The organism is Litorisediminicola beolgyonensis (assembly GCF_042679605.1).
Lineage (GTDB): Bacteria > Pseudomonadota > Alphaproteobacteria > Rhodobacterales > Rhodobacteraceae > Litorisediminicola > Litorisediminicola beolgyonensis.
The window spans coordinates 1-54,764 of record NZ_JBHTMU010000016.1; the positions used below are offsets into that span (position 1 = coordinate 1).

Below are 54,764 nucleotides of genomic sequence, written 5' to 3' on the forward strand. Positions count from 1 at the left end.
GCAGCGCCCGTGCGCCCGATCCGGCCGCAGCGCGCGCCTGAGCCCGTCGCGACCGCCGCGGCCCCCGAGGCGACCGGCTTTGCCGAATACGCCGAGCGCATGGGCGCGACGGATCTGCCGGAACTGCTCGAAGCGGCCGCCGCCTACATGGCTTTCGTCGAGAAGGTGCCGCAGTTCTCGCGGCCTCAGCTCATGAACAAGGTGCGTGAGGTCGAGGAAGAGGAATCCTCGCGCGAGGATCGCCTGCGCAGCTTCGGCCAGCTCCTCCGCGAGGGGAAGATCGCCAAGATCGACGGTGGCCGGTTCACCGCGTCGGAGCGGATCCGTTACCGCCCGACCGACCGCGCCGCCGGATAATCCGGTCGTCCCGCGCCGGATGGTCGAGATTTTTATCTAAAAATCTCGACCCCGCGCTTGAGGGAGCACCGGACAAGATCGCGCCGCCCGACTGCTCGCGGGCGGCGCGACATTTTTAACTAAAAATGTCTTAGTCCTCGGTGCCGTCGCGGGCCTCGGGATCGGGCTGACCGATGCCCTTGAAGATCGGCTTCAGCGGAAAGGTCCAGAGGATGCCGAGCCCGACATAGATCGCCAGTTCCAGAAGGATCGGCGGCCGGTCAAAGAGCGCCACCACGCTGATCGCGACCACGACATAGAGCGGCAGCGCCACCAGCAGCACCAGAAGCGACAGCCGCCGCCGGGCTTTCCAAGACAGCGCCATCAGCGGGTGAACGGGTCGGTGACCAGGATCGTGTCCTCGCGCTCGGGCGAGGTCGACAGCATCGCCACCGGGCACTCGATCAGCTCTTCGACCCGGCGGACATACTTGATCGCCTCGGCCGGCAGATCCGCCCAGCTCCGCGCGCCCTCGGTCGAGGCCGACCAGCCGGGCATCTCCTCGTAGATCGGACGGCAACGGGCCTGCGCGTCGGCGGCGGTCGGCAGGAAGTCCAGCCGCTGACCGTCGAGCTCGTAGCCCACGCAGATCTTCAGCGTCTCGAACCCGTCGAGCACGTCGAGCTTGGTCAGAGCGATGCCGTTCACGCCCGAGGTCGCACAGGTCTGGCGCACGAGGCAGGCGTCGAACCAGCCGCAGCGGCGCTTGCGGCCGGTGGTGGTGCCGAACTCGTGCCCGCGCGTGCCGAGCCGGTCGCCATCCTCGTCGAGAAGCTCGGTCGGGAACGGGCCTTCACCGACGCGGGTGGTGTAGGCCTTGACGATGCCGAGGACGAACCCGATCGCGCCGGGGCCGACCCCGGTGCCGGTGGCGGCCTGGCCGGAGATCACGTTCGACGAGGTCACGTAAGGATAGGTGCCGAAATCGATATCGAGGAGCGAGCCCTGCGCGCCCTCGAAGAGGATGCGCCGCCCCTGCCGCCGCGCGTCCTGCAGCACCTTCCAGACCGGCGCGGCATAGCGCAGGATCTCGGGCGCAATCTCGCGCAGTGAGGCGATCAGCGCGTCGCGGTCGATGGCCTCCAGCCCCAGACCTGCGCGCAAAGCATTGTGGTGGACGAGCGCGCGGTCGACGCGCAGCTCGAGCGTCGCGTCATCGCCGAGATCGGCGACCCGGATGACCCGGCGGCCGACCTTGTCCTCATAGGCCGGGCCGATGCCGCGACCGGTGGTGCCGATCTTGGCCACCGCGTTCTGGGCCTCGCGGGCGCGGTCGAGCTCGCCGTGGAACGGCAGGATCAGCGGCGTGTTCTCGGCGATCATCAGCGTCTCGGGGGTGATCTCGACGCCTTGCGCGCGGATCGTGTCGATCTCCTTCAGGAGATGCCAGGGATCGAGCACGACGCCGTTGCCGATGACCGACAGCTTGCCGCCACGCACCACGCCCGACGGCAGCGCGTGCAGCTTGTAGACCGTGCCGTCGATGACCAGCGTGTGGCCGGCATTGTGCCCGCCCTGGAAGCGGGCGACGACATCCGCCCGTTCCGACAGCCAGTCGACGATCTTGCCCTTGCCCTCGTCGCCCCACTGGGCGCCCACGACAACCACGTTGGCCATGCTCTTCTCCGCAACAGCGCTTCAGACGCCGCCGTCTTATCGGGGCCGCGCCGGTGACGAAACCGGAAAAAACGCCGCGCGCCGGTTATTCGGCGAGGATCAGGAAGCCGTCATCCGGCGCGATGCTCTCGCGGAAATCGCCGCTGCGCTCGGTGGAGAAGTCGATCTCGGCCGATAGATCGGAGCCCGCGAAGAGCCGCCCGCTGTCCTCCTGAACACCGACCGCACCATCCGCATCCGCGGTCACGGCGGCGATGAAGCTTTCCTCGCCGCGTCCGAAATCGCGCTCGCCCGAGAGGATACCCTCGAAGCGGGCCTCGAAGAACTAGTCGGTGATATCGCTTTCGGTGACACGAAGCTGGCCGGAATAGGTGCCGATCAGGCGGACATCCTCGGGCGTGTCGGCATCATAGGGGCCGCCGAACTCGCTGAAGTTCCCTGCCCGGCCCGACACGCTCGAGCGGTCGAAATCGAAGGTCATGCGTGCGTCGCCAAGGATCACGCGATCCTCATCCGCCGGAACCGAGCTGTTCTCGCGGATATCGAGCCCCATGAGGCCCGCCATCTCGACCGATCCCGTCAGCTCGTCGGGCTCGGGCGCGCGCACTTTGTCGACCTCGTCCACGAAGCGCTCGAGAAGCGCCACCTGGCGCGGCAGGTCCGACCCGCCTCCGCCACCGCCGCTGCTGCATGCCGCCAGAAGCGCGCAAAGGGCCGCGCCCGTCACCAGTGTCACCCTCGTCATGCCGCTTACCTCGCACACCCAAAACCGAGTCTCCCGCAATCCTTAATCCCGAACGCGGCACCGCGCCATTCACAAAGACGCGGCACGATCCGCCTGTCGTCGCGGCCTGCTTGCAGCCCGGAGCGCTTTTCCCTACATAGCGCGCGATACCGAACACGCAGGCGCCCGTACCCCATGCAGAACGTCATCCTCGTCGTCCATCTTCTTCTCGCGCTCTCGCTGATCGGCGTCGTGCTGATGCAGCGCTCCGAGGGCGGCGGGCTTGGCATGGGCGGCGGTGGCGGCGCGTTCTCGGCGCGCTCGGCGGGCACCGCGCTCGGCAAGGTGACCTGGGGGCTTGCCGCCTGTTTCATCGCCACCTCGATCACGCTGACGGTCCTCGCCGCTGCGGACAATGCGGGCGGCTCGGTCATCGACCGGATCGGATCGGGCAGCACCGAGACCCCGGCAGAAGACGCCACCGCGCCCGCCCTGCCCGATCTCGAAACCGACGGGCTCCTGCCGCCGCCCTCTTCCGACAGCGGCTCGGGCGACGCGCCGCTGGTTCCGCGCGCGGACTGATCCGCCAATCCACCATCCCTTGAGGCGCGTTTCTTTCGCGCCTCGACATCTTGCGTTCTTCATGGACAGGCGGCTGCGAATCTCCTATAGCTGAGATCCCGTGGTGCTGCGTTTTTCGAGCGGCGCAGATGCATCAGATCGGGTCGGTCTCCGGCCCATTCGAGCAGAGAAATCACGGGGAGCAACGCCCGACATGGCACGTTTCATTTTCATCACCGGCGGCGTGGTCTCGTCTCTCGGCAAAGGTCTTGCGTCCGCGGCGCTGGGGGCGCTTCTCCAGGCGCGCGGCTTCTCGGTCCGGCTCCGCAAGCTCGATCCCTATCTCAACGTCGATCCCGGCACGATGTCGCCCTTCGAGCATGGCGAGGTCTTCGTCACAGATGACGGCGCGGAGACCGATCTCGACCTCGGCCATTACGAGCGCTTCACCGGCGTGCCCGCCCGCAAGACCGACTCGATCTCCTCGGGGCGCATCTACACCAACGTGCTGGAGAAGGAGCGCCGCGGCGATTACCTCGGCAAGACCATCCAGGTGATCCCGCACGTCACCAACGAGATCAAGGACTTCATCGCCATCGGCGAGGACGAGGTCGATTTCATGCTTTGCGAGATCGGCGGCACCGTCGGCGATATCGAGGGCCTGCCCTTCTTCGAGGCGATCCGCCAGTTCTCCCAGGACCGTCCGCGCGGCCAGTGCATCTTCATGCACCTCACGCTCCTGCCCTGGATCAAGGCCAGCGGCGAGCTCAAGACCAAGCCGACCCAGCACTCGGTCAAGGAGCTGCGCTCCATCGGCCTGGCGCCCGACATCCTCGTCTGCCGCTCCGAGGGGCCGATCCCGCAGAAGGAGCGCGAGAAGCTGGCGCTCTTCTGCAATGTCCGCCCCGACAGCGTGATCGCGGCGCAGGACCTGTCGTCGATCTACGATGCGCCGCTCGCCTATCACCGCGAGGGGCTCGACCAGGCGGTGCTCGACGCGTTCCAGATCAGCCCCGCGCCCCGGCCCGACCTGACCCGCTGGGAGGACGTGTCGGACCGCATCCACAACCCCGAGGGCGAGGTCAACGTCGCCATCGTCGGCAAATACACCCAACTCGAGGACGCCTACAAATCCATCGCCGAGGCGCTGACCCATGGCGGGCTCGCCAACCGGGTCAAGGTCAATGTCGACTGGGTCGATGCCGAGATCTTCGAGCGCGAGGACCCCGCCGCCCATCTCACCGGCTTCCACGCCATCCTCGTGCCCGGCGGCTTCGGCGAGCGCGGCACCGAGGGCAAGATCCGCGCCGCGCAGTTTGCCCGCGAGCACAAGGTGCCCTATCTCGGCATCTGCCTCGGCATGCAGATGGCGGTGATCGAGGCCGCCCGCAACGTCGCCGGCGTCACCCGCGCCGGGTCCGAGGAGTTCGACCACGAGGCCGGCAAGAAGCGCTTCGAGCCGGTGGTCTATCACCTCAAGGAATGGGTGCAGGGCAACGAGAAGGTCAACCGCTCGGTGGCCGACGACAAGGGCGGCACGATGCGGCTCGGCGCCTATGACGCGGTGCTGACCGAGGGCTCCAAGGTGGCGCAGGTCTACGGCACGACGACGATCGACGAACGCCACCGCCACCGCTACGAGGTCGACATCACCTATCGCGACGCGCTCGAGGCCGCGGGCCTGTGCTTCTCCGGCATGTCGCCGGACGGCCGCCTGCCCGAGATCGTCGAATGGTCCGACCACCCCTGGTTCATCGGCGTCCAGTTCCACCCGGAGCTGAAGTCGAAACCCTTTGACCCGCATCCGTTGTTCAGGGATTTTATCCGGGCGGCGAAAGAGGTGTCGCGGTTGGTGTGAGGAATGAAGCGACCAGCACTTACCATTGGAAATATCACTTCCGAACCAGTTGAGATTACGAAACAAAAATTCAACGAGTATATCTCATGCTCTAAAGACTACGAAACATTATACGAGCTGGAGGATTACTTCTCAGTTTTTGCCAAGGCCTACGTTCAGTTTGAGAAAACGTTGCTGGAAGCGACTTTGCATCACAGACTCGACTCTCAAATTGCGGAGAACTTCCTAATCAGATCGGACAGAGACCGAATACTTATCAACTCTGCGATCATTAATCTACTTACGGCCTTCCGTAGCTATGAAGAATTCTGCTTTCGAATAAAATTTTCCGAGCCTGATGGAAAAAGGCTGCGGGACCCAATAAAACAAAACTTCTCACAGGCATTCGACGAAAGCCTTTGCTACCGCCTTTGCTGTGCGCTGCGAAATATATCGCTTCATCAAGCCCTTCCGATCACCAGTTTACGCTACGAAAACCAAAACCAATGGAGGGGCGAGACAAGAAGGAAACGGCCGCCCCAAAGAACCCTTCACGGTCTAAATATCTCCATTGAAACCGATATCTTCTCCTCCAATAGTCGAGTGAGAGCGGAGACGCGAAAGGAGCTCAGCGAGGTCAAAGAAAAATACATTGACGCAAAGCTTCTTATTAGGGCCTTTTCAGAAAAACTGTTTCACACCCACCAAAGAAACAGGGAAGTCACGAACCCCCTACTTGTGGCATGCCATCGGACAGCAGATTCCGCTATATCTTTTTTCTCTCAGAGCACCGGCGAAACTCCAGAACGGTTATTTATGGTGGATTTAGACGAAATTCCTGTCGAGCCGATATTTTTTCACGGAATAGACAAGTCCCTTATGACGCGCAGCCGTGCGAGCTGGCTCTGCTTAAACGCGCTTAAAACTATGTTTGTTTCGAGTGAGATCCGAAAGAACAGAGATACGTTTTACCCTCATCCAGATGTCTGGGTGCCGTAATTGCGTATCCTTTCTTCGCATTACCTAAGCGCAGTATAGAATCTGCGCCGACCCGCGGGGTGGCGCTCCGAACCTCCGGTCCGCGCGCTTTATCCCAGCCAAATCCGGACGATCTCACCCGTCTCACCAAGCCTCACCATAGCGCCGCCCCGGGGGGCGGGTCGGCGCTGGCGCGGCGGCCTGCGGCCTTGATTCCGCGCCCGGAAGAAGATTGCACGGCGTATCGGAACGGGTGGTGGCGCTCCGAACCTCCGATCCGCGCGCTTTATCCCGGCCAAATCCGGACGACCTCGCCCGTCTCACCAAGCCTCACCAAAGCGCCGCCCCGGGGGGCGGGTCATGCCAGAGGCATGCCTCCGGCATGACGCTGGCGCGGCGGCCTTCGGCCTTGATTCCGCGCCCGTGAGAAGGACCACAGGTCGGCGTGACGACGGCACAGTGACACTTGGTCGTCTTGCTCACCGGAGCGCCCCGGCCCAACGCACCCGCCCATTGCGCCGCTCCCCGTCCCGGTCCATCAAGGCGCTATGCTGTCCTACCAACACGCCTATCACGCCGGAAACCTCGCGGATGTGCACAAGCACGGGCTCCTCGCCTGGGCGCTCGACTACCTGACCCGCAAGGACAAGCCGCTCAGCTATATCGAGACCCATGCCGGGCGCGGGCTCTACGATCTCTCAGGGCCCGAAGCGACAAAGACCGGCGAGGCGGCGCAGGGCATCGCGCGGGCCGAGGCGGCCTTCCCCTCCGACCACCCCTATCGCCGCGTGCTCACCGCGCTCCGCGCCGCGCAGGGCGAGACCGCCTATCCCGGCTCACCGCTCGTGGCCCAGGCGATCCTGCGCGACAGCGACACGCGGCACCTGGCCGAGCTGCACCCCGGCGAGCACGCGGCGCTCGCACAGGCGGCCAAGGGCGCGCGGCTCTACCGCGAAGACGGGTTCGCCCTCGCCCACAGCCTCGTGCCGCCCACGCCCCGGCGGGGGCTCCTGCTCTGCGATCCCTCCTACGAGATCAAGGCCGATTACGCCGCGATCCCGCGCCATTTCCAGAAGCTCCACAAGGCCTGGAACGTCGGCATCCTGATGCTCTGGTACCCGATCCTCGCCGATGCGCGCCACGCGCCGATGCTCGACGCGCTGACCCGCGCCTTCCCCGAGGCGCACCGCTCCGAGATCCGTTTTCCGCCCGCGCGCGAGGGCCACGGGATGACCGGCTCGGGGCTCTTCACGGTGAACCCGCCCTTTGGCCTCGCCGAAGAGAGCGCGCGGCTGGCTGCCGCCCTTGCACAGACAGAGATGGACAAGACCCGCCCTCTTCGCCACTCTCGATAGGTGATGACGCTGCCGCTCGCCCCTCCGCCACGCCGCACCGATCCGGCCCGCCGGAGCGTCTGATCCGACATGTCCACACGTCTGCTCTATTGGCTCAATGCGCCCGATGTCGCCTGGCTCGATCCGGCCGACACGCCCCTGGCGCTCGGGACCCTGGCGCTGATGGTGGCCGAGGCGCAGCCGGGCTCCTGCCTTGCCGCGCCGGGCGCGATCGACCGGGTCCTCGCCGAGCGCTACGACCTGACGCGCCGCGAGGCGGCCGAGATGCGCAGCTCCTGCGACCGGGTGGCGCGCGGTGCGCCTGCGCTCGCGGTCTACGGCGCTCTGATCCGCGCGCATGTGCCCGAGCCCGAGCGCCGCGCCTTCCTGAGCACTCTGGCCGCGACCCTGGCCGAGACGCAGCCCGAAACCGACGTCGCGCTCGGCTCCGCCTTCGGCATCGCGCCCGACACCGCGCGCCTCAGCCCCACCCGCTGACCGCGCCTCTCCGAGCGACAGCCCTTGGCGCGGGGCGGCGCGGCCTCTATGTCTGTCCCATGTTCGCCGATCTCCTGCGTCGCCTGAGCGCGCCCGCCCCCGACCCCCTGACCGACACCGACGCCCGGCTCGCGCTGGCGGCTCTTCTGGTGCGGCTCGCGCGGTCCGACAACGATTATGCCCCCGGCGAACGCGACCGGATCGACCAGGTGCTGGCCGCGCGCTACGCGCTCTCGCCCGACGCCGCGACCGCGCTGCGGCAGGAGGCCGAGGCGCTCGAGGCGGAGGCCCCCGACACGGTGCGCTTCACCCGCGCGATCAAGGACGCCGTGCCCTACGAGCACCGTATCGGCGTGGTCGAGGCGTTGTGGCAGGTCGCCCTCGCCGATGGCCAGCGCGACCCCGAGGAGGATGCGCTCCTGCGGCTCGTCGCCAGTCTTCTGGGCATCTCGGACCAGGACAGCGCCCGCGCGCGCCAGCGCGTCGCCCGCGACTGAGCGGCGGGATTGCGCCCGAGGGTCCGGACCGCCATCATGGCGCGACCTAAGCTCGGAGCCCGGTATCCACGTGACCCTCGATGACAACGCCCCCGTCCTTTCGATCCGTAACCTGCACAAGTGCTACGGCGCGCTGGAGGTTCTGAAGGGCGTCGACATCACCGCCCATCGCGGCGACGTGGTGTCGCTGATCGGCTCCTCGGGCTCCGGCAAATCGACGCTCCTGCGCTGCGCCAATCTCCTGGAGGACAGCCAGGAGGGCGAGATCCTGTTCAAGGGCGAGCCGGTGCGCTGGTCCGGCAAAGGCCTGTCGCGCCGCCCAGGTGACGCCAAGCAGGTGCTGCGCATCCGCACCAATCTCTCGATGGTGTTCCAGCAGTTCAACCTCTGGTCCCACATGACGATCCTGCAGAACGTCATGGAAGCGCCGGTCACGGTACTGAAGCGCGACCCCAAGGAGGTCGCGGAGGCGGCGCATCGCTACCTCGCCAAGGTCGGGATCGGCGACAAGGCCGATGTCTACCCCGCGCAGCTCTCCGGCGGCCAGCAGCAGCGCGCCGCGATCGCCCGCGCGCTCTGCATGGAGCCCGAGGCGCTCCTCTTCGACGAGCCGACCTCGGCGCTCGACCCCGAGCTCGAACAGGAGGTGGTCAAGGTCATCCGCGATCTCGCGCGCGAGGGGCGGACCATGCTGATCGTGACCCATGACATGAAGATGGCGCGCGACGTCTCGAGCCATGTCGTGTTCCTGCACCAGGGCCGGATCGAAGAGGAAGGCGCCCCCGACCGGCTCTTCGGCGCGCCCGAAAGCGAGCGGCTGCGCGGCTTTCTCTCGGCCACCCAGGCGGCCTGAACGCCTGCCTCCCGGGCGGGCAATCCGCCGCTGCCACCCCCGGCTGACGCCGCGACCCCCTTGCTCCTGTGGCGGTTTGCCGTAACGTCGTCGCGTCAGGGCCCGTCAGAGGCCCGGGATGCACGTCATTGGGAGAATTGTGATGAAACACCTGATCTTGGGCAGCGCCGCTCTGGCGCTCACCGCCGGGATGGCACTGGCCGAAAGCCATGGCACCATGGTCCGCCTCGGCACCGAGGGCGCCTACCCTCCGTATAACTTCATCGACGACAGCGGCGAGGTCGCCGGCTTCGAGCGCGTTCTGGGAGACGAGCTCTGCAAGCGGGCCGAGCTGACCTGCGAATGGGTCACGAACGACTGGGATTCGATCATTCCGAACCTCGTCTCCGGCAACTACGACGCCATCATCGCGGGCATGTCGATCACCGACGAGCGCGACGAGGTCGTCGACTTCTCGCAGAACTACACCCCGCCCTCGCCCTCGTCCTATGCCGCCGCATCCGAGGATGCCGATATTGAGGCGGGCGTGATCGCCGCCCAGACCGGCACGATCCAGGCCGCGCATATCGCCGAGACCGGCGCGACGCTCCTGGAGTTCCCCTCCCCGGACGAGACCGTCTCGGCGGTGACCTCGGGCGAGGCCGATGCGGTTCTGGCCGACAAGGACTTCCTGATCCCCTTCACCGAGGACGGCACGCTCGTCTTCGTGGGCGATGACGTGCCGCTCGGCGGCGGCATCGGCATGGCCTTCCGCGAAAGCGATCCGGAGCTGCGCGAGAAGTTCGACGCCGCGATCCAGTCGATGAAGGATGACGGCACGCTGAACGCGATGATCAAGGAACATCTGGGCGAAGACAGCCCCGCCTTCTGATCCCAAAGGCCGGGAGCGGCGCGCCCCGCTCCCGGCTTCTTCTTTTTCCAAATACGCCACACCCGGCCAGCCAGAAGGCACGCGCTCCCCTTGGATTGCTCCGACCCGTCCCAGCTCGGCGATCTCGCCTGGATGCTGTGCTACCTGACCACGGGCAAGCACATCGCGCTCTACTGGTCGGTCGGAACGGTTCTTCTGCTGCTCGCCGTCACGGCACCCGCCGCACTGGCGCTGGGGTTCCTCGGCGCCTCGGCGGCCCGGTCGCGGATCGCGCCCCTGCGCTGGATCGGCCAGCTCTATATCGCCATCGTGCGCGGCGTGCCGGACATCGCCTTCTTCCTCTTCTTCGTGATCGCGCTCGACCAGGCCTTCGAGTGGATGCGGCACCAGGTCAAGTGCCCCGACTGGGACGCGCCGATCCGCCAGGGCAGCGATTTCGTCGTCTGCGACGCCGCGAAACTGCCGCTCAACAGCGCGCCGCAATGGGTGCATGAGACCTACGGCTTCTCGCTCGCCGTCCTGACCTTCGCCATCGTCTTCGGAGCCTTCGCCGCCAACGTCCTCTTCGGCGCCATGCGCGCCGTGCCCCGCGCCCAGATCGAGACCGCCGAGGCCTACGGCATGACCCGCCGCCAGAGCTTCTGGCGCGTGGTGGTGCCGCAGATGTGGGTCTATGCGCTGCCCGGCCTCTCGAACCTCTGGATGGTGCTGGTCAAGGCCACGCCGCTGCTCTTCCTCCTGGGCGTCGAGGACATCGTCTACTGGGCACGCGAGCTCGGCGGCTCGAAGACCCCGCGCTTCACAGATTACCCGCATGGCGACTGGCGCATGTGGTATTTCCTGGCGCTCCTCATCTTCTACCTGATCCTGACGCGGGTCTCCGAGATCGCCCTCGACCGTCTGATGACGCGGCTGACCTTCGGGCAGGCGACCGCGGGCGGCGAAGCGCAGCGAAAGGCCGCGACGTGAGCTGCTGGGAGACCCTGGCCGATTACGGCCTGCGTTCGCTCGGCATCGGCGAGAGGCTCCTGCCGCGGGACAATTTCACCCTGTGCCAGCAGGTCGTCCTGATCGGCTCGGGGCTGATCTGGAACATCTATTTCGGCATCCTCGCGCTGGCGACGGGCTTCTTCCTGGCCACCGCGGTGGCGGTCGGCAAGGCGTCGCGGAACCCGGTGGCGCGGCGTCTGTCGCGCTGGTTCATCTTCATCTTCCGCGGCTCGCCGCTCTTCATCCAGTTCTTCTTCGGCTATTTCCTGTTTCTCGCGCTGAAACAGGTCTCGCCGCTCTTCGACGCGTTCTCGGCGGCCTGGCTCGGGGCGCTGATCGTGCTCTTCCTGAACACCGCCGCCTATTCCGGCGAGATCTTCCACGGCGCGCTCCTGTCGATCCCCAAGGGCGATATCGAGGCGGCGGATGCCTACGGCCTCTCCGGCTGGTCGCGGTTCCGACGGATCACCTGGCCCACCATGCTGCGTCTCGCCTGGCCCGCCTATACGAACGAGGCGATCTTTCTCTTCCACGCCACGACACTCGTGTTCTTCTCGGGCTTCCCGGCTTGGCAGCAAAGGGGCGACGCGCTCTATTACGCCAACTACTTCGCCGACAAGACCTTCAACCCCTTCGTGCCCTACCCGATCCTCGCGGGGTATTTCATCGTGCTGACGCTCGTGGTGATCAGCCTCTTCGGATTGGTGAACCGGCGCCTGAACCGGCACCTGCCCCGCGAGACGCGCCGCCGCCTGAGCTTCAAGCCGACGCTCCTTCGCTAGGCGGGCCCGGATACCGATGCGGTATCCGCGCGAAATCCGACGCGGATTTCGGACCCGGCCCCCGCCAGCGCGCGCCTCTCCAAGGTCCGCACCCGGTCCCCACGCGTGCCGGATACCGAACCGGTATCCGCGCGAAATCCGGACCGGATTTCGCCCCCGTCCCGCCCGGGGCAACGCCCCCCTTGCCAGCCCCCGTGCCGCCGGGCTAGTAATTTGATCAAATTCCAGCAGGTGCTACCATGTCCTCCCGTCCGATGATCGATTACCTCCGCCGCAATCCGCAGGTGCGCACCATCCGCGTCGCCGCCTCGGACCTGAACGGACAGCCCCGCGGCAAGCGCGTCCCCTCGCGCTTCGCCGACAAGGTGGTCGAGGACGGCACGCGCTTCCCGCTCTCGGTGCTCAATCTCGACATCTGGGGCGAGGATATCGACGACAGCCCGCTCGTCTTTGAAAGCGGCGACCGCGACGGCGTCCTGCGGCCCACCGAGCGCGGCTTCCTGCCCATGCCCTGGCTCGAAGCGCCGACCGCGCTCCTGCCGATCTGGATGTTCCACGAAGACGGCCGCCCCTATGACGGCGATCCCCGCCACGCCCTCCGCGCCGTGCTCGACCGCTACCGCGCCCGCGGTCTGACGCCGGTGGTCGCGGTCGAGCTCGAGTTCTTCCTGATCGACGATTCGGGCCGCAATCTCGAAGTGCCCGTTAGCCCCCGCTCCGGCAAGCGCCGCAAGGCCGCCGAGACCATGTCGATCCGCGCTCTCGACCAGTTCGACCTCTTCTTCACCGATCTCTACGACGCCTGCGAGGCGATGGACATTCCCGCCGACACCGCCATCTCCGAGGCCGGGCTCGGCCAGTTCGAGATCAACCTCATGCATGGCGACGACGCGCTCCGCGCCGCCGACGACGCCTGGCTCTTTAAGCTCCTGGTCAAGGGCCTCGCCCGCCGCCACGGATTCGCCGCCTCCTTCATGGCCAAACCCTACGAGGATTACGCGGGCTCCGGCATGCATACGCATTTCTCGGTGCTCGACGCCGAGGGCAACAACATCTTCGACGACGGCACCCAGCGCGGCAACGCCACCATGCGCCACGCCGTCGCGGGCTGCCTCGACGCGATGCATGACAGCGCACTGATTTTCGCGCCGCATCTGAACAGCTACGACCGGCTGGTGCCCGGCGCCCATGCGCCGACCGGCATCTCCTGGGCCTATGAGAACCGCACCGCCGCGATCCGCATCCCCTCGGGCAGCCACAAAGCGCGCCGGATCGAGCACCGCGTCTCGGGCGGCGACGTGAACCCCTATCTGATGCTCGCCGCCATCCTCGGCGCCGCGCTGAACGGGATCGAGGACGCGCATGAGCCGCCGGAGCCGATCACCGGCAACGCCTACGCGCTCGACCTGCGCCACATGCCGTCGGATTGGGGCTCGGCGATCGAGGCCTTCGAGGCCAGCTCCACGATCCCGCGCATCTTCGCGCCCGAGCTGATCCGCAACCTCCTTCTGACCAAGAAGCAGGAGCGCCACTACATGGCCGAGCTCGAGCCCGCCGAGCAGGTGACGATCTATCTCGATACCGTCTGAGCCTTGCCGCGCGCCCGGCCCGACCCTACCCTTTCGCCTGTCTGATCCCCTCACGGTGTTCCATGCATATCGGTATTCTGCAAACCGGCCTCGCCCCAGCCGAGCTTGAACCGCGCTTCGGGGAGTATCCCGGCATGTTCGAGGCGCTTCTCGCGGGGCGCGGGTTCACCTTCGACAACTTCGCGGTGGTCAACGGCACCTTTCCCGAGGGACCCGAGGCCGCCGACGGCTGGCTCATCACCGGCTCGAAACACGGCGCCTACGAGGATCACCCCTGGATCGCGCCGCTCGAGGACCTGATCCGCGCGATCCACGCGGCTGGACGGCCGCTGATCGGGGTCTGCTTCGGCCACCAGATCATCGCGCAGGCCCTTGGCGGACGGGTCGAGAAATTTTCCGACGGCTGGTCCATCGGCCCCGTCGCCTACGATTTCCCCGAGGGCCCGCTGACGCTCAACGCCTGGCACCAGGACCAGATCACCGAGCTGCCCGAGGGCGCCCGGGTGATCGCCTCCTCGGATTTCTGCCGCAACGCCGCGTTGCTCTATGGCGACCGGATCTACTCGGTCCAGCCGCATCCCGAATACGGCTCCGACTTCATCGGCGGCCTGATCGACACCCGCGGCCGCGGCGTCGTGCCCGACGACCAGCTCGACGAGGCGCGCACGCGTCTCGACACCCCGCTCGACCGGACGGCGCTTGCCGACCAGTTCGAGCGCTTCTTCAAGACCGGAAAGATCACCGCATGAGCGAAGACTGGATGGAGGGCCTGCCGCAGGCCGCAGCCGATTACCTCGAGGGGCGCAGGCTCGACGAGGTCGAATGCATCATCTCCGACCTGCCCGGCATCGCCCGCGGCAAGGCGGTGCCCGCGTCGAAATTCGCCCGCCAGAAATATTTCCATCTGCCGGATTCGATCTTCTTCCAGACCATCACCGGCGACTGGGGCGAGGCCGCGGACGAGGAGGAAGGCTTCATCGAGCGCGACATGATCCTGAACCCGGACATGTCGACCGCGACCGCCGCGCCCTGGACCGGCGACTGGACGCTGCAGGTGATCCACGACGCTTATGACCGCAAGAACCGCGCCATCCCCTATGCGCCCCGGAACGTGCTGAAACGGGTGGTCGATCTCTATCACCAGCAGGGCTGGCAGCCGGTCGTGGCGCCGGAGATGGAGTTCTACCTCGTCGCCCGCAACCTCGATCCGGCCAAGGACATCCAGCCGATGATGGGCCGCTCGGGTCGTCCCGCGGCGGCGCGGCAGGCCTATTCGATGACCGCGGTGGACGAGTTCGGCCCGGTAATCGACGACATCTACGATTTCGCCGAGGCGCAGGGCTTCGAGATCGACGGCATCACCCAGGAAGGCGGCGCCGGTCAGCTCGAGATCAACCTTCGGCACGGCGATCCGGTCAAACTGGCCGACGAGGTCTTCTACTTCAAGCGGCTCATCCGCGAAGCCGCGCTCCGGCACGATTGCTTCGCCACCTTCATGGCCAAGCCCATCGCCGACGAGCCCGGCTCGGCGATGCATATCCACCACTCGATCAACGATATCGAGACCGGAAAATCGATCTTTTCGGGCCCCGCCGGCGGCGAGACCGACGCGTTCTTCCACTTCATCGGCGGGCTCCAGACCTACCTCCCCGCCGCGCTGTCGCTTCTGGCCCCTTACGTCAATTCCTACCGCCGCTACGTCCGCGGCTCGGCGGCGCCGATCAACCTCGAATGGGGGCGCGACAACCGCACCACCGGCATCCGTATCCCGCTCTCGGGCCCGGAAAGCCGCCGGGTCGAGAACCGGCTCGCAGGCATGGACTGCAACCCCTATCTCGGCATCGCCGCCTCGCTCGCCTGCGGTTATCTCGGGATCATGGAAGAGCGTCGTCCGTCGAAACAGTTCAAGGGCGATGCCTATGAGGGCGATGGCGACATCCCCCGCGTGCTCGGCCAGGCGCTCGACATGTTCGAGGAGGCGACGGCGTTGTCGCAGGTGCTGAGCCCCGAGTTCGCCCGCGTCTGGCGCATCGTGAAACGCGCCGAATACGAGGAGTTCCTGCAGGTGATCAGCCCGTGGGAGCGTGAGCATCTCCTGCTGAACGTCTGAGGCGTGGCTGGCCGGGTGATGCGTATTTTCAAAAAGAAGAAGCGCTAGGAGCGTGGGATGGATCTCCTCACCGCAAATGACCGGCCGGGCGCCTATCCCGAGAGCTGGTATGCCGCGACAGCCGAGCCGCTGCCGCCCTTCCCGCCCTTGCGCGGCGAGACCCGGGCCGATGTGGTGGTGGTCGGCGGCGGCTATACCGGCCTGTCGGCGGCGCTGCACCTGGCCGAGGCCGGGCTCGACGTGGTGCTCCTGGAAGCGCAGCGCGTGGGCTTCGGCGCCTCAGGGCGCAATGGCGGGCAGCTCGGATCGGGCCAGCGGCAGGATCAGAAGGCGCTCGAGAGCATGGTCGGGCGCGCGCATGCGCGCAGGCTCTGGGATCTGGGCGAAGACGCCAAGACGCTGGTGCGGGACCTCATCGCGCGGCACGGGATCGACTGTTACCTAAAGCCAGGGGTGGCTTGGGCCGCGTCCTCTGCGGGCGATGTCGCGGATCTGCAACGCTATGCCGAGCATCTCGACCGGGTCTACGGCTACACCGAGATCGAGAGCCTCGATGCCGAGGCGTTCCGCGCGCTCTGCCCCTCGCCCGATTACCGCGGCGGGATCCTCGATATGGGCGCGGGCCATCTGCATCCCTTGCGCTTCGCGCTGGGGCTGGCGCGGGCGGCGCGGGACGCGGGCGTGCGCATCCATGAAGGCGCGCGGGTCCATCATGTCGGACGCGGAGCGCCCGCGATGGTGCAGACCGATGCGGGCCGGGTCATGGCCGATCACGTCATCCTCGCCGCCAATGGCTACCTTGGCGGGCTCGACCGGCAGGTCGCCGCGCGGGTCATGCCGATCAACAATTTCATCGTCGCGACCGAGCCCTTAGGCGACCGCGCCGCGGAGGTTCTGACGCGCGACGTCGCGGTCGCGGATGCGCGCTTCGTCGTGAACTATTTCCGCCTGAGCCATGATCAGCGCCTGCTCTTCGGCGGCGGCGAAAGCTACGGCTATCGCTTCCCCAAGGACATCCGGGCGCTGGTCTCGAAACCGATGCTCGAGGTCTTTCCGCATCTCGCCGATGTCCGGCTCGACTACGCTTGGGGCGGGACGCTGGCGATCACCATGAAGCGCATGCCCTATCTCGCGCGGCCTGCACCGAACATGCTCTCGGCCTCGGGCTATTCGGGACACGGCGTGGGCACGGCGGTCCATGCGGGCCAGCTCATGGCGTGGGCGATCCAGGGACAGGCGGAAGGGTTCGATGCGCTGGCCGGCGTGCCGATCCCCGCCTTCCCGGGCGGTGCCGCCCTGCGCTCGCCGCTTCTGGTCTTGGCAATGAGCTGGTACGCGCTGCGCGACCGGCTGGGTCTCTGACCCGGCCGCCCGCGCTGTCGTCGATCTCGAGTTACTTCCGGACGCGCGCGAGCTTGGCCTGCAACTCGGCGAGCTCGCGCTTGATCGCGTCGAGATCCTCGGCCTCTTCGGGCGTCGGCGCGGTCGTTCCCGCGCCGCGCTGGCCGGTCATCGCCTTGAGGAAGGCCTCCTGCTGGGCCTGCATCGCCTCGAAGCCGGGCATCTTGGCCATCGGGTTCATCGAGCCCATGCTCTCGACCCATTTCGACTGGCTGTCGCGGAAGGCTTCGAAGCTGGCCGCCAGGAACTGCGGCACCATCGAGGTCGCCTGCGTGGTGTAGCTTCGCACGAGATCGGTCAAGACGTTGATCGGCAGGACGCTTTCGCCCTTGCTCTCGTGTTCGGCGACGATCTGCAGCAGGTATTGCCGCGTCAGGTCATCGCCGGATTTCAGATCGACGATCTTGACGTCGCGCCCTTCGCGGATGAACCCCGCGATATCCTCGAGCGTCACGTAGTCGCTGGTCTCGGTGTTGTAGAGGCGGCGACTGGCGTAGCGCTTGATCAGAAGGGGGGCTTCGGTCTCGGCCATGCGATCCTCGATGCAGTGACGGGCTGTCGCCAAGATTATGCACTGGCAGAAAAAGTGCAAACCAATTGTGCAATCTGAGAAATTTCCCCTGGCGAAATCCCCGGACGCAAAAAGAAAGCGGGCTCCGAAGAGCCCGCTTCCGCTCAGGCGATCCGTCCGGGGGGAACGGTGCCGCCCTGTGCTCGGGTGTTATTTGGCCGCGGCGGTTGCCTTCTTGGCGGTCGCGGTTGCGGTCTCACCGGCTTTCTGAGCGGCGGCGTTGAACTCGTCGCCGTAGGTTTTGCCGGCTGCCATCATCAGCTCGACCGTTTCCATCTGCGCCTTCTTGGCGATCTCCGCGAATGCGGCGGCGTGCTCGGCGCTCGACTCGGCGCCAAAGGTCACGAAGTCGCTCCATGCCTTGGCGTAGTCTGCGGGCTCTGCCTTCGCCTTGGTGACGTCGGCGTAGCGGCCGAGGAGAGTCTTGGCCCAGGCTGCGCTGAGCTCGGTGGAGCGACCAGCGGCTTCGACGGCAACGCCGGTCAGCTTCTCGGCGAGGGTCGCGTTGGTGCGGAAGGTCTCGTCGAATGCCTTGGTGTCGACCGGGAATGCGCCCATTGCGTCTTTGAGCATCGCGGTGAAGTCTTGGGTCTGAATGGCCATGGTTGGCCTCCTTTCGTCTCTTGTGTGTCGGCCCGATCGCCCGCCCTGTCCGCCGGGGTCTCGGTTTCATCTGATACCCTAGAGATAATGCTGCACTGCAGCAATTCAAGAGGTGTATGCTGCGTTGCAGCATTTTTTCTTGGCCTTGGGTCGGCTGAAAGAGCGACGCATTCTAGAGGGGCGTCGCCGCCGCAACCGACCGGGGCGTGGGGCGGCGGGTCTGACCCGCCAGCCCCGGCCTGCGCGCTGAACGCGCAGGCACGTTCCACTTATATCGTGGTCTTCTTGGCTGCGGTCTGCGCCTTCTGGACGTTGGCGTTGAAGTCGTCGCCGAACTCCTTGCCTGCGGCCATCATCAGCTCGACCGTGTCCATCTGCGCTTTCTTCACGATCTCGGCGAAGGCGGACATCTGCTCGTTGGCGGTCTCGGCCTGGTAGGTCGCGAAATCGCTCATCGCCTTGGCGTAGTCGGCGGGCTCGGCCTTGGCTTTCGACAGCTCGGCTGCGCGGGCCAGCATGTCCTTGGTCCACTTGGCGCTGAGCTCGGTGGAGCGGCCGGCGGCCTCGATGGCCACGTTCGAAAGCTTCTCGTTCAGAGTCGCGGAGGACTTGAAGCTGTCGTCGAACGCTTTGGTGTCGACCGGAAACGCGCTCATCATCTCTTTGAGCATCGCGGCGAAGTCTTGTTGCTTGGGTGCCATGTCAGGCCTCCTTTGGTCCATCAGTAGGTTTCAATCTAGCGCGGGGCTCCGTCTGGTCTGCATCGGGAGAACCGCCGTGTTCATGCACTCAATGTGGATGCTGCACTGCAGCATTTCAAGGGCAGAATGCTGCAGTGCAGCATTTTTTTCGAGTATGCCGAAAAGAGAAAGGGCGGGTGTCTGACACCCGCCCTTCGCGCTCTTGTGGAGCATCTTCTACGACCGGTTACTTGGTCGTTTTCTTAGCAGCAGTCTGTGCTTTCTTGATGCTGGCGTTGAACTCGTCACCGTAGTCCTTGCCTGCAGCCATCATCAGCTCGACCGTATCGGCTTGTGCCTTTTTAACGATCTCGGCGAAAGCATTCATGTGCTCGCTGGCGGTTTCCGCCTGGTAAGTTGCGAAGTCGCTCATCGCCTTGGCGTAATCGGCCGGTTCGGCCTTCGCCTTGGAGAGATCGGCAACGCGTGCGAGCGTGTCCTTCGTCCATTTCGAGCTCAGCTCGGTCGAACGACCGGCGGCTTCGATGGCGACGTTCGAGAGTTTCTCGTTCAGCGTCGCGGAGGTCTTGAAGCTCTGATCGAAAGCTTTGGTGTCGACGGGGAATGCACCCATGATGTCTTTGATCATCGCGTTGAAGTCTTGTTGTTGGATAGCCATGAGAGGCCTCCTTTCATCTAAAGTTCGGGTCGGAGGGCGCGTCCGAAGCCTCATTGCCGCGGGGCCGCTCCGTTTCGTTTGATGGTTAAGATATAGGGTGCCCTAGCGTCATTTTCAAGGGCACATGCTGCAGCGCAGCGCAGAAATCCGCTAATTTTTCTTATTTTTTATTGGAACTTAGGGAATTTCGGGGTCTCAGCAGGGGGTTAGCGGCGCTCCGATGCTGCAATTGCACAATCGCCATCCCGACCTTACAAAAATGGGCGGGCATTTCTGCCCGCCCCAGCAAGTCGCACCAACGCTTGGGAGGAGTGGTAGGTGCGATATCTTGGAAGCCGATTACTTCGCGGCGGCCGTGGTGGCCTTCTTCGCGGTCGCGGTGGCGTCTGCGGTGGCTTTCTTGACGGCGGCGGTTGCGTCGTCCGAGAAGTCCTTGCCTGCTGCCATCATCAGCTCGACGGTGTCCATCTGGACCTTCTTCGCGATCTCGGCGAAAGCGGCCATGTGCTCGGCGGTCATCTCTGCCTGAGCCGATGCGAAATCGGTCATCGCCTTGGCGTAGTCAGCCGGCTCCGACTTGGCTTTGGTAATGTCCGACAGCTTGGCCAGGGTGCCCTGGGTCCATGCGGTCGAGATCTCGGCCGACTTGCCTGCGGCGTCGAGAGCGACGGCCGACAGCTTTTCGTTCAGCGTCGCGGAGGTCTTGAACGCGTCTTCCATCGAGGTGGTGTCCACCGGGAATGCGCCCATCATGTCTTTCATCATAGCGGTGAAGTCTTGCGTCTTGGCGGCCATGGTCGGTCCTCTTGAAGTCTGTCGGGTCGGAATGACCCCGGTGATTGGATGACCTCCAAATACGCGCTGCGGCGCAGCATTTCAAGAGAAAATGCTGCGCCGCAGAAAAACTCGCTCTTGCGGAAATATGAGGACGTCAGTCCGGGAACTTCTCCCGCGCCTTCACCTTCACGTACTGCCCGGGCGCCGGGCAGATCGGGGCGTAGGTCTTGTTGCCGGGCTGGCGCGGCTCGACCCACTTGCCGGAGCGCTTGGAGACCCAGGACTCCCAGACCGGCCACCAGCTTTCCTTGTCGTGATAGGTCGCGTGCTCGCGCCAATGGTCGGCGTCCTGGCTCACGTCGTCGTTCACGTAATGGCCGTATTTGCCCTTGGAAGGCGGGTTCACGATCCCGGCGATATGGCCCGACTCGGAGAGGATGAAGGTCTTGTCCTTGGCCCCCATCTTCTGGAAGCCGCGATAGCAGTCCTTCCAGGCGGCGATGTGGTCGGTCTCGCAGGTGACCGAGCAGAGCGGCACGTCCACGTCCTTGATGTGCAGCCGCTCGCCCAGAAGCTCGATCCCGTCCTCGGCGAACTTGTTGTCCTGACAGAGACCGCGGAGATACTGCACCGCCATCTTGCCCGGCAGGTTCGCGCCGTCGCCGTTCCAGTAGAGCAGGTCGAAGGCCGGGGGCGTCTCGCCCATCATGTAGCTCTTGATCGCGGGCCCGTAGACCAGGTCGTTCGAGCGCAGGAACGAGAAGGTCCGCGCCATGATGAAGCTCTTGAGCATCCCCTCCTTGTTCACCTCTTCCTCGATCCCGTCGATGAAATCGTCCTGGAGGAAGGGCGTGAACTCGCCCTGATCGGAGAAATCGGTAAGCGTCGTGAAGAAGGTCGCGGACTTGATCGAATTGTCCTTGCGCTGCTTCAGCAGCGACAGGGTCAGTGACAGGGTGGTCCCGGCGATGCAGTAGCCGATGGTATTGACGCGCTTCTGCTTGGTGACGTCCTTGACGATCTCGATCGCCTTGAGGAAGCCCTCCTCGATATAGGTGTCGAGCCCGACATCGCGATAGGCCACATCCGGGTTCACCCAGCTGACCACGAAGAGCGTGTAGCCCTTGTCCACGACCCAGCGGATGAAGCTGTTCTTCTCTTTCAGGTCGAGGATGTAAAATTTGTTGATCCAGGGCGGGAAGAGGACGATCGGCGTCTCTTTCACCTGGTCGGTCTGCGGCGCGTACTGGATGACCTCCATCATCCGGTTGCGGTAGATCACCTCGCCCTCGGCGGTCGCGATGTTCTCGCCGATCTTGAACGCCTCTTCATCGGCAAGGCGCACGACCAGCTCGCCATCGTTGCGCTCGAGATCCTCGATCAGGTTCTCGAGGCCTTTGACCAGGCTCTCGCCCTCGGTCTCGATGGCCTTTTGCAGCGCGTCGGGGTTGGTCGAGAGGAAGTTCGTCGGCGCCATCATGTCGACGATCTGGCGGGCAAAGTATTTCAGCCGCCGTTTTTCCTTGGGCTCCATGTCCTCGATATCCGAGACCGCGGTTTCGAGCGCTTCGGAATTGATGAGGTATTGCTGCTTGATGAAGTTGAAATAGGGGTGGCTGTCCCAGAGCGGGTTGGCGAACCGCTTGTCCTTGGGACCGGGATCCTCGGGCGCCTGCAGTTTACCCTGCGCGAGCGCCTTCTGCGCCTCGATGAAATGCGAGACCGATTTCGACCAGTATTCGATCTGGTGCTCCATCACCTTGGCGGGGTTGGACATCCATTCCTGCCAGTAGGCGGTGACCGCCTTGGTGTAGAGCTCCTGATTCGGCCCCTGAAGGGAGGGATTGACAGATCCGCGCTGAGTCATCGCCCCGATCAGGCGTTGCGACAATTCCTCAACCCGCTGGAGATTTGCAGTGAGACGCTCGGTCGGCTCCTCCGCGGTCACAGTATCAGTTGTCATCCTTACGGTTCCCCCCTACTTTGCTGCTGTGCAGAAATTCGTCGCCGAATCCGGGGGGAACGCGACACACCGCTTCGGGACCCACCCGGACAGAAGGAGACGCATCATGCGCTACATGGCGATTTACGATATGATGGAGACGGTGCGAAACACCCAACAGTGGTTGGGCGCAACGGCTCGAACGATGGCCTCCTACCCCGCGTTTGCGATGCTGCCGGTGCCGGCCATCCAATGGATGGCCGCCTGGGGCGAGGTGACGGAACGCTCCTTCGAACGCATGGTCGTCAAGCCCGACTGGGGCATCCGCACCTTCACATGCGAAGACGGCCGCGACCACCTTGTCGACATCCGCACGGTCATCGAGCGCCCGTTCGGCGACCTGATCCACTTCGACGTCTCCGGACGCGAAGAGCAGCCGCGCAAAATTCTTCTGGTTGCCCCGATGTCGGGTCATTACGCGACGCTCCTGCGGTCGACGGTTCGGTCGTTGATCACTAATTGCGAAGTCTATGTGACCGACTGGCATAATGCGAGGGACATTCCGGTCAGCGCAGGCAAGTTCGACGTTGAAGATTATACCCTTTACCTCGCCGACTTCATGCGCGAGTTGGGGCCTGATACCCATGTCATCGCCGTCTGCCAGCCCGCGCCGCTGACGCTGGCCGCGACCGCCTACCTCGCCGAGGAAGAGCCCGACGCCCAGCCGCGCACGCTCACTCTGATCGGCGGCCCGATCGATCCCGACGCGACGCCCACCGAGGTCACCGATTTCGGCGCCCGCGTCACCATGGGCCAGCTCGAAGAGATGATGATCCAGCGCGTCGGTTTCAAATATGCCGGCGTCGGACGCCGCGTCTATCCGGGCCTCCTGCAGCTCACCTCGTTCATCTCGATGAACGCCGACCGCCATTCCGCCGCCTTCACCGAGCAGATCACCCGCGTCGCGCGCGGCGAGGCCTCGGATCACGATGCGCATAACCGGTTCTACGACGAGTATCTCGCCGTCATGGACATGCCGGCCGAGTTCTACCTCTCGACCGTCGAGCGGATCTTCAAGACCCGCGAGATCGCCCGCAACGTCTTCACCGTGAATGGCAAGAAGGTCGATATCGGCAAGATCACCTCGGTCGCCGTGAAGACCGTCGAAGGCTCGAACGACGATATCTCGGCCCCGGGCCAGTGTGTCGCGGCGCTTGATCTTCTGACCGGCCTGCCCGACAGCAAGAAAGCCAGCCATCTCGAGCCGGGTGCCGGTCATTACGGCATTTTCGCGGGCAAGAGCTGGCGCAACAACATCCGCCCGCTGGTCCTGAAGTTCATCGACCAGAACTCGGCCCCCAAGGCGGCGGCTGCGGCGAACACCAACGTCGCCTGAGCGCCTGCGCATCACGCAGACCGGCCCCGGAGCGCGCTCCGGGGCTTTTTTCGTGCCCGCCCTCACCCTTTGGACTGAGAGAACGCCTGATCCGCGGCCTCGAAGGCCGCGCTCAGATCGTTCTTGACGTTATCCCATGCATCTTCGGAGCTCTCGCGCGCGGCCTCGAGCTCCTTTTCGAGATCGGACAGGCGCGCCTCGAGACCGTCCACTTCGGTCGCATATTCCTCGCGCGCGGAGGCGTCCTTGCCATCGGCCTTGGCCCGGAGCGCGTGGATATCCGCGCGCCACGTGCCCATCCGGGCTTCGACCTGATCGAGATATTTCTGTCGCTCGGACGCTTCCATGCCATTCCTCCCTCGGCCCCGGACGCGCGCCGCCTGTCATGCGGCAATCTACGTCCGGTTGCGATCTCCGAGGGGAAAACGTGGCTCACGCCCATCGGTTCCCCGGGATATGGCGCTCAACCCGCCTTGGCGAAGACCATGTCGATCATCCGCTGCGTCCCGCGCGAGAACTCCAGCGGACAGGGATAGTCGTCGCCGTCGAGAGCGGAGGCGTTGAACGCCTCGACCTGCAGCACGTAGTGATCGGCCTGCGGCCAGCGATGGGTCACGACCTCCATCCCGCGGCGCACTTCGAGCCGCGCCTCACCGAAGACCCGCGCGTTGAACGGCGTGGTGAGCTTCATCACCCCGTCCGTGCCGTGGAAGGTGACCTCCTGGTACGGTGACAGCCGGGTCGAGACATAGCCCGCGTAATCGAAGGACGGGAACCGCGCCGCGATGCTGGCAAAGGTGTCGACCCCGTTCTCCCAGTCGACCCGCGCCGAGACGATCTCTTCCGGCTCCTCGCCGGTCACGAAGCGCGTGCAGCCGTAGATGTAGACGCCGATGTCGCGGATGCCGCCGCCCCCCGTCTCGGGCTTGTTGCGGATATTGCCGCCATCGTCGTTGAAGAAGGAAAAGCCCGCATCGACCATGCGCAGCGTGCCGATCGCGCCCTCGGCCAGGAGCGCCCGCGCCTTGTGCCACTGCGGGTGATGCACGATCATGTAGGCCTCGGCCGCGAGCTTGCCCGCTGTGTCCCGCGCCGCGATCAGACCGTCGATCTCGCCTGCGGCAAGCGCCATCGGCTTCTCGCACAGCACGTGTTTCCCGGCCTTGAGCGCTTTGTCGGTCCACTCGACATGAAGATGGTTCGGCAGCGGGATATAGACCGCGTCGATCTCGGGATCGGCAAGGAACGCATCGTAGCTGTCATGCACGCGCAGCCCCGGCGCGAAGGCCGCAAACGGCGCGGCCTTCTCGGGGGACGAGGTCGCAAGCGCCACAAGCTCCCCCCGCCGCGCGGCGTGGATCGCGGGTCCCATGAACTCGCGCGCGAATTTCGCAGCCCCGAGGATGCCCCAGCGAAGATGATCGGCCATGTCGTACTCCCGTCAGCGTTTCGCCGGACGTTAGCGCTCACACGTCGAAAGCACACCCCCAAACGTCACCACCCGCCTCTGGATCGGTCCCGGCAGACGCGAAAGGGCCGCCCTGGCAGGACGGCCCTTCGCGAGAGAGTGGTTGACCGGAGGTTTCCGGATCAGGAGATGATCAGCTCGCCGTGGTCGATATCCGCGTCGTCCTCGTCATCCTCGGCATAGGCGTCGTGATCGTCGTCATCCGAGAGCGTCAGCGCATCCATGAGCTGCTGGCCGAGCCCATCCTGCGCATTCAGCTGGTCATTGGCCGTGTCGGTGATCTGCCGCGGCACCGAGGTCGCGAGGTCCGAAGTGCCTTCCAGAAGCCCGGTCTCGCCGTTGAGCATGCCCTGCATCGTCCAGGCACTGTCGCTTGCGGTCTCGCCGGTCATGGTCAGCAGCGAGCCGATGGTCTTGCCCAGGAACCCGTCGCCGAGCCCATCGGCGGCGTTCGAGAAGCTCTCGTCGATTGCATCCCCTGATTGGGCGACGGGGCCGTTGCTGACGGGCGTGGGCGCGCTGTTCCAGCTGAAGAAGCGGAAGGGCATGGAGACATCCTTTACTCGGTATGGCTGCCCCCGCGGCCGTGTGATGCTCCCTTATGACGCCAAAGCTTTGCGCACACTATCCACCCCACTGGAAACAACCCGCGCGGCGCGCCGCAGATGAAGACGCGGCCCGAAAACTCAGATTTCAAAGAGTATTCCTGCCCCCACGGCATGGAAGCCGCCCCGCCACCACGAAACAATGCGGCAAAAATCTTTAATATTGAGGCCGAATTGCGGCCACAATCCGGCGGAACCGAGACGCGCACCACTGGCTCCACACGAAAAACGGCCCCGCGTCCGCAGGGCCGTTCAAATTGAGACATGGCCTGGTGCGGCCTATCGTTGCTCCGAGGGTGCGCTCCCATCACCGAGCGACACCCGATGCCGATCGATCACGGGCTCGGTCCAGGTGCAGAACTCGGAGTTCACCAGAGATCGGCCTCCCGTCACGCGGCCGGAAGCATCCCCTGTTCACGCGCCAGTTCGGTCATCCGCTTCTGCAGCTTCTCGAAGGCGCGGACCTCGATCTGGCGGATGCGTTCGCGGCTCACGTCATAGCGCGAGGACAGGTCCTCGAGCGTCAGCGGGCTTTCGGCCAAGCGGCGCTCGGTCAGGATGTCCTTCTCGCGGTCGTTGAGCACGTCCATGGCCTGCGCCAGAAGCTCGCGACGGGTTTCAAGCTCGTCCCGCGCCTCGTAGTCGCCCGCCTGGTCGGCATCCTCGTCCTCGAGCCAGTCCTGCCACTGCATCGTTCCCTCGCCCTCCTGCCCGACCTGGGCATTGAGCGAGGCGTCACCGCCGGACATGCGGCGGTTCATCGAGATCACCTCGTCCTCGGTCACCCCGAGGTCGTTGGCGATCTTCTGCACGTGTTCGGGGCGCAGGTCGCCGTCCTCGAGCGCGCCGATGCGGCTCTTGGCCTTGCGCAGGTTGAAGAACAGCTTCTTCTGCGCCGAGGTCGTGCCGAGCTTCACGAGGCTCCAGGACCGCAGGATGTATTCCTGGATCGAGGCACGGATCCACCACATCGCGTAGGTCGCCAGCCGGAAGCCCTTTTCCGGGTCGAAGCGCTTGACGGCCTGCATGAGGCCCACATTGGCCTCCGAGATCACCTCGGCCTGCGGCAGGCCGTAGCCGCGATAGCCCATCGCGATCTTGGCGGCGAGGCGCAGGTGGCTCGTGACCATCTTGTGCGCGGCCTCGGTGTCGCCATCCTCGACCCAGCGCTTGGCCAGCATGTACTCTTCTTCCGGTTCCAGAAGCGGGAACTTCCGGATCTCCGAGAGGTATCGGCTGAGGCCCGCTTCCGGGGACGGCGCGGGAAGATTGCCGTAGTTGCTCATGTCCATCCCTCCGATGTTACGCGACTTAACATCCATATGGGTGCCAGCGGTCGGGGGTTCAAGCGCAGGACGCGCCCAGGTGTTGTTATGAGCATAACGCAAAGGACCCCGCGCCGGATCCCCTGTTTCGGTGCGTTCACGCAGGCCTGCGGTTTGTTTCAGCCCGCCTGCAGCGCGCCGAGCAGCTCTGCCATATCCTTGGGCAACGCCGCCTCGAAGCGCATCTCCTCACCGCTGACCGGGTGCTCGAACCCGAGCGTCGCCGCATGCAGCGCTTGGCGCGGAAAGCGGCTGACCTGCTCGAGCGCCGTCTGCGACAGCACCTTTGACGAGGGTTTGCGACGCCCGCCATAGACCGGATCGCCCACCAGCCCGTGCCCGAGATGGGCCATGTGGACGCGGATCTGATGGGTGCGCCCGGTCTCGAGACGGCATTCGACCAGCGCCAGCGCGCCGCCGAAATTCTCGAGAACGCGCACCCGCGTCACCGCATGGCGCCCGGTGCCGAAATAGACCGCCTGCCTTTGCCGGTCGGTCCGGTGCCGCCCGAGCCCGGTCGTCACCCGGATCACCCCGCCCGGTTCGACGCCCGCACCGCGCACGCCGCGCAGCCGGGGATCGGCCACATCCGGCACGCCGTGGCAGAGCGCGAGATAGGCGCGTTCAACGGTATGCGCCTCGAATTGGGCCGCGAGCCCGTGATGCGCCCGATCAGACTTGGCCACGACCAGAAGCCCCGAGGTGTCCTTGTCGATCCGGTGCACGATCCCGGGACGCTTCTCGCCGCCAACCCCGGACAGCGCGCCGCCAAAATGATGGAGAAGCGCGTTCACGAGCGTGCCCGAGGGCGAGCCGGGTGCGGGATGCACCACCAGCCCCGCGGGCTTCATCACCACGCAGAGATCGTCGTCCTCGTAGCGGATATCGAGCGCGATCGCCTCGGCCCGGGTCTCGACCGTCTCGGGTTCGGGCACGGCGATCTCGATCACCCAGCCTTCCTCGACCCCGCCCTTGGCGTCGGTGAGCGCCGCGCCCTCATGGGTGACGGCCCCTTCCGCGATCAGGCGCGCAAGGCGCGTGCGCGACAGCGCCGCCGCCTCTGGCACATCGCGGGCCAGCGCCTTATCAAGACGCCCGGGCGGCTGGGCGCCGATCACGACGCGAAGGGGATCAGACATTTGACGGACTCTCCAGACCCGGCACCGGATGTGCGGTTTCTCAAGATCCTCGTGACCGTGCTGACCGGCACGATGATCGCCGGTCTCATAGTCATCATCGCGCTCTTTGTCATCCGCTTCCGCACGCCCGGCCCCGACTGGCCCGACAGTCTGTCCCTCCCCTCGGATGCCGGTGAGATCACCGCCGTCACGCAGGGCACGGGCTGGGTGGCGCTGGTGGCCGAGGGGGCCGAGATCCTGGTCTTCGACAGCGCAAGCGGCGCGCTGCGCCAACGGATCCTGATCGAACGGGACTAGCCGCGCGCCCAGCGGTGCAGCACGTCACCGCCCAAATCCTGCGTCTCGATCAGCCGGAAGCGCGGCGCCTCGTCCAACCGACCGATCCCCATCGCACCGAGGCTCGGCCGCCCTTCTGCGCCGAGCGCCAGGCCCGCGGTGACGCCTATCAGTTCGTCGACCAGATCGGCGGCCAGGAGCGTCGCGGCAAGCTGGCCGCCGCCTTCGCAATAGACCCGCGTCAGCCCCGCCTGCCCCAAGGCCTGCAAGAGCCCCGCCGGATCGAGCTGCCGACCGCGCACCGGCACCGACAGAAGCGTCGCGCCGAGATCTTTCCATGTCGCGCGGGTGGCGGACGGCACATCCGGCCCGTGGCAGAGCCAGACCGGAAGATCGCGCGCGGTCCGCGCCAGCCCCGACATCAGCGGCAGGTCGAGATGCCGTGAGGCCACGACCCGCACCGGCTGGCTGACCGCCCCCATCCCGCGCACCGTCAGGGACGGATCGTCCGCGCGTGCGGTCCCGGCGCCGACAAGCACCGCGTCATGGGTCAGCCGCTCCAGATGCACGCGACGCCGGGCGACCTCGCCGGTGATCCACCGGCTTTCGCCGCTCGCCGTGGCGATGCGCCCGTCGAAGGAAGAAGCGAGCTTGAGCGTCACCATCGGACGCCCCTGCTCGACCCTGAGGAAGAAGCCCTGGTGATCGCGCCCGGCGGCGTCGGCGAGGATGCCGGTCGTGACCTCGATCCCCGCGGCGCGCAGCCGTGCGAAGCCCTGCCCCGCAACGCGCGCATCGCTGTCCTCGAACGGCGCGACCACGCGGGCGATGCCCGCCGCGATCAGGGCGTCGGCGCAGGGCGGCGTTTTTCCGTGATGTGCGCAGGGCTCCAGCGTCACATAGGCTGTCGCGCCCCGCGCCGCGTCGCCCGCCTGCGCCAGCGCCTGCGTCTCCGCATGGGGACGTCCGCCCGCTTGCGTCCAGCCGCGCCCGAGGATGCGGCCGTCCTTGACGATCACGCATCCCACCGCCGGATTGGGCCAGGTCCGGCCCATCGTCCGGCGGCCCAGGCTCAGCGCATGGGCCATGTGGCGCCGGTCGGTGTCGCTCACTTCTCGGGGATTTCGGGCCGCAGCTCGCTCACGAACTTGTCGAAATCATCCGCGGCCTGGAAGTTCTTGTAAACGCTTGCAAAGCGCACATAGGCGACGGTGTCGATCCGGGCCAGTGCCTCCATCACGATCTCGCCGATCTGCTTGGAGGGAATATCCGTCTCGCCCATCGATTCCAGCCGCCGCACGATGCCCGAGATCATCTGGTCGATGCGCTCAGGCTCGATGGGGCGCTTCTGCAGCGCGATGCGGATCGAGCGCTCGAGCTTGTCGCGGTCGAAATCCTCGCGCCGTCCGTTCGACTTGATCACGACGAGATCGCGCAGCTGCACCCGTTCATAGGTGGTGAACCGCCCGCCACAGGCCGGACAGAAGCGCCGACGCCGGATCGAGACGTGGTCCTCCGCCGGGCGGGAATCCTTTACCTGCGTGTCGATGTTTCCGCAAAACGGGCAGCGCATGGGCGGTCCCTCTCTCGTCGTCTTCTGCCTCGATGGGGTCTCGGCCCCACTTATCCACAGAAACTATAGGGGGTCGGCCAGACCTTGGGTAGAGGCAATTTCAGCCCCCCAGATCATGCGTCCTATCCGCGACAGCCGCGCCGCAAACCGCAGCCTTGATGGGCCTTTACCGTGCGACAGATGTCGAGACACGATGTAGCGTGACACGATGATCTGCAGTCAGTGACAGGATGCCGTGCAGCAATCTACATTATGCTGTCTTCATACTGTCGCGTGCGAATGCTGTCCTAGGATTGAGGTGAATTTTCCCTGCTGGATCGCTCATATCGGACGGGAAATGCAGAAGCATCTCCATCTGGTCTGTCTTGCGATCTTCGGCCTTACGTCGCGGAGACCTATCCGGAGCTGTCCTCTCGAGCTTTGCTAGACCCGGTAAACGCGGTCTAAAGCCCTCATTGAACCACTCTTCAATCGATACAACCTGCAATCTGGGCAGGTCGCTGCCGTGGTAGCGGAAAAACCCGGCGCTGCCAGCTTCTCGGGTCATTTCCTTGGTCGGCCGTCGAAGACAGATGAAAAGCCCCCCGTCCGCCTTTTCTCGCTCAAGAACGCCTCTGAAATCCCTCACCTCAGCCACTCCGACGTTCTTCCCGCCTTTTACTGAAGTCAGCAATCGCCCATAGCGCCGACCATCTGACCTGGGCCCAGCTTCGAAAAACATCTCTCCATCGATGCCCCTGTCCGGTCCTCGCTTGACCTCTCGCATTTGCTGGACACCAACCAAATGGTTGGCCCACCACTGAAACTGAAACTTGTCGTTTTCGGCCAACCTTTGAGCGCTTGCCAAGTCGCGTGGGATACCGGTCAGCTCGAAGTCCCGACCGGCAATTTGATTAGTCTCCCTCTCCAATCGATCTGAGATCACTTCGATCGCGTGACACGCAATATCGATCCCGATCCAATTGCGCCCGAGACTTTGAGCTGCGTGAACAGTCGTTCCGCAACCGCAGAAGGGATCAAACACGGTTGCGTCGCCTTTTGAAGCCAACCTGATAAGCCGCTCGACCAATGCTAGCGGCTTCTGAGTAGGATAGCCCAATCTTTCCGCATCTGTCGGATTGAGACGATCAATGTCCGCCCAAACGTCGTCTAGCGGTTTCCCCCTCTGCTCATCCAAGTATCGCACCAAACGGGGCACTTTTCCTGGACCGGCTTGATGGATCAGGCCCTCATCATACGCAGCACTCATGCGATCTTTCGTCCATCGCCAGACGCGCTTCACTCCGAGAAACTCGTAAGTGAGGTTCGGGCGATCTTTGTTGGGGTTGACCAGATTATCCAGTGTGTATCGACGGCCATTCGGATCGATCCGGCTGTACTGCTTCAACGTTTTTGCATCGAGATTGGCCTCATCATAAGGGATGAAAGCTTCCTCGATATTCCAGTATGCTTCGCGACCACCGGCATACACCAAAATGATGTCATGGTTGGTCGGTAAGCGACGCGTCTGTAAGCTCTTGGCTTGGGTCCGCTTCCAGACAATCTCGTTGCGGAACAGGTCAGCGCCAAACGCTCCATCAAGCAAGATTTTCAGATAATGGCTTGCGGATGGGTCGCAGTGCAAAAACAGCATTCCAGTGGGTTTAAGCACACGTCGAAGCTCGCGTATGCGCGCAGCCATCATGACGAGGTAAGCCATGAGATCGCTGTTACCCAGAGCGGTGTGAAGTGCCGTAATGATCGAAGCGATTGGACCGCCGGCGAACGCACACTCTTGGAAAGCCGCCTCTGCTTCATGGTCCCAAAGCCATGTATCCCGGAAGGCTTCGGCTTGTGCAGACTGGATAGCTTCGTCGGGCGACTGAAAGAACACGTTGTATCTTGCGTCGGAGTTGAACGGCGGGTCCAAGTAAATCAGGTCTGCGACCTGATCGGCGATGTTCTCTCGCATCACGTCTAAATTGTCGCCGAAGAAAAGCTGGTTGGTCATATCGATCATCGCCAAGTTGGAGCTCTGTCAAAAGAACACGTTAGCGGCTGCGAATTGTGGCAAGGCTAATGCGAAAAAGATTTTTGTCGCAAATCTGCATCTAATGGTTGCGGACTGCATCAAGAGGAACGTGCGCGCCAGAGACATTGCGCGAAGCAACAAGGATCAGCTCGTCGGTGTTTCCCTGACTCGGGACGCATGCCGACGCGTGCCGAGCCATCAGCGTCAGCAGTCCTTCTACTTCCCCTTCGACCGAACCCGCGACGTCGCGGGTCAATTCGATTAGGGTGGGCAAAGTGCCTGGATGACGAACGCGGTCTGCATCTTCGATTTGCAACGAAGTGAGGCGGGCCTAAGCCCGCCTCGGGTCAGACGAGCATAAGCCCGGCTCCGACCAGTATAGTGAGGATCTTGATCAACGTGCGTTCCCGCACTTTGAACTCGACCTCCATCTTGAGCCGAAACGCCATGGGATTTCTCCAAGAGCGTGCTCGACCGGTCGAGCAGTTTAAACCTGCTCAGTATTTCTATACCGCCCCGTCGTGGCGGTTGAGCCGCTTGATGATCACTCGGCGCACTCGTCGACGCGTACCCGGCCCCCGGCCATCCCCGCGCCTTAGCTCTCCATGCTAATGGATCACACAGGGCCGCTAAGCCCTAGCTAGAGATCGGGATAGTCGGTGCCTTACAGCAGCGACGCCCTACGTCTGGCTGATTCCATGAATAGCAGACACTCGATCTTTTGTGAAACTTTCGGGCACAAACACAGTCCTCAAATCGATCACCCCGCCGCATACTCCCGATCCACCACGATCCGCGTGCCGCCATTGTTCGGCACTGTCATCCGCTGGTCCGCGAAGGTGACGATGAACTTGCCGAGGAACGTGCCCGCTTCCGCAGTGTCGTCAGCCTGCCATTCGTAGCGGACCCAGCCGTTCTCGGCGTCGAAGACTGTACACATACCTGAAAACACCGGGCTCAGCTGAGCGTCGACCACGCGCAACTCGACCGAGACAGCCGAGGTCAGGTCCATGGGTGCTCCTCCTGGCGCGAAGAGCTGGAGCTCGATGTCCGGTGCGGTGTCGTTCTGGCCGATAAAGACGGAATCCATGTCAGTCTCCGATGCTGGTTCTGGTGGTGCGCGGCCGGGCCTCGGTCGACCGTCCACCGCCGCGTGCTTCACTGCGTTCGGCGCCAATCGGCGCCGCGAAGCGCCGACCCAGCGCTTTCGCCCTTCCCGAGGTCATCGAGGCGCTCAGCGCAGTGCCGAGCGTCGCGATCACGGGCGCACCGACGGCGCTCGACACGGCCGTGCCGCCGGCCTGCACGGTGGCGATCGCCGAGACCGCCGGTTTGGCGCTCGAAACAGCTCCTGAGCTGCCGCCCGCCACGCCTTCGGACTGGGCCAACCCGGTCGCCCCGGCCGCCGCGTCTGCGCCAGCATCGATCACGCCCACGGATCGCGCGATCGCCGTACCGGAGGCATCGGACCCCGCTGCGCCGGCGGCGGCTCCGACGGACGCGTTGCCGGATGCGGAGGTTCCCGAAACCGACGCAGCGCCGAGGACCATGCCGTCACTCGCAACTCTGGGCGAACCGAGACCTGACGAAACGCTGCCGCCATGGGCCCCGCCTGACGCCTCGGCGGTCGCTGTCGCCGCGCCGGAACTCGTCGCCGAACTCGAACTTTGTCCGGTCACGTCTGCGAGAGACCGGGCTTCGGCAGAGGTTTCGGAGGAACCGAATGCGGCGCCCGCGGTTGCCGCTACAGAGGCTCCCTCAGCAGTGTCTCCAGAGCCTGACGTGGATGCCCCCACGGCTCTGAAGATAGGTCGCGCCTCACCGGTAGCGCTGGCGTCGGCAGATACGCCTCCGCTACCGGTTTCAACTGAAAGCCCAGGAGCGCCGGATGCTGCTGAAAGCGACGCGGAGACGCCGATCGACGAGGTCACCGCGCTGCCAACGCCCGCAGTATCGCTGACACTGACTGCCGTCGCGGCAGCGCGATTGACCGCCTGCGCCTGCGCCTGGACTAAGGCGGCCGAGGACGCGGCTCCCTCTCCGGAGACCCCTGTCCGACCCAAGGCAGCGACATCGGAGACCGCGGCGGATGCGCCAGCGCCCGAGACGATCCGCGTGCCGGACCCCGCGCTTGATCCAGAGGCCGCAGCGGTCGCTATCGAAAGGACCCGCGCATGTCCTGCTCCAACCACAGTCGCCGCGCCGATCGCGCTGCCGGTGCCGGTCCGAGTTTCGGAGGCCGCCCCGGCCGCTGCCGCCGTCGACGCGCCGGAGCTCGTCCCGCTGCCTTCGGTCGTTACTGGACCGGACGAGGTGTAGGTCCCGGAGAACTCGAGATAGTCGATCTCCAGGAAAGCGTCGTCAGAGCCTTTGGTCCGGTTGTAGGTCTGTGTGATCTCGACGATCGCCTGATCCCAGATCGACTTGCCGACAGCTGTGTCCGTGTAAGGGAAGGCGGAGCTGACGTCGGTGAACTGGCCCGAGATGTCGAGATACAGCACTCTGTTGGTGCCGCCACCGCTCGCAGCCGCCAGGACGATGCCGCTGTACATCACGCGGATGGACACATCCACGATGTCGTCGCCGGCGGGGTTCTTGCGGGCGCGCATCGTCACGGCCAGGCCGCTGTCCATGTGATCGAAATCCGCCGGGACGTCGCCCAGCGCTGCAGACTTTGTGACGCTGGTGGCGGGGCTGTCGCTGAACTGGAACGAGGTCGCACCGTCGTCCTGGACGTCGGTACCTGTGAACCCGGTGGTGAGGCTGATGGTCGGCATTCTTCAGACCCTCGGTACGACGCCGACCTCGCCGCAGGTGCCGCATCGGCTCCCGGGCGGAGGCCAGTCACCACAGTCGACGGTGACTCCCGCCGCCTCGAGGGCGGGCTTCACGCTCGCGAGATACGGTTGCGAGAGATGCACCGCGCCCCACGAGCCGAGCTCCCGGCGCAGCAGGCACTGCCACCTCCAGGGAGGCTCGGCGGGCGCCACGAACTCGCAGGCGCCCGCCCGTCCCAGGTGGCAGCAATGCTGCGCAGATGTGCCGCAGAGCGACACGAGGTCAGTCCTCGGTGATCGCGGTGCCGGTCCCAAGACGCGGCGTCACGCCGGCGCTGATCGCGATGGTCGGAGAGATCGTGCCGAAATAGAGCACGCGTCCGGCGCCGGAGGGATCGGTTCCGACGGCAAAATGCGTCGCAGTCTCGCTGCCGGCACTGGCTTCGGGGAAGTCGATATTCGCGGCCGGACTGACCGAGTTCCCGCTCACCGTCCAGCCGGTGCCGTTCCGGGCGACGGCCACTCGGGCGTAGCCGGTATAGGCGCATTCGTTGGCAGCCTGGTTCCCGCCTTCTCCCGGATCACCGGTATGGAGGGAGACGTAGAGGTTCGTGAGCGGAGACGCCGCGGCATCGTCTGCCAGGTTGGCGATTGGCGTTGCGTTGAAGATCAGGTCGATCAGCGCGTTCTCGAAGAGGTCGGACTTGGACATTGCTCGAAAGGTCCTTTTCAGGTGGGTTGAAGCGCCCGTTCAACGGGCTGTTGCACGGCCGGTGCAGACCGCGATTTCAGGAGGTGAAGGGCGCCCTCCAGTGCCGCCCGAGGGCACCCAGCAGCATGAAGAGCGCGACCAGAGGCGCGGGGATCGGGATCAGGCGGGTGTGGGGCGTGCGCTCGCGCCATTCGCCGGTGATGTTGTCCGCCCAGCGGCCCTTCAGGCTCAGCCCTTCCGCGCGGTGCCAGAGCGCTGCATGAGGGACACCGCGTCGGGCCGAGCGTGTCGCCCAGATCACCGAGCGCAGCGTCAGGAGGTGCCACCAGAAGCGCAGTCGGGACCGTCCCGCGAGCTCGAAGGCGAGCGTCAGCGCGTAGTCCTCGCAGTCGCCTCGGAGGAAGCCGCCCTCAGGCCGCATGATCTTCCAGGGTCCGATCATCTCCGGGTCGGGCCTGTAGACGAACTGGGCGTTGAGGCGCGCGATTGCCTGTTTCGGGTCCATGCTCACCTCCGTCAGGGCCAGAGCGCGTCATCTGTTGGATCGGCCGGTGGCGGGTCCATCGCCTCGATCTCGTTCGACCGAGTGCGGATCGCGGCAATCTGCGTCCAGAGCGCCTCGCCGTCGTCCCATGCCGCCTGCTCCTCGGGCGACCAGGTCGCGCGGCCCTTCTCGGCAAGGATCGACGCCTGAGCTGTCAGATTGCGCTGTTTCCACTCCGGGCAGAGCGCGAGGATGCGTCGGCCGGCTTCGGCTTTGACGGCGATCGAAAAGCCCACTGCGTCCCGCGCGGCGAGTTCGGCTTCGGTTTCAATGGTCAGGTTGAACGGCATCACGCGGCCTCCTCTGTTGCTTCGGCATCTGGCTCGGCGCGTCGTGTGATCGGATCAGGCAGCGGACCGACGGCAACGGTGTGGAGCCAAGCCGCCGGATCGGAGGGCTGGTTCGGCTCCGCGGTGCTGCCGTCATAGAGGAAGCGCAGCGGCACGGTCAGCTCGCCGCCCGCGCGCGTGATCGGCCCGGCAAAGGGGTGATCGCCCTCGGGAATGCCGCGGCCGCCTTCGGGGATGCTTTCGAGATTGTAGAGGGTGCCGTCCACGACAAGCGTGTCGGTGTCCTGAACGGTGACGGTGGTTTCCGGTGTGCCGGGGAGGGCGGCGACGGGGGATACGAGGATTTTCATGGGTGTCTCTCAGGTTTTTGGGGGGAGGGGTCAGAACCAGCGGCCAATGGCGAGCAGCTTGACATCGAAGTTGGTGCCGCCCGTCGCTTGGGTGTGATGCACTTTCCACTGAGTGGAATTGTTCACGACATACATATCGCCCAGCGTTGCCTTGTTCGCTCCGAGGTTGGTCTCGACGCTGCTGAACGCGCAGGAAATGTCGCCATTTGCGAAGGAGGCGGGGAAGCTGAAAGCCGTATAGCCAGTTGCCAGGGTGGGATTGAAACTGACGACATCGGTGCAAATCTGCGTCCCGTCCGCGAAGCGCACATATTCGCCGTTGCCGTTCGAGCCGCGCTCGATCACTGCGCCGGTGGGCACGCCATCTGACTGTGAGACTGTCCCAAGAAGCTGAGCCTGGGTCACGATCTGATACCAGGTTATGCTGCCGGGATCTGCTGTCCGCGCGCCGACCCAAGACTTCTGACCGGCAGCCGCGTTCGCTTCACGACTGGCGAAGATCACTGTACCGGACGCGCTCTTTAGAACGAGGGCGTGTCCATTGTAGGAGAAGCCACCTCCCGGCGCTCCTGTCGCCGACTGCTCAAGGTATCGGTAGAACCCGGGTTTCAGGCTTGCGGTGAAGTCTGAGATGCTTGGCGGACTTCCGGCCCCCAGCCCGAAATCGCCGACCTTGAGAAGCCGACCCGAGGTAGCGTCGGTGATGCTCTGGGTCACTGCCGTCCCGAGGATCGGAACGTTGATCGTGAAGCCAGAGCCGATGAGCAGAGCGCGAAGCACTCCAGCGGTGTAGAAGCCCAGCTGGTTCGATCCTGGGCGCGCAAGGCCTGTGTCGGGATCCGCATCGAACGCGATGCCTGGAAGCGCGGGCGTGCCATCGGCGAAAAGCCCGGCCCCAGGCCCGTCGAGGCTCGCCTGGTAGTCCGTGATGAGCTGGTTCACCGCGTCAGCCAGGTCAGCCTGGAGCGACCGCGTCGGGAACGCCGCATAGGACTGAGCACTCGCCGTCGATCCCTGGTAGGTCGGCGTGATCGTTATCGAGGTCGCGCTGTTGACCGAGGTGATCTCATAGACGCGGCCGTCCGGGCCGACGAAGCCCCAACCGACCTGCAGCGCGGCAAACCAGTCTGTGCCTGTCCCGGTGACGGCGCCGCTGCCGTTCGTCACCGCGACTGTGCCGGTCTTATACCATGCCATGTGTGCTCACCTCTTGATCTGCCTGACGTCCATCAGGCGGTTGTTGACGTTCATCGACCATCCGTTCCGAAGACCGGACGGGAACTGTGCGGTGACCTCGTAGGTGGCCGATCCGCCGCTGGTGTCAGTGTCGCGATGGCGGAAGAAAAACGGCCCCGGGAACGTGATGTTGCGGCCCGAAGGCGCGAGGTTCAGCAGCGTCATGTTGACGGCTTCAAGCTGGGTGCCGCCGCGCTTCATCAGGAACTGCGCCTCGCCGTGATCATTCACCTGATCCATCGCGGGATGGTTGATGTCGCATGAGAACTGAACCTCCGTCTCGTAACCCGCGGCGCGGGACACAGTGATGGTCCCGATGGTCGTTTCGCCGCTGTTCGGAACGTTCTTTGCCGTGTCCACGAAAGACGCTGCGATCGTCGTGACGGCCCCGAGGGCGAGCTGTCCCGTGCCGACTGCGAGGTTTTCGATATTCGCGGAGCCGACCTCGATCGTGCCGAGGTTGGCCGAGATCGCATCGAGGCTGGTGACCTCGATCTGGTTCGCCTTCACCGTGCCGAAGAACTGAACGAGATCGGCCAGAAACCCGATCTGATCCGCAGTGAACAGAGCTTTCACCGCAGGCCCGTTGACCGGATCGTCGCCTGCCACGAACTCGTATCCGCCGGACGCGCCTCCGGCGCTGACACGCGCGACAAGCGATGCGGCGGCCTTGCCCTCGAGCGTCGCAACCGCGGTCGCCTGAACTGAGACCTCGGCGTCGAGATCGTCGACCGAAGCCACAACAGCGTCGATTGCCGAGGCGTTGGCGCTGTCGCCGGAGGCCCTCGCCTGCTGCTCGCTGATGATATCGGCACGGTTGTCGTCGATCTCGGCCGAGAGCGTGTCGATCTGTGCGGCAAGCGCGTCCTCGGCGCTGATCCGGATCTTGCTCTCCGTCACGATCTGGGCCTGCGTCTGATCGATGCGTGCGCCGAGGTTGGTCTCGGCCGAGGCCCGAGCTTCACGCTCGTCCGACACGGCCGCGCTCAAGTTCGTCTGGGCGAAGGCTATGTCTGCGCGGATGGCCTTCCGGTTCCTGTAGGATTGCAGCAGATCGCCGAGACGGGCGTCTTCGCCGATGACCAGCTCGTCGCTGGCATATCGCGTGTCCGCGGCGACCTGGGTGATGTTCGCGCCGTCCAGTGCCGAGATGGTCTGCTCAGCGCTCGTCACCCGCGTCTCGAGCGGGTCGAATGCGGTCAGATCGACCTTCTGGGTGATCTGCGCTTCGAGGCCGTCGATATCCTCCTCGGCCGTGGTCAGCCGAACATCGAGACCATCCACCTCGGTCACTTCGGCTTTCGAGGTGATCGAGGCCTCAGCTGCCGCCAGGTCCAGCTCCACGGTCTGGACCCGCAGTTGCAGATCGTCCAACGCCGCAAGATCGGCCGGGTCGAGGACGGCGGCAGCGATCTGATCGTAGACGAAGGTCTCCGAGGCTTTCAGCGAGATCGCCGCCTCCGCGGCATCGAGCCTGACCTCCGCTTCGGTCGCCCGCTCCTGCGACGTCTCGAATGCCGAGATCCGGACGGTGCCTTCAGTCGGATCGACATAGATGCCGGCACCGCGAACGAGGCTTTCCGTCGAGGACAGCCGCGCCAGCCCGCGCACGACCGCGTCCTCGATCCGCTCGATGGCTTCGGTCACGGAGCGCTGTTCGACCTGTTGGACATCGAGCCTCGGAATGGACACGTCGAGATCGTACTGGTCGATGAGGTCTTGCGCGTCGCTGGCGGCCTGGTCGAAGACCTCCTGCGCAAGATCCGCGATCGAGAAGCGGATATCGGGCGCCGTGACCGGAACCCAAGGCCCCCAGCTCGTCGCGATAGTCGTGGAGACCGCGCGCGCTCGAACCTCGTAGTCTTCTCCCGGCAGCACGTCGTCGAGCACATACTGCCCTTCGAGCAGCTCTGACGAGCTTCTGCCCAAGACACGCTCTGCGGTTGCCGCGAGACGCAGCTCGAAATTGGCGCTGACAGCGACATCGACCAGGTCGAAGCCGTCCCAGGTGAGCAGGATAGCGGGTCGGCGCGATGTCCCGTTCGCATCGACCACGGTGGTTTGCGCAATCTGGAAACCGGGCAATCCGACCAACTCGAGGAGTTCCACGACCGGGTCTTGCGGCGGATCCAGCTGCACGAGGGTGTCGTCGAAGATGAAATCGTCCGGGTCGCGCTCACGCAGGGAGACCTGGACGACAAGCGTCCTCAGGTCGTAGGTGATCTCTCCGACCTCAAAAGCCTTGTCGGTGTAGCTGTTCCAGTCGCTCGTCCAAGAGATGGTCCGGAGCGGCGACAGGAAGACATAGTCCGGCGGAAGAGAGAGGACGTGCTGACGATGACGGCGGTTGTCGAGAACCAGCTCCTTCGCGACCTGGCGCGCCTGGGGGGCGTTGAAAACGGTAGACAGCTGGACGTCATAGAGACGCTGGAAGCCGTCGTCGGCCTCCAGATCGGGGAAGAGGACCGGATCGAGCTCGCGACCGTTCCACAGGGCGGCCGGCGAGGGATGCGTGACGCTGGCGCCGTTATAGATGGCGTCAAAGGACGGGAAAGGCTCGAACTCCTGAGGCCTGTTGATCAGAACATCGTCGTCGGTGATCGCGGTGATCGGCACCTCCGGCGCACCGACCTGAATGTCGAACACGCCGCCCAACTCGGCGATCTGCCCGTTGCAGGCCGCCAGGAGCTCCTCGATGTAGCCAGCCGGCGCTTCGGTGAAGCTGATCTCGATGCCGGCGCGATACCGCTTGCGGTTGGCCGTGCCGACGAGCTGATCGCACACGTTCATGGCCGCAGTCCATCGATCGAACGGCAGATCCTCATCGCTTTCAGCCTCGCCGCCCCAGACCCGGCCGTCGCCCAACTTGATACCGCGCAGGATGTTGTAGACGATGACGACCGGATTGTCGGTCTGCGCCCAGGTGGAGGGATCTGACCACCGCTGCGTCCCGGTACCCCCGGCAGTGTCATCGCTGCGCGGGTCGTAAAGCGGGATGCCGTCGAGTTCGAAACGCAGTTCCGGCACGCCGCTGAAGACCTTGGGATTCCCGCGGCAGACCACGATCGCATAGGGGATCCGGGTCAGAACGTGATCGGTCGTCCAGACGTAGTTGCTGCGCCCGCCGTATTGATCGACCAGGTAGGCGGAGGCGGCGGTCTGCGCGCCATTGAAGAAGAGAACCTTGGCGTTTGTCACCGGCTCCTGGGAGCCGAACGGCCCCTTGCGCGTGCCCTCGTAAGCGATAGCGGGCGCAAAGCCGTATTCGAGGCTTTGACCGAAATCGACCTGTGCGTCCTGGCCGCCGATGAAGACCTTGCGCAGCGTTACGCCAGGAAGGTCGCCTAGCTCGACCACACGCGTGTAGAGAACCCGTTCGCTGCCGCCGTGGCTGTTGCGATAGACGCGATGACCGTGCGTCGCGAAGCGCCCGACGATCGTCTTCTGGGGCTCAGTGCCGCCGGACGTGGTGAAGTTCGTCTGGATGCTCGGCGGTTTCGGACGATCGATCTTGGGTCGCGTCAGGAGGCTGATCGCCAATCCGACCGCAAGCCGGATCCCGATCTGAACCACGACGGTCTGAGCCGCGAACCAGGTGCCGATCGCCGAGATCACGCCGACGACAGGTCCCGCGTCCGCAGGCCCGGCCGAAAGGACCAGAGCGAGGACGGCCGTCAGGAGGAACGTCACGCGCGTCATGGCCGGAACACCTCCGACGCGCGCGCCAGCCGAACGGTATCGAGCCCGCCCGATGGTGCGAGAACATGCGCGCGGCCGTCGGCGACAATCCCGAGCGCCGGAAGGGGATCGACATCGATGACGACCAGATCGCCGGTCAGAGCGAAGCCTGGCAGGACCGGTTCGGCATGAGAGCGCAGGACATCGACATGGGTGCCACCTTCCAGGAGCGCGATGCCGCTCTCGAAGCTCCGGTATTGCCCACGCCAGGCCCCTGCCAGATCGACGCCCGCGCAAAGCTGGAACCAATCGGCCGCGAAGAGCGCGCAGTCGAAGCGGCCAGGCTCGATTGTCCGCCCGCGGCATCTCGCGAGGTACCGGCGGAGGACCGCGGGGCGGTCGTGCAGCGGCAGGCTCATGTCACCACGCCCCAGCGCACGCGCCATTCCTCGCCCAGATCGCTGTATTCCCGGCCGCGGTCGGTTGGGTTGACCGCCTGCAGCGCGGCGTTCGACTTGTAGGCGGGAAGACCCTCGGTGAGCCTGGTCCCGGTTGCGATGCGCAGCTCGGTAAAGGAGGCGCCGCCCTCTTGGCCCAGGGTTTCAGGGGCGCCTTCAAGCACCCCTTTGATGATGCGAAACGGCTCGGCCAGCGGGCGACCACTGTCGAGGTCCATCGGACAGACATGGACCTCGACCCGGGCCTGTCGGGGCTCATACCCGCGCAGCGCCTGGCGGGTCTCGGCCAGCATCGGAGGCAGCCTCAGACGGTGATTGCGCTTGCGGATCCCCACCCCGGAGCGCACCGCGCCCACGTCGATCACCGCGCCGGCGCCGTAGTAGAGGCGCGTCTCGCCGCGGATCGTGAAATTCTCATGATCGTCGCCGGTCCAGAACCCGATGGTTTCGGGCGCGCCTGTGGAGCGGTTCTTCGCGACGAGCCAGACCAGCACCATCGCGGCGGTGCCGCGACGTTCCGCAAGCTGGGCCTGAACGAGGGGATCGAGCTCTGGCATCGCGTCACCTCAAGGTCTGGCGCCAGGCGAAGCTGGCGCCGCGGCTGATGAGGGAGCGGCCGGAGCCGTATTGCGCTTCCGTGATGACCGCCTTGCAGACCGGTCGCGACAGCGTCACCGTCGCGCCGAGCGCCGCGCCCGGGCGGATGACGGGAGTGATCTCGAAGAGACCCGTCGCCCCCGTGCCGTCGGCGGTGGCGCCGGTGACGACGCGGTGCAAGGCCCGGCGCAGGGGGTTCGAGCCGTAGCTGAACCCGAGCATGTCGCCCTGGCTGATCACATATCCTGCCGGCAAATCCTCCAGGGCAAGCTCGCGCCCGTCGACGGAGAGGCTCGCAATCACAGGGCTGGCGGCGGCGATAGTGGCGCCGGCCGGGTCAAGACGCGGGTTCGACTTCCGCCGGTCGTAGATCAGAAGCGACGCGCCGGGCTGTTCCAGCAGGGCAAGCCGGGCCTCGATCGCCGCCATGTCCGAAAGCGGCGTCGCCCCGAGCTGCACTTCGCCCATCCAGAGCCGCGCGCCGAGCTGATGCTTGATCACGTCGCCACCGCCCGTCTCGGAGGTGGTTTGCGCTGTCCCAAGCGAAAAGCTCACCTGCGAGATGGGCAAGTCCTCGAAGAAGCCGGACAGGGGAATGGGCCAGCTAAGCGCCATCAGCCGATGCTCCGCGGGTCCTTGCCGATCCGCTGGACGCTGGCGGGCAGGACGTTGCGGTCGTATTCCTGAACGACCTGCGCCGAGACGCCCTGGCTCACCGTGCGGATCTTCGCGTCGAACTCGGCGCTGGCCGCGATCTCGACACGCACGACGCCACCCTGGCCACCGCCCTCCGGGACCCGCGGCGCGATGTAGCCGTTGGTGTCGGGAATGAAGAGCTCCTGCCGCCGCTCGCCGACGACATAGGGCTGGCCCGCATAGACCTTGCCGCCCCGCTCGCGCCCCGGAACGCCCGGAGACGGAAACAGCAGCTCGCCGATCGAAACGCCCCCGAACAGCCCGCCGAACATGCCGGTGCCGTAGATCGCGCCCTGGGTCAGCGCCGACAGCAGGCTTCCAAGCACCTCCTGCGCCGAGGCGCCGTTGGTGATGATGTCGTTCAGGAGATCGTTGACGCCGTCGCGCAGGGCCTCGGTGCTGTCGGTCGCGCGGCGCATGGCGACCTCTTCGGCGATCCGGACACCGATGAGCTGCTCGATCTGGGCGCGCTCGGCGGCGGTCGCTGCCTTCAGGACCTCGCGATGTTGGATCATCTCACGCTGAACCGGGTCGAGCTCGCGGAGAAGATCGATCTCCTTCTGCTCGCTCTCGATGAGGCGTTCCAGCGCTTCGCGATTGCTGTCGTACTCGCGCTCCGCCTCGCTTCTGCCGCCGCCAGCGGACCCGCCGCCCCCACGTCGCCCGCCGCCCGTCCGGCCGCGGCTCGATATCTTCGGCGTCTTGTAGGCAACCGTCCCGCCGACGATTGCGCCGCCGAGGCGTCCCTGGTCATAGAGCTGCGCGCGCGCGTCGTCCGGGCCCTTTGCGCCAGCCGACGCGTTCATCGACTTGATCGCGACCGCGGTGGCGTAGGCGATCCCAAGCTGTTCCGACAACTGCGCGGCCGATGACGTCGCCGTGTCGATCCCGGCCGACATGTCGAGCATCGCCAGGGCCTGTGCTTCGAGAAACGCCTGGCGCAACTCCGCTTTCAGCTCCTCGGAGACATTGAGCGTCGCCAGCGTTTCCTCGAAGACCTCGCGCTCGTTGGCGGCACGCACCTCCGCGACCTGGGCGCTGTCGGCCCCGAACCGCGCAATCGCGCCCTGAAGCTCGGCCTCCCGGCTCAGGCTCGTGAGCATGCCCGCAGCCGTGGCAAGCGCGCGCTCCCGCGACTGCCGCGCCGCCTCGGCCGCGCGTCCCGCGAGTTCCTCACCCTGAATGCGGGTTCGGTAAAAGAGCTCGTAGGAGCGCTGGACGTTGGGATTGACGACCGGGACGCCGACATCGTCCGGGATCGTCTGCAGGTTGTCGCTGATCTGCTCCGTTGTGGCCTGCAGTTCGTACGCTTTTGTGACCAGACCGTTGATCCGGTCGAGGAGCGCGTCTTCCCCCGGCGAGCGCTGCCCGTCGAAATCGGCGGCTGTACGAACAGCCGCGGCGAGGCTCTTGAGCGCCTCGATCCGCTCGTCGATCGACATGCTGGCCGCAGCGCCCAGAACCTCGAGCTCCGCGATCACCTCGTTCACGAGGCCGCGCAGCTCGGTCCGGCTCTCGCGGTTGATGCTGAAGGTCAGCTCGAAAGGCGTGAACCCGAACTGTTGCCCCATGCCGTAGAGGCTGCTGTCCATCTCCTCCGACAACTGTGCCATCGCCGTTGCGATCTGGTTTTCCGCAGCGATCCGCGCGTCGTTCGCCATCTCGCCCAGGAAGGCGCGCGCGGCCGCGCCGGCGGAACCGAACCGCTCCTCGAGGTCGGCCGTGCTCGCCGTCGCGAGATCAGCGGCCTCGCGATAGGCCGAGACCCGATCGTTGAGATCGCCGAGTTCATCCTCGAAGGTCCGCGCCTCCTCGCCCGCGCCGAGAAGCCATTGCGTGATCGCGGCGCCGGCGGCGATGGTGCCGAGCGTGATCAGGTTAATCGGCGAGAAGAGCGACAGGAATGCGCCGCCGAGCGCGCGGACCGCGCCCGTCGCTCCCATCGGGCCGATGACCTGGGTGATCTGCGTGCCCTGTTGGATCGCCAGCTGGAGAGGGTTTTGACCCGCCGCGAGCATTACGCCGATATCGTTGAACTGGGCCGTCAGGTTTCCGATCGATCCCGCCGCGCGGCGGTTGGCGGCTTCCATATCGATGGCGTTGCGCGCCGCACGGGCCTCTGCCTGGGACAGCTGCTCGACCGATCCCGCACCGCTCGATGCCGCGCCGCCCAAGTCCCGGACGCCCGCGGCACCGCGTCGGCCGGATCGGCCCACCTTGTCCGCCGCGCCCGCCGCCTCGTCGAGAGCGGCCTTGGTGCGCTTGATCTCGCCCTGGGCCTGCTTTCCGTCGGCCTTGATTTCGCCGCTGACTACAAAGGCCATTTCACACCCCGTTCAATGCCGCCCGCGCGGCGCTTTCGATCACCCGGACCTGCGCCCAGAGCTCGGGCGTCACCGTAACGCCCGCCAATCTCAGCCCCGCCTCCGCCGCTCCGAAATCGAGCCCCGCGTAGTAGGGCGCGGCCGCCTGGCGCGGTATGATCCGCCATTGCGAGGCGACCTCGAGAAAGGCTTCGAAGGCGGCGAGATGCTCCGGCCAGAGCCCGTCGTCGCTCTCCGGCCTCAGATCCTCGATCGAGAGGTCGAGCCCCCAGCGACGCGCATCGGCCAGGGCTCCATCGCTGTCCTCGGCCGGGCCAGCCGCACCCGTCGCCCAGGCGCGGCCGGCCCATTTCAGTTTCCCGTCGCGGCCTTCGAGACCGCGTCGCTGTAGGTCTGCAGAAGCGCGATCCGCACATAGGGCATGTCGAGCAACCGGTCCTTCAGCTGGTCGCTGTAGGACAGCTCCTTGCCGTCTTCGCCGACCAGCTCGTCGAGCTTTACGATCGCAGTGCGGAGGAAACTGCGGATACCGGGACCGGTCTTCGCGTCATGCTTCTTCGCCTCGCTCTCTGTCAGAACGCGGAACGTCGCGCGGAACGTCTGTTCCTCATGGCCACCGTCGACGGGAACCATGACGCGGACCTGGTGAGAGAATGTCGGCTGGGAGAGAACCTTGAACATCGGGGAGCTCCGATCGAGAGAGGGGTTGGAGTGGACAAGTCGAAGACCGCGCGAGGCCCGACCCTGCCCCGCGCGCTGTCCGCGCAGGGTCATGACCAGGCAGGCGCTCATGTCAGGGTCAGCGTCCACTGGTCGTTGCCAGCATCGGGCTGCGGAACCAAGCGAAGGGGCCATTCGGTGATCCCCTGACTGTTCTCGAGCCCCGACGGGCGCTGCATCTGCGCCTTCGGCACCGCCAGCGAGGAAATCCGTCCCGCCCCGACCCCGTGGGTCAAGGCGACAACGACGTCGGTCTGATCCGCGGCAAGCTGGTATGGGTTGAGAGTGGTGAGCGGCACGGCGTTCACCGTGACCTCGATCTGGTCGGCCCGATCGGTGATGAGGATATCCTCGCTGCCGATCAGGAAACGCCCCTCGACCGCATTGCCGAGGTTCATCGAGAACGCCCGCATGACCAGGGCTGTCCCCGCGAGGAGGAAGACCGGAGTATTGGCATTCGAGGCGACCTGCGGCTTCTGGAACGCCGAGACATCCGGCGTGACCTTGGCGGTCTCCGAAGGCTGGGTGAAGAGCCCGGTGAACTGAAACTCGATATAGGGAATGCCGGAGGCGTTGACGCGGAACGTCGCGGTGCCCCGGGTTCCCAGGAGCACATACCGGGTGCCGCCGATCCACAGGTAGATCGACACCGCCTCATGCGCATCCGAGACCGGGTTGTATACGACATCGGTTCCCGCGTTCACCGTCTCGGCGCAGCCGCAGGCCCGCAGGAGCGGACCCCAGCCCGGCGGCGTGCCGGCGGTGCCGGAGCCCACCAGCTCGACGCGGAAGGACAGCGTCGCATGCACGTCGACGGGGATCGTCGGCTGCGCGCCCAGGAACGGCCGCTCCAACTCGCGGCTGACGTCCTCGCCCTCCATCGGGTTGAGCGACACCTCGGTTGCCAGGATCGCGTTGGCGGCACCGGTGGGCGTCGCGTCGGTCGCGTAGGTGGTCTCGATCTTCGCGAGGAGGATCTTGTCGCGCCAGCGGATCATACGTCGGTCTCCTTGCCGGTGTCAGCCTGCCGCGACTTGGCGGGCGCTGGCTGGGCGGTGGGCTTCTCGCGCGTCTTCAACGCGCCGGTTTTCGGGTCGCGGGTGTAGCTGCCCCCCGCGCTCGGAAGTGGCTTGCTCATGCCGGTATCCTCAGCTGGTCGTTGATGCGGAAATCGATCTGGTAGGCCATGCGCCCCTTGCCGACGGAGACCAGCCCCGCGCGCGCCAGCTCGAAAACGCCGACCTCATCGGCCGGCGCCCAGCCCGCGATCGCGGCGATCACCTCGTCGACGAACGGCTCCAGCCGCTCGAGCGCGCGCTCGCCGGTGCGGTCCGTCGAGCTGAAGAACAACAGAACGCCGACGGATCGGGTCAGCGCCTGCGCGAACAGACCCGTGGCGTAGGTCGCCTGTCCGCCGGTGAGACCGAGCGGCAGCACGAAGGCGGCGACGGTGGACTGCGGCAGGCGATTGTCGCGCTGGAGCGCGGAAAACTCCGCCGCGCCCTCGATCCGCCCGGCGAGATCGGGGACGCTGGCTTCGAGCCGGGCTTTGACATCGTCGAACATCAGACAAAGCCCTTGAGGCTGGCTTCGGTCATCGGACGTTCGCGATCGGTCACACGCGCGCCGGAGCCGCCCGTGGTCGCGGGCTCGATGCCAGATGCGCCCGGAATGCGGATGGTGCCGGAGGAGATCTGCGCGAGCATCTTGAGCGCCTGCTCGTAATCCGCCTGGACCTTCCCGTCGGGCTCGTAGCTGTGGAGCTTGTAGATGCAGATCGCCTGAGCCAGGTCCGCTATCATCGGCGGCGTCTCGGCAAGCGGCAGCGCGTATTTGGCCGCCAGGTATCCATCGATCACCGCATCGGTGTCCGCGATCGCGCGGGCCACGGTGTCGGCATCAATAACACCGGTCGACAAATCTCCGCGGTCGGTCAGGTCGACGATGCGTCGCTCGCCGTATCGGTCGATGAGCTCGGACAGGGTGATGTAGGGCATTGCGGTCGCTCCGCGGTTGGAAATTCCGGCGGCGGCTGCTCCCCCCGCCGCCGGAGAGGCCCCGCCCTCGGGCGGAGCTTGGACCGCGCGTTACGCCTGTTGCGCGGGTCGCGTCGTCACCAGCAGGCGCGGATCGGAGATCAGCGCGTGCTTCTGGTGTTCCGAGAGCTCCGACAGCGGGATCACCGTCGGCGCAGGGGTGAAGTGTCGTCCGGCACGCCACCGGCCCTTCTTGGGACCGATCACCTCGACCACGAGGTCCTCGCCCTCCTCGAGGACCGGGGCGGGGCCAGCCGCCCCGGTCGAGGCCGAAGCGAGATCCGACGAGGGAGTGGCGTCCGGCGCTTTCGGCTGGGAGGAGTTGGCGGCCGCGGCCTCGGCCTGCGTGACGCGCTCGGCCAGGGTCTCGTCGCCGATATTGGCGCGGAACTCGACGCCGAGCTCCTTGGCGCGCGCCTCGAGCTCTTCACGGGTCGGCTTCGGATCGGTCATCGCTCAGCCTCCGTTACGCGAGCCACGGGACCACGAGCAGTTCGGCAGTGCCTTTCCACTCGTTGGTCTCGCCGCCGGCGGCATATTCGGAGTTGAGGATCTTGCGCGCCGCGCTTTCGAGCGACGGCGGCACGACCAGGAGACCCGGCTTGATCCCGAGCGGGCGACCGTAATCGCCCTTCATCCCCATGAGCGCCGCCCGCGCGGTGGCGTAATTCGCCGCGTTGAGCGTCTGCTTCGAGCCCCAGGCGAACTGCCAGAAGCCGAAGCCCACGTTCATCCTGGCGTCGGCGCCGTAATGGAACTCCTTGTTGGAGAACACATTGCTGTCGTCGAGCCGGTCGCGGGCGACGAACTCGAAATCCTTGCGCTGCTGGAGGATGATCGGCTTGAGCGCGCGGCTTGCGTCGATCAGGAACCAGGGCGCACCGGCGCCGCCGTCGGTATTGGCCACGGTGGTCACGTTGCCGTCTTCATCGAGCACCGGGTGATCGGTGTCGAAGTAGAACTGGCCGTCGTAGCACTCCTCGGCGAAGCCGTTCTTCAGAAGGCCGTAGACGAGATCGTCCTTCTTGGCGCCGGTCGACATGCCCATCTCGGTGAAGAGCGGCGTGTAGATGCCGAGATTGTCGGTCTCGATATCGTCACGATCGACGCCGATGGTCAGCTCCCACGGCTTTTCGCGGATGGTGTAGTCGTGCTGGGTGAGGTTCTGCACGGCGCGCGGGCCGATCCATTCCCGCACGTTCGGGATCTTGCCCAGCCAGCCGAACTTCTGCTCCTTGGTCGATGCGGGCACCAGCGTAGCGACGCTGGTGTACATCGAGGACGCCTGCCCGAGGCCGTTCTGGAAGGTGGTCTTGAACCCGGCGCGGAGCGCGTCGAGATTTGCGGCGTTCACAAGCATCAAGGCTCTCCTTACGCGGCGTTGCTGAGGGCTTCGTCGAAGCGGACCCAGACGCCATTGGCGTCCACCGCATCGACGATGCCGGCGCGGGACCGGGTGCCGGTCCCATCCGTTTTCGCGACCGTCTGGTCATCGACGACGAAGCAGGCGCTGCCGATATCCGCGGCGACGATCTCGTCGGCGGCGGCCGAGTTGGCATAGCGGAACACACCCGGCAGGTAGTCGACGGTCTGGTCGCCATCGGCCCCGCCCGAATTGTCCACCCGCTCCTGGGCACAGCCGACGCCGACCAGGCCGGTGGCCGTCTGGCCTTCGACCAGAAAGCCGGTCGCGTTGCGCATGACGATCGCGCCGGCATAGATCATCGCGCCGGCGGCTGCGGCGCCCTGGCGATTGTCGCCTTCGGAGCGCGGCGTGTTTCGGTCCTGGGTGAGCGGCGCCATCAGAAGGTCTCCTGCTGTTCACGCTCGGTCTCGAGCGTCTTGGCGTAGTCCGCGGCGGGAATGCCGAGGAGCTTTGCGGCTTCGCGCTGCGCGGAGTTCAGCGAGACGGTGTCGCCTTTCGCCGCGGGCGGTTCGATCGAGGTGCCCGAGGGGCCCAGGGTCGGCAGACCGTTGATCAGCGCCTCGGTTTCGTCGGCGTCGCGCTGATGCATCGCGATGTACCGTTCGCGCTGCGGCTTCACGCCGACCACGTTGCGCTTGATCGCCCCGTCGACGAAGGCTTCCGCCTTTTCGCGCGTGCGGTCGGAGCGAAGTTCGTTGAGCTGGGTGGTGACACCGGCAAGCTCGGACTGGAGCGAGGTGATGATCTCGTCACTGTCGTCGCCGCTGGACATCGCGGCCTGCGCCGCGGTGACGATCTCCGAGGGATCCGCATCCTCCGCGAGCCCGAGCGCGACACTCACGTCGGACAGCGCCGACTGCATTGCGGTGGTGTCCGAATTGCCGGACTTCTTCACCGCGACCAGAACGTCCGCCTCGGACGCGTCCTCGCCGAGGCCGAGAGCCTTGGCGAGCTTCTGCAAAAACGACATCTCGTCGGTCTCCATGTTGAGCGCGGCGAGCCCGCGCAGGTTCGGTCGGTTGACGAGGCTGGCGCGCAGGATGGCGCGGATGCGCTTCGTCTTGTCGTGGGTGACGACGGGCGAGATCGCCCGGTAGGCGCGCTCCTGGACCATCTCCCGTCCGGCCTTGGTCCACTCGACCCGGCCCCAGATGCCATCGGAGCGGGCTTGCAGTTCCTTGATCCAGCCGCGCGCAGGAGCGGCACCGCCCTTGGGCGCGGCGAGATCGGTCGCATGGTTCTCGTCGATCGGCAGGTCGAGACCCTCCGCGGCCTGAAGGCTCGCGGCGATGATCTCCTCGAGATCGGCGACTTGGTACGGACCTCGGCTGTCAGCCGTGTGCTGTTCGCCAAGGTTCAGAAGATGGATCCACTCCGGCGCCTCGGCCGAGGGTTCGGCCGGGATCGCGGAAGCACTCATGAGAGCGGTGGAAAGGGCGGAGCGTGTCATGGCACCGATATTCGCCGGTCGCCAAAAGCAAAAACACCCGCAAGGGTTTGCGGGTATTGCGCCAAATTACTCCGAAATCAGCCTGCCCGGAGCCTCTTCGCCGGTCAATCCCGGGCACCGCCGGCGTCGGAGATCCACTCCTCGAGCGTGGCGGCGATATTGCTCCGGTCCTCGTCGGAGAGCCCTAGATACGGCCGCGCCGGGATCCGTCCCCAGGGGATCGGGCTGCCGTTCGACATGGTTCCGAATGCGCCCTTTTCGGCGCCGAACTGCATCACGGCGGCGTAGATCATCGGAGAGCCCCATTCCACGCTGGTGGGCCCGGCCTGCGAGAAGATGGTGGAGCTCAGGCTTCCGGTCGGACCGAAGAGCGGGCGAAAATCGATCCGCGCGTTCGGTCCCTTGCCTTCCCGGCGGCGGTAAGCGTCGATCGTCGCCTGGGATTTCGGCGCCCAGGGCGTGCCGTCCGGCGACGCTCCGGAAGCGAACCCCTGCCTGGTGCTGTCGACGAGGAGCTCGCCGACATCCTGCATCGCCGGCGTCATATCGGTCACGGCACGAGAGAGGCGCTCCAGGACGCGCTGCAACTCGTCGTCTTTGAGTTCGACCTCGATCATGCTATCTCTGGTGCTGGTGCGGACGTGACACGGTAATATTCTCGCGGCCGTAGCACGGGCGATCGGCCCGGAGCGATATGTGGGGTTTCCGACTTCGGTCGGCTGCGGGGCCCCACCGTCCGCATCATTCCCGCCTCAGGAGCCTGTCGATCAACCGCTGGCGCTCGACCGCCCGGGCGCTCATTCGACGGAAGCTCGTCACGAACAGACCCTGCCCGCTGCGCGTCGCCTTCACGACCAGGAGATGGCCGTCATCGGCATCGCGTATGAAGACGAGGCTGAGAGGGCTGTCCTGAACCGTATGGGTGGGATCGTCGACGGTCAGCTGCGCGAGGGCGTAATCCGCCGGCGTGAGTTCGGGATGCGCGCGCGCCTGCTTCAGCGCGCTCTCGGCAGAGAGATCGGCCACGCGACGCTGAGCGCCGATGCGGGCGGCGGCCTCCTCGGGCAGCCGGACGAGCGGCGAAAGGCCGCGCGGCGCCGCGAACCAGGTCTTGAACACGTCGCTGACGAGCCAGGACTGGATGAGGTCGATCGACGGACGCGGCGGCAGCTCGTCGAGCTTCTTCCGGAGCGCGAGGATCGTGTCGGTCACGGTGGCACCAGGTGCATAATCCCACCCCTTGTCGATGCCGACCGGCGCGCCGGTCCTGGGGCTGATCTTTTCCCAGCCTTCTGGAGCCTCGAACATCCGACCGCCGAGACGGCGGGCATGTGCCAGGTTGCGCGCACCCAGAATGTAGCAGCTGCATCCCCAGCCGTTGGGCGGCGCATGCGTTGCCCAGAACGGATGATCGACCGGCAGGACGAGCCCGTCCCAGCCCAGATGCTCGAGGCGGGGCTCGAGCGAGCCCCCATGGCGGTATACCCAGAGCGGAAAGCCGGCTTCGCGCAGCTGCGCCATGCGACCGGCGGCATAGCTCGTGCGCATGTTGGTCCGGTAGATCACGCGGGTGCGCCAAGCCTCGCCGGCTCTCGGCCCCTCTCCCGTCCAGCCGTGCCAGCCGCGCGCGTCGACGATCCGCCGGAATTCGGCGCGGAAAGTTTCGATGCCGAGGCCTTCCGAGATCGACCTGTCCACCGCGGCCGCGAGATCGGCGAGAAGATCGGCCTTCGTCGCTCCAGCCACCATGAACGCCCGATCATGCGCGCTGCGCCGGATATCGTCCCATCGCGCGGTCGGCACCAGGTCGCCGAGGCGCGCCCTGAATGCGGCGATCTGTTCCGGGAAAGGACGCCGGAGAGTGGCCGCAATATCAGCCACCGCTTTCCTCCTCCACCTCGGCCCGACCGGCGAGGTGCGCTCCGCTCAGCGCTTGCGCCATCAGCTCCGTGAGGTCATCCTCGTCGAGCGCCGGGAACGCCGAGAGCAGCTGGTCGCGAAACTCCGGCAGCGAACTTGACGTCTCAAGCATGGCCTCGATCTTGAGAAGCATCCGCTCGAAGACCGCCGCCCCCTCTGCCACGAGCCGATCCACTGAAAATGCCAGAGCCTCTGAGCGGCCCTCTGAGGCCTGCAAGGCGATTTCGGGGGGTGCGCCCCTCCGAGAACCGTAACGGCCATTCAATGGGTATTTAACGGCGCTCTCAGACCCCATTGCGTCGCCGGTCGCGCCCTCGTCCATCCTCTGCGGCCCTGATTTGGCGCTCGGACGCAGGATTTCCTCCCCATCCTTCGGTTCGGGCACCTGAAACTTGTCGCGCACGGCGGAGATCGGAACCGGCAGGCCCCTGTCGACGAGCGGACCGATCGCATCGGACCATGCCTTGAGGTCTTCCTCCTCCGTGCGCTCGATCACGAGGCGCGGGTAACGCAGCTGCGGCCCGCGCTCGAGCTGGATCCACGGACGGATCAGATCGCGGTTCAGAATGGCCGCGAGGCTGCGGCAGTCCGCGAGTTCGATATCCTTCTGGACCTCGCGGTGCTCCTTTCCCGAGCCGAGCCCGCCGGTTTCCGCGTCCGTCGTGGCGGTCTGCCCGAGAACCGCTTTCGAGATCTGCTTGTCGAGCCAGTCGGAGCGCCGCTCGTAATGCTCGGTCGAGCTGCCGACGTTCTGCGCCTCGACGAAGTCGATCATCATGCTCTCTGGGATGATCGCCGCGCAGTCGCCGCCGATATTCGCCACCGCCCGGAAGAGCGTGTTCTGATCTTCCTTGGTCGAGCCCGCGCCGTACTTGCCCACGCGAAGCGGCTGCCCGTAGGTCTGGGTGAAGATGGTCCAGTCGCGCTGGGTGAACGCCTTGAAGAGCCAGTTCCAGGTCGCGACGCGGGCCAGGCCGGACCGGAGCGGCAATCCGGACTTGGCCTTCATCTGGGCGAAGATGAACTTGAACCCCGGATAGTCGATCTCCTCGCCCTGCGGACCCAGCATGATCGGCGTCGCGAGATCGTGGCGCATGAAGCGGAACCAGCGCGGATCGCGCCGCTCGAGACGCTCCGGCATCCACTGGCCCGACGACGTATCCCAGATGATCTCGGTGTGGCTGTAGCCCTTGCCGATCGCGTCGAGGATGTCGAAGAGCTCCTCGGTCAGTTCGTCCCGCTTCAGCCAGTCGCGTACCATCTGCGCCAAGTCCTCGTCGAGCGCGTCATCGCCGCCTGGCTCGACCGTGACCTCGATCTGGCTGACCGACCGGCGGCGGGTCCCGAGGACGCCCAGGTAATGCGGATCGCGCTCCTCGATCACCTCGGCGAGTTCCATGTAGCGGATCGGGTCGCCGGCGTCGGCCTCGCGCAGGATTGCCGCCAGACGCCGCGGATCAAGACCGT

59 protein-coding genes and 1 pseudogene (1 of these 60 running past the window's edge) are annotated in these 54,764 nt (G+C 65.5%); 17 read left to right on the top strand and 43 right to left on the bottom strand.

What is annotated here, in order from left to right:
* Nucleotides 1-357: pseudogene (locus ACFQ4E_RS10390) on the top strand (hypothetical protein); the annotation flags it as partial.
* Nucleotides 358-487: 130 nt separating this feature from the next.
* On the opposite strand, the gene ACFQ4E_RS10395 reads toward ACFQ4E_RS10390, so the two are convergent.
* From ACFQ4E_RS10395 to ACFQ4E_RS10410, 4 genes are all read right to left on the bottom strand, one after another.
* Entirely contained in the window at nt 488-721 is a 234-nt protein-coding gene (locus ACFQ4E_RS10395; RefSeq protein ID WP_386803255.1) for a DUF2842 domain-containing protein, read from the bottom strand.
* Nucleotides 721-2,013 carry an adenylosuccinate synthase gene (locus tag ACFQ4E_RS10400; protein WP_386803257.1) on the bottom strand — a complete coding sequence of 431 codons (1,293 nt, stop codon included), beginning with the start codon at nt 2,011-2,013 and terminating at the stop codon, nt 721-723. Before ACFQ4E_RS10400 ends, ACFQ4E_RS10395 begins: the two co-directional genes overlap by 1 nt.
* 85 nt (nt 2,014-2,098) lie before the next feature.
* Nucleotides 2,099-2,260, bottom strand: coding sequence for a hypothetical protein (locus tag ACFQ4E_RS10405; protein WP_386803259.1), 162 nt, complete (start codon nt 2,258-2,260; stop codon nt 2,099-2,101).
* Between the two features lie 78 nt (nt 2,261-2,338).
* The gene (locus ACFQ4E_RS10410) at nt 2,339-2,758 is read right to left on the bottom strand and encodes a hypothetical protein (RefSeq protein WP_386803261.1); all 420 of its coding nucleotides are present in this window, start codon (nt 2,756-2,758) and stop codon (nt 2,339-2,341) included.
* Between the two features lie 174 nt (nt 2,759-2,932).
* Here ACFQ4E_RS10410 and secG point away from each other — a divergent pair, with 174 nt between their 5' ends.
* The 14 genes from secG (at nt 2,933) to ACFQ4E_RS10480 (ending at nt 16,999) form a co-directional block, all read left to right on the top strand.
* On the top strand, nt 2,933-3,319 hold the full coding sequence (gene secG, locus ACFQ4E_RS10415; protein ID WP_386803263.1) for a preprotein translocase subunit SecG: 387 nt from the start codon (nt 2,933-2,935) through the stop codon (nt 3,317-3,319).
* A gap of 193 nt (nt 3,320-3,512) precedes the next feature.
* On the top strand, nt 3,513-5,156 hold the full coding sequence (locus ACFQ4E_RS10420; protein WP_386803265.1) for a CTP synthase: 1,644 nt from the start codon (nt 3,513-3,515) through the stop codon (nt 5,154-5,156).
* Between the two features lie 3 nt (nt 5,157-5,159).
* Nucleotides 5,160-6,134 carry a hypothetical protein gene (locus ACFQ4E_RS10425; RefSeq protein ID WP_386803266.1) on the top strand — a complete coding sequence of 325 codons (975 nt, stop codon included), beginning with the start codon at nt 5,160-5,162 and terminating at the stop codon, nt 6,132-6,134.
* Nucleotides 6,135-6,661: 527 nt separating this feature from the next.
* Entirely contained in the window at nt 6,662-7,468 is an 807-nt protein-coding gene (gene rlmJ / locus ACFQ4E_RS10430) for a 23S rRNA (adenine(2030)-N(6))-methyltransferase RlmJ (protein WP_386803268.1), read from the top strand.
* Between the two features lie 69 nt (nt 7,469-7,537).
* Nucleotides 7,538-7,945 carry a hypothetical protein gene (locus ACFQ4E_RS10435; protein WP_386803270.1) on the top strand — a complete coding sequence of 136 codons (408 nt, stop codon included), beginning with the start codon at nt 7,538-7,540 and terminating at the stop codon, nt 7,943-7,945.
* Nucleotides 7,946-8,004: 59 nt separating this feature from the next.
* Nucleotides 8,005-8,442: a tellurite resistance TerB family protein gene (locus ACFQ4E_RS10440; RefSeq protein ID WP_386803271.1), complete on the top strand. Its 438-nt coding sequence runs from the start codon at nt 8,005-8,007 to the stop codon at nt 8,440-8,442.
* Between the two features lie 70 nt (nt 8,443-8,512).
* The gene (locus ACFQ4E_RS10445) at nt 8,513-9,295 is read left to right on the top strand and encodes an ABC transporter ATP-binding protein (RefSeq protein WP_386803273.1); all 783 of its coding nucleotides are present in this window, start codon (nt 8,513-8,515) and stop codon (nt 9,293-9,295) included.
* 142 nt (nt 9,296-9,437) lie between these two features.
* The gene (locus ACFQ4E_RS10450) at nt 9,438-10,166 is read left to right on the top strand and encodes a transporter substrate-binding domain-containing protein (protein WP_386803275.1); all 729 of its coding nucleotides are present in this window, start codon (nt 9,438-9,440) and stop codon (nt 10,164-10,166) included.
* A 132-nt stretch (nt 10,167-10,298) separates the two neighbouring features.
* On the top strand, nt 10,299-11,135 hold the full coding sequence (locus tag ACFQ4E_RS10455) for an ABC transporter permease (RefSeq protein WP_386803464.1): 837 nt from the start codon (nt 10,299-10,301) through the stop codon (nt 11,133-11,135).
* Entirely contained in the window at nt 11,132-11,938 is an 807-nt protein-coding gene (locus ACFQ4E_RS10460) for an ABC transporter permease (protein ID WP_386803277.1), read from the top strand. The genes ACFQ4E_RS10455 and ACFQ4E_RS10460 overlap by 4 nt, the downstream gene beginning before the upstream one ends.
* A 254-nt stretch (nt 11,939-12,192) precedes the next feature.
* Nucleotides 12,193-13,527: a glutamine synthetase family protein gene (locus ACFQ4E_RS10465; protein WP_386803466.1), complete on the top strand. Its 1,335-nt coding sequence runs from the start codon at nt 12,193-12,195 to the stop codon at nt 13,525-13,527.
* 62 nt (nt 13,528-13,589) lie between these two features.
* On the top strand, nt 13,590-14,276 hold the full coding sequence (locus ACFQ4E_RS10470) for a type 1 glutamine amidotransferase (protein ID WP_386803279.1): 687 nt from the start codon (nt 13,590-13,592) through the stop codon (nt 14,274-14,276).
* Nucleotides 14,273-15,637, top strand: a complete 1,365-nt coding sequence (locus ACFQ4E_RS10475; RefSeq protein ID WP_386803281.1) for a glutamine synthetase family protein — start codon at nt 14,273-14,275, stop codon at nt 15,635-15,637. The genes ACFQ4E_RS10470 and ACFQ4E_RS10475 overlap by 4 nt, the downstream gene beginning before the upstream one ends.
* Nucleotides 15,638-15,694: 57 nt before the next feature.
* Nucleotides 15,695-16,999, top strand: coding sequence for an NAD(P)/FAD-dependent oxidoreductase (locus ACFQ4E_RS10480; RefSeq protein WP_386803283.1), 1,305 nt, complete (start codon nt 15,695-15,697; stop codon nt 16,997-16,999).
* Between the two features lie 31 nt (nt 17,000-17,030).
* On the opposite strand, the gene phaR is transcribed toward ACFQ4E_RS10480, so the two are convergent.
* The 6 genes from phaR to ACFQ4E_RS10510 form a co-directional block, all read right to left on the bottom strand.
* Nucleotides 17,031-17,570 (bottom strand): polyhydroxyalkanoate synthesis repressor PhaR, encoded by a 540-nt coding sequence (phaR, locus tag ACFQ4E_RS10485; protein ID WP_386803285.1) that lies wholly within the window; start codon nt 17,568-17,570, stop codon nt 17,031-17,033.
* 189 nt (nt 17,571-17,759) lie between these two features.
* Nucleotides 17,760-18,212 (bottom strand): phasin, PhaP, encoded by a 453-nt coding sequence (locus ACFQ4E_RS10490; RefSeq protein WP_386803287.1) that lies wholly within the window; start codon nt 18,210-18,212, stop codon nt 17,760-17,762.
* 269 nt (nt 18,213-18,481) lie between these two features.
* On the bottom strand, nt 18,482-18,913 hold the full coding sequence (locus ACFQ4E_RS10495; RefSeq protein WP_386803289.1) for a phasin, PhaP: 432 nt from the start codon (nt 18,911-18,913) through the stop codon (nt 18,482-18,484).
* Nucleotides 18,914-19,139: 226 nt separating this feature from the next.
* Nucleotides 19,140-19,571: a phasin family protein gene (locus ACFQ4E_RS10500; RefSeq protein ID WP_386803290.1), complete on the bottom strand. Its 432-nt coding sequence runs from the start codon at nt 19,569-19,571 to the stop codon at nt 19,140-19,142.
* 339 nt (nt 19,572-19,910) lie between these two features.
* Complete coding sequence (locus tag ACFQ4E_RS10505) at nt 19,911-20,366, bottom strand: phasin, PhaP (RefSeq protein WP_386803292.1); 456 nt, start codon at nt 20,364-20,366, stop codon at nt 19,911-19,913.
* A gap of 136 nt (nt 20,367-20,502) precedes the next feature.
* A complete protein-coding gene (locus ACFQ4E_RS10510) occupies nt 20,503-22,311 on the bottom strand; it encodes a PHA/PHB synthase family protein (protein ID WP_386803294.1) in 1,809 nt (602 codons plus the stop codon).
* A gap of 106 nt (nt 22,312-22,417) precedes the next feature.
* Here ACFQ4E_RS10510 and phaZ point away from each other — a divergent pair, with 106 nt between their 5' ends.
* Complete coding sequence (gene phaZ, locus ACFQ4E_RS10515) at nt 22,418-23,686, top strand: polyhydroxyalkanoate depolymerase (protein WP_386803296.1); 1,269 nt, start codon at nt 22,418-22,420, stop codon at nt 23,684-23,686.
* A gap of 62 nt (nt 23,687-23,748) precedes the next feature.
* On the opposite strand, the gene ACFQ4E_RS10520 is transcribed toward phaZ, so the two are convergent.
* The 5 genes from ACFQ4E_RS10520 to ACFQ4E_RS10540 form a co-directional block, all read right to left on the bottom strand.
* Nucleotides 23,749-24,033, bottom strand: coding sequence for a hypothetical protein (locus ACFQ4E_RS10520; protein WP_386803298.1), 285 nt, complete (start codon nt 24,031-24,033; stop codon nt 23,749-23,751).
* 116 nt (nt 24,034-24,149) lie between these two features.
* Entirely contained in the window at nt 24,150-25,115 is a 966-nt protein-coding gene (locus ACFQ4E_RS10525) for a Gfo/Idh/MocA family protein (protein WP_386803300.1), read from the bottom strand.
* Nucleotides 25,116-25,276: 161 nt separating this feature from the next.
* Nucleotides 25,277-25,702 (bottom strand): hypothetical protein, encoded by a 426-nt coding sequence (locus tag ACFQ4E_RS10530; protein ID WP_386803302.1) that lies wholly within the window; start codon nt 25,700-25,702, stop codon nt 25,277-25,279.
* Between the two features lie 446 nt (nt 25,703-26,148).
* Nucleotides 26,149-27,045, bottom strand: coding sequence for an RNA polymerase sigma factor RpoH (gene rpoH, locus ACFQ4E_RS10535; RefSeq protein ID WP_386803304.1), 897 nt, complete (start codon nt 27,043-27,045; stop codon nt 26,149-26,151).
* Nucleotides 27,046-27,203: 158 nt separating this feature from the next.
* Nucleotides 27,204-28,223, bottom strand: a complete 1,020-nt coding sequence (locus ACFQ4E_RS10540) for an RluA family pseudouridine synthase (protein ID WP_386803306.1) — start codon at nt 28,221-28,223, stop codon at nt 27,204-27,206.
* Here ACFQ4E_RS10540 and ACFQ4E_RS10545 point away from each other — a divergent pair, their 5' ends adjacent.
* On the top strand, nt 28,224-28,520 hold the full coding sequence (locus ACFQ4E_RS10545) for a DUF6476 family protein (protein WP_386803308.1): 297 nt from the start codon (nt 28,224-28,226) through the stop codon (nt 28,518-28,520).
* Here ACFQ4E_RS10545 and ribD read toward each other — a convergent pair.
* The 28 genes from ribD to ACFQ4E_RS10685 all read right to left on the bottom strand — a co-directional run.
* Nucleotides 28,517-29,611, bottom strand: a complete 1,095-nt coding sequence (ribD, locus tag ACFQ4E_RS10550) for a bifunctional diaminohydroxyphosphoribosylaminopyrimidine deaminase/5-amino-6-(5-phosphoribosylamino)uracil reductase RibD (RefSeq protein WP_386803310.1) — start codon at nt 29,609-29,611, stop codon at nt 28,517-28,519. The genes ACFQ4E_RS10545 and ribD overlap by 4 nt on opposite strands.
* The gene (gene nrdR, locus ACFQ4E_RS10555) at nt 29,608-30,072 is read right to left on the bottom strand and encodes a transcriptional regulator NrdR (protein ID WP_386803312.1); all 465 of its coding nucleotides are present in this window, start codon (nt 30,070-30,072) and stop codon (nt 29,608-29,610) included. The genes ribD and nrdR overlap by 4 nt, the downstream gene beginning before the upstream one ends.
* Before the next feature lie 250 nt (nt 30,073-30,322).
* Nucleotides 30,323-32,071 carry a DNA methyltransferase gene (locus ACFQ4E_RS10560; RefSeq protein ID WP_386803468.1) on the bottom strand — a complete coding sequence of 583 codons (1,749 nt, stop codon included), beginning with the start codon at nt 32,069-32,071 and terminating at the stop codon, nt 30,323-30,325.
* Nucleotides 32,072-32,843: 772 nt separating this feature from the next.
* A complete protein-coding gene (locus ACFQ4E_RS10565) occupies nt 32,844-33,173 on the bottom strand; it encodes a hypothetical protein (protein ID WP_386803315.1) in 330 nt (109 codons plus the stop codon).
* A 1-nt stretch (nt 33,174) separates the two neighbouring features.
* Nucleotides 33,175-34,860 (bottom strand): hypothetical protein, encoded by a 1,686-nt coding sequence (locus ACFQ4E_RS10570; RefSeq protein WP_386803317.1) that lies wholly within the window; start codon nt 34,858-34,860, stop codon nt 33,175-33,177.
* 283 nt (nt 34,861-35,143) lie between these two features.
* Nucleotides 35,144-35,572, bottom strand: coding sequence for a phage tail fiber protein (locus ACFQ4E_RS10575; RefSeq protein WP_386803319.1), 429 nt, complete (start codon nt 35,570-35,572; stop codon nt 35,144-35,146).
* Nucleotides 35,573-35,648: 76 nt separating this feature from the next.
* On the bottom strand, nt 35,649-36,077 hold the full coding sequence (locus tag ACFQ4E_RS10580) for a hypothetical protein (RefSeq protein WP_386803321.1): 429 nt from the start codon (nt 36,075-36,077) through the stop codon (nt 35,649-35,651).
* Between the two features lie 11 nt (nt 36,078-36,088).
* Nucleotides 36,089-36,406: a hypothetical protein gene (locus ACFQ4E_RS10585; protein ID WP_386803323.1), complete on the bottom strand. Its 318-nt coding sequence runs from the start codon at nt 36,404-36,406 to the stop codon at nt 36,089-36,091.
* Complete coding sequence (locus ACFQ4E_RS10590; RefSeq protein ID WP_386803324.1) at nt 36,406-36,756, bottom strand: hypothetical protein; 351 nt, start codon at nt 36,754-36,756, stop codon at nt 36,406-36,408. The genes ACFQ4E_RS10585 and ACFQ4E_RS10590 overlap by 1 nt, the downstream gene beginning before the upstream one ends.
* A gap of 30 nt (nt 36,757-36,786) precedes the next feature.
* The gene (locus tag ACFQ4E_RS10595; RefSeq protein WP_386803326.1) at nt 36,787-37,953 is read right to left on the bottom strand and encodes a hypothetical protein; all 1,167 of its coding nucleotides are present in this window, start codon (nt 37,951-37,953) and stop codon (nt 36,787-36,789) included.
* 6 nt (nt 37,954-37,959) lie between these two features.
* Nucleotides 37,960-41,607, bottom strand: coding sequence for a hypothetical protein (locus ACFQ4E_RS10600; RefSeq protein WP_386803328.1), 3,648 nt, complete (start codon nt 41,605-41,607; stop codon nt 37,960-37,962).
* A gap of 80 nt (nt 41,608-41,687) precedes the next feature.
* Complete coding sequence (locus tag ACFQ4E_RS10605) at nt 41,688-42,089, bottom strand: DUF6950 family protein (RefSeq protein WP_386803329.1); 402 nt, start codon at nt 42,087-42,089, stop codon at nt 41,688-41,690.
* Entirely contained in the window at nt 42,086-42,685 is a 600-nt protein-coding gene (locus ACFQ4E_RS10610) for a hypothetical protein (protein ID WP_386803331.1), read from the bottom strand. Before ACFQ4E_RS10610 ends, ACFQ4E_RS10605 begins: the two co-directional genes overlap by 4 nt.
* A 4-nt stretch (nt 42,686-42,689) precedes the next feature.
* Nucleotides 42,690-43,340: a hypothetical protein gene (locus ACFQ4E_RS10615; protein WP_386803333.1), complete on the bottom strand. Its 651-nt coding sequence runs from the start codon at nt 43,338-43,340 to the stop codon at nt 42,690-42,692.
* A complete protein-coding gene (locus ACFQ4E_RS10620) occupies nt 43,340-45,745 on the bottom strand; it encodes a phage tail length tape measure family protein (protein ID WP_386803334.1) in 2,406 nt (801 codons plus the stop codon). The genes ACFQ4E_RS10615 and ACFQ4E_RS10620 overlap by 1 nt, the downstream gene beginning before the upstream one ends.
* Before the next feature lies 1 nt (nt 45,746).
* Nucleotides 45,747-46,100 (bottom strand): DUF1799 domain-containing protein, encoded by a 354-nt coding sequence (locus ACFQ4E_RS10625; RefSeq protein ID WP_386803470.1) that lies wholly within the window; start codon nt 46,098-46,100, stop codon nt 45,747-45,749.
* Nucleotides 46,097-46,426, bottom strand: coding sequence for a hypothetical protein (locus ACFQ4E_RS10630; RefSeq protein ID WP_386803336.1), 330 nt, complete (start codon nt 46,424-46,426; stop codon nt 46,097-46,099). Before ACFQ4E_RS10630 ends, ACFQ4E_RS10625 begins: the two co-directional genes overlap by 4 nt.
* A gap of 107 nt (nt 46,427-46,533) precedes the next feature.
* The gene (locus tag ACFQ4E_RS10635) at nt 46,534-47,463 is read right to left on the bottom strand and encodes a phage tail tube protein (RefSeq protein ID WP_386803338.1); all 930 of its coding nucleotides are present in this window, start codon (nt 47,461-47,463) and stop codon (nt 46,534-46,536) included.
* Nucleotides 47,460-47,603: a hypothetical protein gene (locus ACFQ4E_RS10640; RefSeq protein ID WP_386803340.1), complete on the bottom strand. Its 144-nt coding sequence runs from the start codon at nt 47,601-47,603 to the stop codon at nt 47,460-47,462. Before ACFQ4E_RS10640 ends, ACFQ4E_RS10635 begins: the two co-directional genes overlap by 4 nt.
* Entirely contained in the window at nt 47,600-48,031 is a 432-nt protein-coding gene (locus ACFQ4E_RS10645; RefSeq protein WP_386803342.1) for a phage tail terminator protein, read from the bottom strand. The genes ACFQ4E_RS10640 and ACFQ4E_RS10645 overlap by 4 nt, the downstream gene beginning before the upstream one ends.
* A complete protein-coding gene (locus ACFQ4E_RS10650) occupies nt 48,031-48,462 on the bottom strand; it encodes a gp436 family protein (protein WP_386803344.1) in 432 nt (143 codons plus the stop codon). The genes ACFQ4E_RS10645 and ACFQ4E_RS10650 overlap by 1 nt, the downstream gene beginning before the upstream one ends.
* Before the next feature lie 90 nt (nt 48,463-48,552).
* A complete protein-coding gene (locus ACFQ4E_RS10655) occupies nt 48,553-48,954 on the bottom strand; it encodes a hypothetical protein (protein WP_386803346.1) in 402 nt (133 codons plus the stop codon).
* 13 nt (nt 48,955-48,967) lie between these two features.
* Nucleotides 48,968-49,861, bottom strand: a complete 894-nt coding sequence (locus ACFQ4E_RS10660) for a Mu-like prophage major head subunit gpT family protein (RefSeq protein ID WP_386803348.1) — start codon at nt 49,859-49,861, stop codon at nt 48,968-48,970.
* An 11-nt stretch (nt 49,862-49,872) separates the two neighbouring features.
* Nucleotides 49,873-50,304 (bottom strand): hypothetical protein, encoded by a 432-nt coding sequence (locus tag ACFQ4E_RS10665; RefSeq protein WP_386803350.1) that lies wholly within the window; start codon nt 50,302-50,304, stop codon nt 49,873-49,875.
* Nucleotides 50,304-51,377 carry a phage protease gene (locus ACFQ4E_RS10670; protein WP_386803352.1) on the bottom strand — a complete coding sequence of 358 codons (1,074 nt, stop codon included), beginning with the start codon at nt 51,375-51,377 and terminating at the stop codon, nt 50,304-50,306. The genes ACFQ4E_RS10665 and ACFQ4E_RS10670 overlap by 1 nt, the downstream gene beginning before the upstream one ends.
* 104 nt (nt 51,378-51,481) lie before the next feature.
* Nucleotides 51,482-51,994, bottom strand: a complete 513-nt coding sequence (locus ACFQ4E_RS10675; protein WP_386803354.1) for a phage virion morphogenesis protein — start codon at nt 51,992-51,994, stop codon at nt 51,482-51,484.
* A gap of 124 nt (nt 51,995-52,118) precedes the next feature.
* Nucleotides 52,119-53,258 (bottom strand): phage head morphogenesis protein, encoded by a 1,140-nt coding sequence (locus ACFQ4E_RS10680; RefSeq protein ID WP_386803356.1) that lies wholly within the window; start codon nt 53,256-53,258, stop codon nt 52,119-52,121.
* Nucleotides 53,251-54,764, bottom strand: partial view of a DUF935 domain-containing protein gene (locus ACFQ4E_RS10685; protein WP_386803358.1) — the 3' portion only. The gene runs 124 nt beyond the window's last position; 1,514 of the gene's 1,638 nt are visible here — the last part of the coding sequence; its start codon lies off the right edge, out of view; the stop codon is at nt 53,251-53,253. The genes ACFQ4E_RS10680 and ACFQ4E_RS10685 overlap by 8 nt, the downstream gene beginning before the upstream one ends.

Bases quoted from the DNA above. Each gene is read 5' to 3' on its own strand.
- ACFQ4E_RS10395 (WP_386803255.1), bottom strand. From the start codon at position 721: ATGGCGCTGTCTTGGAAAGCCCGGCGGCGGCTGTCGCTTCTGGTGCTG.
- ACFQ4E_RS10400 (WP_386803257.1), bottom strand. From the start codon at position 2,013: ATGGCCAACGTGGTTGTCGTGGGCGCCCAGTGGGGCGACGAGGGCAAG.
- ACFQ4E_RS10410 (WP_386803261.1), bottom strand. From the start codon at position 2,758: ATGACGAGGGTGACACTGGTGACGGGCGCGGCCCTTTGCGCGCTTCTG.
- secG (WP_386803263.1), top strand. From the start codon at position 2,933: ATGCAGAACGTCATCCTCGTCGTCCATCTTCTTCTCGCGCTCTCGCTG.
- ACFQ4E_RS10420 (WP_386803265.1), top strand. From the start codon at position 3,513: ATGGCACGTTTCATTTTCATCACCGGCGGCGTGGTCTCGTCTCTCGGC.
- ACFQ4E_RS10425 (WP_386803266.1), top strand. From the start codon at position 5,160: ATGAAGCGACCAGCACTTACCATTGGAAATATCACTTCCGAACCAGTT.
- rlmJ (WP_386803268.1), top strand. From the start codon at position 6,662: ATGCTGTCCTACCAACACGCCTATCACGCCGGAAACCTCGCGGATGTG.
- ACFQ4E_RS10435 (WP_386803270.1), top strand. From the start codon at position 7,538: ATGTCCACACGTCTGCTCTATTGGCTCAATGCGCCCGATGTCGCCTGG.
- ACFQ4E_RS10440 (WP_386803271.1), top strand. From the start codon at position 8,005: ATGTTCGCCGATCTCCTGCGTCGCCTGAGCGCGCCCGCCCCCGACCCC.
- ACFQ4E_RS10450 (WP_386803275.1), top strand. From the start codon at position 9,438: ATGAAACACCTGATCTTGGGCAGCGCCGCTCTGGCGCTCACCGCCGGG.
- ACFQ4E_RS10455 (WP_386803464.1), top strand. From the start codon at position 10,299: ATGCTGTGCTACCTGACCACGGGCAAGCACATCGCGCTCTACTGGTCG.
- ACFQ4E_RS10465 (WP_386803466.1), top strand. From the start codon at position 12,193: ATGATCGATTACCTCCGCCGCAATCCGCAGGTGCGCACCATCCGCGTC.
- ACFQ4E_RS10470 (WP_386803279.1), top strand. From the start codon at position 13,590: ATGCATATCGGTATTCTGCAAACCGGCCTCGCCCCAGCCGAGCTTGAA.
- ACFQ4E_RS10475 (WP_386803281.1), top strand. From the start codon at position 14,273: ATGAGCGAAGACTGGATGGAGGGCCTGCCGCAGGCCGCAGCCGATTAC.
- ACFQ4E_RS10480 (WP_386803283.1), top strand. From the start codon at position 15,695: ATGGATCTCCTCACCGCAAATGACCGGCCGGGCGCCTATCCCGAGAGC.
- phaR (WP_386803285.1), bottom strand. From the start codon at position 17,570: ATGGCCGAGACCGAAGCCCCCCTTCTGATCAAGCGCTACGCCAGTCGC.
- ACFQ4E_RS10490 (WP_386803287.1), bottom strand. From the start codon at position 18,212: ATGGCCATTCAGACCCAAGACTTCACCGCGATGCTCAAAGACGCAATG.
- ACFQ4E_RS10495 (WP_386803289.1), bottom strand. From the start codon at position 18,913: ATGGCACCCAAGCAACAAGACTTCGCCGCGATGCTCAAAGAGATGATG.
- ACFQ4E_RS10500 (WP_386803290.1), bottom strand. From the start codon at position 19,571: ATGGCTATCCAACAACAAGACTTCAACGCGATGATCAAAGACATCATG.
- ACFQ4E_RS10505 (WP_386803292.1), bottom strand. From the start codon at position 20,366: ATGGCCGCCAAGACGCAAGACTTCACCGCTATGATGAAAGACATGATG.
- ACFQ4E_RS10510 (WP_386803294.1), bottom strand. From the start codon at position 22,311: ATGACAACTGATACTGTGACCGCGGAGGAGCCGACCGAGCGTCTCACT.
- phaZ (WP_386803296.1), top strand. From the start codon at position 22,418: ATGCGCTACATGGCGATTTACGATATGATGGAGACGGTGCGAAACACC.
- ACFQ4E_RS10520 (WP_386803298.1), bottom strand. From the start codon at position 24,033: ATGGAAGCGTCCGAGCGACAGAAATATCTCGATCAGGTCGAAGCCCGG.
- ACFQ4E_RS10525 (WP_386803300.1), bottom strand. From the start codon at position 25,115: ATGGCCGATCATCTTCGCTGGGGCATCCTCGGGGCTGCGAAATTCGCG.
- ACFQ4E_RS10530 (WP_386803302.1), bottom strand. From the start codon at position 25,702: ATGCCCTTCCGCTTCTTCAGCTGGAACAGCGCGCCCACGCCCGTCAGC.
- rpoH (WP_386803304.1), bottom strand. From the start codon at position 27,045: ATGAGCAACTACGGCAATCTTCCCGCGCCGTCCCCGGAAGCGGGCCTC.
- ACFQ4E_RS10540 (WP_386803306.1), bottom strand. From the start codon at position 28,223: ATGTCTGATCCCCTTCGCGTCGTGATCGGCGCCCAGCCGCCCGGGCGT.
- nrdR (WP_386803312.1), bottom strand. From the start codon at position 30,072: ATGCGCTGCCCGTTTTGCGGAAACATCGACACGCAGGTAAAGGATTCC.
- ACFQ4E_RS10560 (WP_386803468.1), bottom strand. From the start codon at position 32,071: ATGATCGATATGACCAACCAGCTTTTCTTCGGCGACAATTTAGACGTG.
- ACFQ4E_RS10565 (WP_386803315.1), bottom strand. From the start codon at position 33,173: ATGGATTCCGTCTTTATCGGCCAGAACGACACCGCACCGGACATCGAG.
- ACFQ4E_RS10570 (WP_386803317.1), bottom strand. From the start codon at position 34,860: ATGCCGACCATCAGCCTCACCACCGGGTTCACAGGTACCGACGTCCAG.
- ACFQ4E_RS10575 (WP_386803319.1), bottom strand. From the start codon at position 35,572: ATGTCCAAGTCCGACCTCTTCGAGAACGCGCTGATCGACCTGATCTTC.
- ACFQ4E_RS10580 (WP_386803321.1), bottom strand. From the start codon at position 36,077: ATGGACCCGAAACAGGCAATCGCGCGCCTCAACGCCCAGTTCGTCTAC.
- ACFQ4E_RS10585 (WP_386803323.1), bottom strand. From the start codon at position 36,406: ATGCCGTTCAACCTGACCATTGAAACCGAAGCCGAACTCGCCGCGCGG.
- ACFQ4E_RS10590 (WP_386803324.1), bottom strand. From the start codon at position 36,756: ATGAAAATCCTCGTATCCCCCGTCGCCGCCCTCCCCGGCACACCGGAA.
- ACFQ4E_RS10595 (WP_386803326.1), bottom strand. From the start codon at position 37,953: ATGGCATGGTATAAGACCGGCACAGTCGCGGTGACGAACGGCAGCGGC.
- ACFQ4E_RS10605 (WP_386803329.1), bottom strand. From the start codon at position 42,089: ATGAGCCTGCCGCTGCACGACCGCCCCGCGGTCCTCCGCCGGTACCTC.
- ACFQ4E_RS10610 (WP_386803331.1), bottom strand. From the start codon at position 42,685: ATGCCAGAGCTCGATCCCCTCGTTCAGGCCCAGCTTGCGGAACGTCGC.
- ACFQ4E_RS10615 (WP_386803333.1), bottom strand. From the start codon at position 43,340: ATGGCGCTTAGCTGGCCCATTCCCCTGTCCGGCTTCTTCGAGGACTTG.
- ACFQ4E_RS10620 (WP_386803334.1), bottom strand. From the start codon at position 45,745: ATGGCCTTTGTAGTCAGCGGCGAAATCAAGGCCGACGGAAAGCAGGCC.
- ACFQ4E_RS10630 (WP_386803336.1), bottom strand. From the start codon at position 46,426: ATGTTCAAGGTTCTCTCCCAGCCGACATTCTCTCACCAGGTCCGCGTC.
- ACFQ4E_RS10635 (WP_386803338.1), bottom strand. From the start codon at position 47,463: ATGATCCGCTGGCGCGACAAGATCCTCCTCGCGAAGATCGAGACCACC.
- ACFQ4E_RS10640 (WP_386803340.1), bottom strand. From the start codon at position 47,603: ATGAGCAAGCCACTTCCGAGCGCGGGGGGCAGCTACACCCGCGACCCG.
- ACFQ4E_RS10645 (WP_386803342.1), bottom strand. From the start codon at position 48,031: ATGTTCGACGATGTCAAAGCCCGGCTCGAAGCCAGCGTCCCCGATCTC.
- ACFQ4E_RS10650 (WP_386803344.1), bottom strand. From the start codon at position 48,462: ATGCCCTACATCACCCTGTCCGAGCTCATCGACCGATACGGCGAGCGA.
- ACFQ4E_RS10655 (WP_386803346.1), bottom strand. From the start codon at position 48,954: ATGACCGATCCGAAGCCGACCCGTGAAGAGCTCGAGGCGCGCGCCAAG.
- ACFQ4E_RS10660 (WP_386803348.1), bottom strand. From the start codon at position 49,861: ATGCTTGTGAACGCCGCAAATCTCGACGCGCTCCGCGCCGGGTTCAAG.
- ACFQ4E_RS10665 (WP_386803350.1), bottom strand. From the start codon at position 50,304: ATGGCGCCGCTCACCCAGGACCGAAACACGCCGCGCTCCGAAGGCGAC.
- ACFQ4E_RS10670 (WP_386803352.1), bottom strand. From the start codon at position 51,377: ATGACACGCTCCGCCCTTTCCACCGCTCTCATGAGTGCTTCCGCGATC.
- ACFQ4E_RS10675 (WP_386803354.1), bottom strand. From the start codon at position 51,994: ATGATCGAGGTCGAACTCAAAGACGACGAGTTGCAGCGCGTCCTGGAG.